This window comes from Acidobacterium sp. S8 (assembly GCF_009765985.1).
GTDB lineage: Bacteria > Acidobacteriota > Terriglobia > Terriglobales > Acidobacteriaceae > Alloacidobacterium.
In genome coordinates this window covers 1-57,671 of the sequence record NZ_LMUM01000006.1, presented here as the reverse complement: position 1 = coordinate 57,671, position 57,671 = coordinate 1, and the positions used below count along the sequence as shown (strand labels likewise).

Genomic DNA, 57,671 nt, shown 5'->3' with positions numbered 1-57,671 from the left:
TCACCGTGCCGTCGCTCAAGGAAACTGCTGCCGGATATTCCGACCTGTCATCCGTAACTAATACAGTTACAGATTGCCCATCCGCCGCAAAAATCGGCGACGAGACCGCTCGATCCAGCTTCGCCGTCAGTACCCGCGGCTCTCCGCCTGCTGCCGGAACCACCGCCAACTGGCTCTGGTTATATTCCAGATATTTCGGCTCGCTGCCGTGCAGATACGCAATCAGCTTGCTGTCCGGACTCCACGCCATGTGGCCGCCATCCGGCCCGTTGAAGGTTGTCAGCTTCCTCGGTGCGCTGTTCAGTTTGGCGTCGACGACAAATACATCCGTATTCGTCGTCCGATCCGGATCGACATTATGATTGCTCACATACGCGATCTGCGTCCCATCAGGCGACCAGGTGGGATTCTCTTCGTTGTATTTCGTATCTGTCGTCAGCTTTTCCAGCTTGTGCGTCTCCACATCGAACAGGTAGAGCAGCGTCGGCGTCGTCTCCGACGAAATATAGCCCTCGATATCCTGTTTGAAGTGGTAGCGATCGATCACGATCGGCTTCGGTTTTTCTTTCTCCTTGTCCTTATCCTTTTCCTTTGCTTCAGCGTCTTTGTCTTCTGCAATGCTCAGTAACAACTTTTTCGCATCAGGAGACCATGCATAGAACGACAGATGATTCTTCACATCGGTAAGCTGGCGGGCCTCGCCACCACGTCGGTCCAGAACCCACACCTGCGAGCCTTTGGTCTTACCCGGTCGCCCTGATGTAAAGGAAATATATTTCCCATCCGGACTCCATCGCGGAGTGCTCGATGACTCCGCATCGGCATAGGTCAGTCGAATATCCTGCGAGCCATCCCAGTTCACCATCCAGATATCCGTCAGGCGCTTGTCGGCAGTCGTATCGATAGTGCTTACCGTATAGGCAACCCATTTCCCATCAGGCGAAACTTCCGGATCCCCCACATCCTGGAAGCGAAAAAGATCGTCCAGTGTCATGCCGTGAGGAGCACTCGGCGCCGCGGAGGCAGTAGCAGCTGCCGGTTGTTGAGCGAAATCTGGAAGCGCAAATGCCGCAGCCAAAACAAGCAAAGAAATTCGAGAAAGCATCATTGTCGCAAGCTTAAAGGCTTCCTTCGGCGCAAACAACAGAAAATTATAAGGTTATCGCGAGGCCCAATATCTGCGTGTGATGGCGCACAGTTCATCCCGAGCTCCTGCAGGCAACTTCTCAATCCCGAAAAGCATTCCTCTATAGGGATAATGAATGAACGCTGCAATTCCCAAATCTTTCAGGAAAGGTAAATCTCCCATGATTTCGAAACGAATCTGCAGCAAACTCTTGTTAGGCTCAGCTTCCATGCTGCTCGCAAGCGCGACGGCTTTCGCGCAAGCTCCATCTGGGGGCGCCAGTGGCGGCAGCATGCAACAACAGCAATCGCCTCAAACTCAAATGCAGCAACAGTCCCAGGCCGACGCGACCGGTAATCCAGCTGCGAATGGAATGCAGCAGAACATGGCCGATCGAGCATTCGTGAAGAAGGCTCTTGAAGGCGGCGAAGCCGAGATTCAACTAGGTCAGCTCGCTCAGCAAAAGTCGCAAAGCGAAGACGTGAAGCAGTTTGGTCAAAAAATGGTGCAGGACCATACCCAGCTTGGCGAACAGATGAAGCCCATAGCTCAGCAGCTTGGCGTAAAACCGCCCGATGGACCTTCGAAAAAGGACAAGGAGTTGATGACAAAGCTCCAGGCTCTATCCGGCCCTCAGTTTGACGAAGCCTATATCCAGGCAATGGTGAAAGATCACAAGAAAGACCTCAACGACTTTAAAGATGAGGCCCAAACCACTCAGAATCCTGCTTTGAAACAAGCGACGCAGCAGGGTTCCACAGTTATCTCGCAGCACTTACAGGCGATTGAACAGATTGCTCAAAGTCACAGCGTAACCGCAAGCAAGTAACACTCCGCGGCGAAAAAGGCTTCCGCCAGGAAGCCTTTTTTACGCCCAGCCGGTCGTCGTAATTCTCCATCCAGTCAAAATCCGTTTACCGTGCATCTGACCGAGTGTTGCGCTATACTCCAGCCGCAACCTGGTCCAACAATCTACATGCAAGGCATCAGCATTTGAACGGCTTCGATCTCAGCACTGGCAGTGTCAGTAAGAACAGACGAGGATGGCTCAGCAACGAGCCGATTCTGGTATTGGGTCTGGTTCTCCTGACTCTTTATTTCGCTCGGGATTTATTCATCCCGTTTGCGATGGCCCTCACGCTTAACTTCCTGCTGGCCCCTGCTGTCATTCAGCTGGAGCGCCTGCGCGTACCGCGCGTACCCTCGGTCGTGCTGGTCGTATTACTGGCTACTTCATTCCTGCTTATAGTTGGTTGGGTTGTAGCGCGCCAATTGATCGATGTGGCCAGCGATCTGCCCAGCTATCAACAGAATATCGACGAAAAACTCGCTACTATCCACGCACCCACTACGGGCCCGCTCGGCAATGCGCTTCGGGGAGTCAAAATTTTGGCTCAGGATCTCTCCGGAACACCCGCGCCTCAGCCCCTTCCCACGCCGGAATCAGGCAAGTCGCTCACGCGTCGTGAGCGCGAGTTGGAACGGCAGAAAGAGCAGACGAATCCGAATCCCGCTCCCGTCATTCTCGTACAACCACCCATCAGCAACAGGGCTTATGCGCAACAGCTGCTAAGACCAATCCTCAAGCCGCTTGGCATGCTTGGAATGGTCATTGTCTTCACCATTTATATGCTCATCAAGCGCGAAGACCTGCGCAACCGGCTTTTGTTGCTTGCCGGCATGGGTCGCCTGAATGTTATGACGCAGGCTCTGAATGATGCCGCCCGCCGCGTCAGCAAATATCTGCTCATGAACGTGCTCATCAACGCGAGCTACGGACTTGTCTTCGGCGTGGGCCTGTTTCTGCTGCACGTTCCCAACGCGACTTTATGGGGAGTCATACTGGGCCTCCTTCGCATGGTGCCCTACGCGGGCATGGCTATCGGCGGAGCGCTTCCCATCGGCTTTGCCTTTGCCGTCTTCCCCGGCTGGTGGCCGCCCTTTTTTGTACTGCTCTTGTTTGTTGTTCTGGAGATAGCTGTAAGCAACTTCATTGAGCCCTGGTTATACGGAAGCCATACCGGCATATCAGCGCTCGCGCTAGTAACAACCGCAATGGTGTGGACGCTTCTATGGGGCATTCCAGGATTGATCCTCTCCACCCCCCTCACCGTCTGCCTCATCGTCATGGGGCGCTATGTGCCACAGATGTCCTTCCTGCACATTCTCCTGGGCGACGAGGCCCAACTTACACCGGAAGCACATTTTTATGAGCGCCTCCTTGCGTTGGATCAAACCGAAGCCCGGCGCATTGCCGATCACTTCCTTGAAGATCACAAGCTCGTCGCTCTCTACGATGATGTTGTTCTCCCTGCGCTTGCCCTTGCCGAACAAGATCGTCACAAGGGCTTTCTCGATGAATCCCGAACCGCGTTTCTCTTCCAGAGCGCAACGGAATTAATCGCTGAACTCAGCTCATACCGTTCGCCCTCGTCTGAGACCTCATCCGAGGAGGCATCAGAAGGCAGCCTCGATACTCACAAGATCTGCCCGGTCGTTTGCATTTCTTCAAGCGATCAGGCCGATGAAATTGCTGCCACCATGCTCGCCCAGCTCCTGGAGCATCGTGGACACAAGACCATAGTCCTCCATTCCTCGACGCTTACGCCGGAAGTTCTTGACCGCCTGGCAGAAGAACCTTCTACGACGATCTGCATTTCAGCACTCCCGCCATTTGCATTCGTACACGCTCGTGAGCTCACTTCTCGTATCCGCGAGCGTCTCCCAGACAACCGTATTCTCATTGGTTTATGGGGAACCAGCGAAGACAGCGACATACTGCATGAGCGATTCAGCATGGTTCGCCCCGACGCCGTGGTCGTGAGCCTCGCCCAGGCCGTACAGTCCGCCCCGCCCTGTGAGACTATCCCCGAAGCCTTCTGGGCCGCCCGCTCTTAGGCAGAAGCTATCGATAGGCACACTCGCACCGATCCCGTCGCAATTATGGAATGGCTCATGCCAGAATTTTTGTACGCGATGAACGATGGCGCAGGATTGTCTCATTTTCTGGCGGGGTAAGAAATCTGTCGTCAGAAAATACCGATTGGGGTCTATGTCCCTAAGTAACCGCGCGAATCAGGTTCGCGGTTGAAAAAATTGCGAACACTTCGGGCATTCACGGCGATGACGTAGCAGATCTTCCAGCGCCACGCTGAGCGCCTCCCGAAAATGCCCATCCATTCCCGACTCTCCGGCATGCACAATCACCACATCACTCATGCGCGAAAAACTTAAATCGATAAGATTTCCAGCGCCACAGAACAGCGGGTCCAAGAGGCCTGCCAAATAACTTGAAGTAGGAGGTGATTTCTCACGTCTGATTCGCGGTCTCTGCGGAATAGGAACATTTCGCATAAAGATGCACTGATCCATGATTCCAGTTTTCCCGCTAGCCAGTTACGAAGGTAATCAGCGAAGGCATGAGACGCTCCGGCCAATAGCTGACGATTTCGCTCTTGGATTCTGGGTACGAATATTCGATATTGCGAGAACGGATGGTCTAAAACGACAGGGGTTCAGCAGAAATCACGCGGGAGTCCACAAGGTCTGGGTTCAGTCTTGTTTCTGGCGGAGAGAGGGGGATTCGAACCCCCGATAGAGCTTTTGACCCTAGAACGGTTTAGCAATTCTCTTTCTCTCGCTGTCCTTACATGATTTCAACCGCTTACAGTCGTGCTGGCCCCCGTGAGGGCAGCCAATGCGACCTCAATCGTCAGTTACAGGACATCGCTCGGGACACTCGAAATGGTTGCTGTCGCTCTCGTCCTCGCCCCTCGAGCCTCTTTTTCTCTACCGCCCGACCTTTCCCGCACTGGAATTAAAGGACGGCGACGGTTCGATCAGGAGACTGGTTGTCAATTTTCCGCAGCAGAAATTTCCGCAACTATAGTCGGCACTCGATTCTTGATCCTTCCTGATGAAAGCCGGAGCACGCAAAATCCATTGACCAGTTGGTGCCCGATGTACCTTTCATCGGCACAACCTGACATCAGAAGACATTTGCCTAGGAAAGCTCTCCATTCAACTTCTGCAAAAATCCGCGTACCGTAGTAGTGATAAGACCTTCCCGACTCCAAAAGGAATCCTTTTCCCATGCAAAGGCTCTGCAGAAGACGCGTAAGCCGCTCCTTGTTTCGCGGTGACGGAGAGCACATGAAATCCATCATCGGAATCTGTGCTTGGCCGCCTCCCACAAGATGGGCCAACTCGACCGATGAACGGATTGTGCTGGAGACCATGAAATATCACACTGATCTAGCCTATGAAAGGCTCGCCAGTCTATCGAGGCGAATATGGACGGGCAATGTCTAACCCAGATCATCAGCACCATCCCCAGGCCGCCGATGTGACCCGGAAACGATTGAGGGGTTGATCAGCGGCGCAGATACTTCCGAATGATCTTCTGATGTAGTTAGGGAGCAGGGAGGGTATCCTTGGCGTTGCAAAGCATGCCATCGACCGATGTTTCGAAGGAACTGAGGTAAATCCACTTAGATTCCGAGGAGCTTTAGGACGCGCGGATTTTGCAGAAAGCCATTTCAATGTAGTCAATCTCGAATCGCAATTGGCCCGATAAATGATTGCTAAATTTCCGACTGTATGGAACGCTCGTTTTCTGGCTGGCAGCGGGCTGGCCAAATCCCCCTAGAGAAACGGAGTCTAAAAATGCGGTTTCCCCCAACGTTATTCGCACTCGCTCTCTGTGCGGCATCGCTCACTACTGCGCAAGCCCAAAACGCAATACCCGCCCCGCCTCACACACGGACGAATCAGGCTCCCGCCGGCATGACTTTTAGCTACGACGCCGAACACGGCATGATTAGCGCTACCGGCACGCAAAACAAGGCAACCCCCATTGCGAGCACCAGCGCCCCGTCCTACACTGGTACCGTCAATGTAACGATTAACATCAAGATCGCCAGTAACTTCAGGCCGGGTACTTTATATCACTGCTCGGCGTTGTTTGTTGGCGGCGAACTCGACACGGATTCCGGCTTGGTGGCAGGCGGACTTGAAACCGCCAACGGCTTTGCCAGACGTACGGGTGCGGGCACAGCAACCTGCACCTTTACAATCCCATTTGCCTGGTCATTGCCTAGTGCCCCTTCAGCTGACACAGGTCTGGTCATCGCCTTTGGGGCACGGGCAGTCGACTTTGGCGGCAAAGAGAAAGAAGTATCGCGCTCCACCTTCCAGGTCGATGGAATCGAAAACCTCCCGAGCGATGCATCTACCTCGAGCTTCGTGTTCGACGTTACGCTTTAGAAGTCGGTTATTCCCTAGGCAGATGGAAGATTAAGGCTCAACCTCGCCCAGTGTTGTCGCAACTGGGCGAGGTTGAATCTGCCAGGTACCAGATCTTTCTCCACGGCAAGCGGCGAGCGGAAATACCGGGGAATTTGCCGGGGATGCTGCGGGCTCGAAATGCATCGGCTTCGCTGCGGTAATCCTCAAACTGGCCCGATCTTTGCCAATGCGAAGGGAAAGCCACTCGCCATCGTCAGCCTAACGAATCGGCTCATCTTCCCACCACTGAACCGCTGCGGGCATTGCGGGAACCCTCAGACAGCTCATCAGAAGGCAGATCACGAATACAAGCGGGACTACCGCATTCCCGAGTGGCATGGCTTGCACGCAGCCAGGCATGGCCTTGGGAGCAATCTCTACCATCTGGGTGTGTCGGATATGGTGATTCAACGAATTCTTCGTCATGCGAACGTAAGCACAACGGCACCCTACTACATCAAGACAGCCGCAGCAGATGTCCGCAGCGCGATGACAAAGCTAGAGAATCACATCGCAGCGGTAGGGCAAGCTCAAGCGGACACTAATGGGACACTAGAGCCCTTGTCGGTCTTTGGTGCCTCAACAATTCAATAGGTTGTAAGTGATTTAGATTTAGGAATCTGGCGGAGAGAGGGGGATTCGAACCCCCGATAGAGCTTTTGACCCTATAACGGTTTAGCAAACCGCCGCCTTCAGCCACTCGGCCATCTCTCCGCAATTTCTTTCAGTAGTTTAGCATGGCCCGCCTCGAGTCTCGCCTATCTCCGCAAGCGCACCGCAACATAAGACAACCATTTCAATGGTGGATTCTTTTCTATTTTCGCGGATACCCGAACAAAATCACCGGGCATCGTATTTAATAAGGACGCTTCGTAGAGCCTTACATCAGAAAGCGGAGGTTTCGTTTTATGGTTCCCGAAACACGCTCCACCACACCACAGCAGGATGTCGTAATTGCGTACTTTTCCAACGGAGCAGATGCCCAGCGGGCCATCGACGATCTGCTCGCAGAAGGCTTTGAAGCCCGTCAGATTGGCGCTGCATTTCGCAGCGGCAGCTCCACTGGAACAACAGCGGGTGCAGGAGAAACAGGAGGAGTCGGCAGCAGCGCCGTCCACACCGCGATGGATTCGGATACTGTCGGTTCAGGTCCAGCATCCGATACACGTGCGGTTACGCCGTCCGGCCTTTCCACCGGCTCCGGCAGCGTCATCAGCGGCGCAGGCCGCCCCGGTCCCATCCCCGGTTCAGACATTCCTCACCATCGTTCCTCCAGCACTGTCGGAACGACCCCAGTAGCCAATCCATTGCCTGCCACAGGTGGCTTCCACGAATCTCCCGAAGAAAATAGCTGGTGGGAAAAGCTGAAAAATGTGTTCAGTAGCGACACGAAGAAAGACAGCAAGCGTGAAGGCATCGCCAATGACAGCAGCATGAACTTTGGTACTGGCGAAGGCCATCTGGCGACCTATCCTGACACCAATGATTACGACTACTCCGGCTCAGCTTTCGAAGGCGCTTTCGCCGGAATGGGCGTTGCTTCCACCCATGCTACTTCCATTGTCAACTCGCTGCGGGGAGGCGGCGCTATTGTCTCCGTGAATACAGCCGGCAGAATCACAGACGCCGAGCAATGCCTGCATCGCAATGGTGGCCGGGTCCGCTATGAGGCGTTGGAACCGGTTCGGGGAGAAGATGGCGCCGGACAACGTGTACGAGTCTACGGCGAGCTATCCCGCGCATATCCCGGCTTCCTTTCCGGCAGCGGAACGCCTCAACGCAAGGCTTCCTGACAATCACCTGCACCGACCCTTTGACGGCCTTTCGCATGCTCGAAAGGCCGTCATATTTTCTTGCAAAATTTTTCCTGGTTTCCTTTAGAGTTTCGAGTATCCTCTTATCTCGCCGGAGGAACCCGAAGTCACCGCCACAGCCGCATTATCGAAATCGAAATCGCGCGCGCGACGTATGCGCCTTGTCCCTCTTATTGCCGCGACGTATTTCATGGTTTCCGGCGGCCCCTACGGAATTGAAGATATTCTCGGCGGTGCTGGCTACGGTAAAGCGCTTCTGATCTTATTGCTCTTTCCTTTTCTGTGGAGTTTTCCCACTACGCTCATGCTGGGCGAACTCTCCGCCGCTATTCCTGCCGAAGGCGGATTCTACGTCTGGGTGCGCCGCGCTCTGGGTCCTTTCTGGGGATATCAGGAAGCGTGGCTCTCGCTTACGGCCAGCATCTTCGACATGGCCATCTACCCGACCATCTTCGTGCTCTATCTCGGGAAGCTTTTTCCCGCGTGGACAGCGGGACCCCGCAGTGTCTGGTGGGAACTGGCCTTGGTGATTGCGTGTTGTCTTTGGAATTTGTGTGGAGCGCCTGCCATAGGTAAAGGCTCTGTGACCCTCTTCGTGCTCCTGATGGCCCCCTTCGTCGTGCTCATCATCCTCGGCCTCCTGCATGGCTCACATTGGAGCCACGCCGCCGGTTCCTTCAGCGGAGGCAGCATCAGCACCGCCGTCATTGTCGCCCTCTGGAATTACATGGGCTGGGACAATGCCTCGACCATCGCAGGTGAAGTAGAAAATCCAGCCCGTACTTACCCGCTCGCCATGATCACGACTGCCATCGTCGTCGCCGTCTCTTACATCCTGCCCGTCGCGGCTCTCGCGTATGCCGGCATCTCAGTCCAGCAATTCTCCACCGGCTCATGGACCGACGCCGGGCGCATGCTCGGCGGCCCTATCTTGGGCTGGGCGATCGTCCTCTGCGGAACCTTTAATGGACTCGGAATGTTCAACGCGCTGGTGCTTTCCTATACCCGCCTGCCCATGGTGCTCGCTCAGGACGGCATGCTTCCACAATGGCTTACGTTACGCAACAAGCGCGGCGTTCCCTGGGCAGCAATCATAGCTTGTGGCATTGCCTGGGCCGTGGCGCTCGGCTTCCGCTTTGAGGAACTGATTTCCATAGACCTCATCCTCTATGGCAGCAGCCTCATTCTCGAATTCGTCGCCCTCGCCGTTCTTCGTTTCAAGGAGCCGGATTTGCCGCGTCCCTTCCGCGCCGGCAACCTCTTCATGGCCTGCACACTCGGCATTCCACCAGCCATTCTCATCGGATACGTTATGTACGCAGCCCGCGACGAGCGCATGGCGCACATGCCGGCTCTTCTTTTTGGCCTGCTCATCGCCATCGCCGGGCCATTTTTCTACTGGATATCCCGCAAGCGCTGGGGCCACAATTCCCTAAACCAATCCGCTCTCGCACCCAGCGGCGATTGACCATGGCGATTACCGTTCAATAGACTTTTGAAAGAGTTTCCAACCAATGTCGTTCTGCCTTAACCTGCGCCTCAGTGCCTGTTCGCCAACCGTCCTCGCTTCCCTGTTACTTTCCGGCATTGTCGCCGCTCATCCGGCCATCGCCCAGCAGACCGCTAAACTGCCAACGCCGCAGCAACCGCCGCGCCGGGAAAAGCCGCCCGCGCTCGTCGATCCAGCAGGCCCAACCGTAAGCCTGCAGACCAGCGAAGCGCTCTTCGATATCGCCGTGGCCCTCAACGCCTGCGGCTATGACAATGGCCTCGCCGACTCCGACCCCGTGCGCCAGCGCGTGCGCGACCAGGTCAACCAGGTCACACAGCAGTCTGAAGCCGCACGCGAAGCACGCGACAAGCTCTGCGTCTATGTCAACCAGCATCGCCTATCAGAAGACGCCAGCCGCGACCTCGCGCAGTATGTCTCGCTCGCCCTCTACCTCACGCCTCCACCGGAGCTGGCCCTCAGTGTCGATCAGGACGACATGCCGCCCGACTCCACTCAGGTCGACGACATCCTCCCCATCCTGCACAGCTTCGTCGACGCCACCCAGCTGCACCTCGTCTGGCTCGCCAACCACACCGCCTACGAAGAGCAGGTCGAAAAGCTGCACGATCCGCTGACCAAGATGATTGTCAGCACGAACGTCTATCTGAAAATGCCGACTAGCACCTATGCCGGCAGCCGTTTTCTTGTCGTGCTCGAACCCATGCTCTCGCCGGTTGAAACGAATGCCCGTGTCTATGGAACGGACTACGTAGTCGTAGCCTCGCCCGTCAATGGCACTATCAGCATGCAGGAAGCTCGCCACACGTATCTGCACTACATGATCGAGCCGCTGCTCTACTCGCACGCCTCGTCCATGGACCGCCTGCTGCCCATCCTCAAAGCCGTGCGTGACGCGCCTCTCGACTTTCAATACCGCAGCGACATCGTCTCGCTCGTCATCGAATGCCTCATCCGCGCCATCGAAGCGCGCACTATGGATACCGGCATTGCCGAATACAAAATTCCCGCCGATGTGCGCCGCGCCGACCTTGAACGCGAGACACAGAAGCATAACGCTTCATTGCAGCGCATCGCCGCTGTGCGCCAGGACTCCGTTACCAGGAGCATGACGGCCGGCTTCGTCCTCACACAATATTTCTACGACCAGCTCATCAATTTCGAGCACACACCGGACAGTCTCAAGGAAGCCATCGGCCCCATGGTTTATGGCATGGATGTCGATCAGCAGACTCATCGCGCCCGCGATATCCATTTCGCAGAAGAAGGCTCCTCTGACGTCATCCGGCACGCTACCCACGCCCAGCATGGGCTCGACCTCGCGCTCTCCCGGCTGCATCAGGGTGACACCGCCGGAGCGCAGCAACTCGCGGAAACAGCGCTCAAAGAGCACACGCCCGATCCCGGCCGAGCCGACTACATCCTCGCCCTCACCAGCGTCATGCAGGGCCGCATGGACGACGCCGAAAAGAACTTCAATGAGACCATTCGCCTCTCCAAAGACCCCCGTCTTCTCGCCTGGTCACACATCTATCTGGGCCGCATCCACGATATCCGCGAGGAACGCGATGAGGCTGTTACCGAATACAAAACCGCTCTCACCGTCCGCGACGGCCAGCCCGATACTAAAGCGGCCGCCGAAAAAGGAATCCAGCAGCCCTTCGAACCACCACACCATGCCCAGCAGGACCAGGACGGAGGCGACGACAGCAAACCGGAGGCCCAGCAACAGCCTCCCGCGCCTGCTCCCCATCGATAAAGACTGGCACAGCTTCCCCCCCCGAAAAGCTGGGTCAACAACATAGCCCCGGCAGCCCACCCGCCAAAATCATTCTTTCGGCAGAAAGAACGCCCGCTCTAAGCCTCAATGCTTTGAATAGCGTCCAATAAATCGTCTACAGTAAAAGAGGGCTGCATTGGAAATGGGGCAACCGGCATTTCAACCGCTGGAGCGCGCGCTCGGGCATAAGTTCGAGCGGGAGCACCTGCTTGTCCAGGCCCTCACCCACAGCTCGCTCGCCCATGAGCACCATCTCTCCGAAATCGCCGGTGACGAGGCGCCCCCGGAAGACAACGAGCAGCTCGAATTCCTCGGCGACGCCGTCATCGGCCTCCTGGTGGCCGAATCCCTCTTCAAGCGCTTTCCCGAGCTCAGCGAAGGCGAGCTTACCCGCCTGCGTTCCGCCCTCGTCAGCCGCAAACATCTTGGGCAGGTCGGTGCGCGGCTCAAGCTGGGCAAGTACCTGCTCCTTGGCAAGGGCGAGGAGCGCAGCGGTGGACGCAAAAAATCCGCCCTGCTCGCCAACGGTATTGAAGCGGTCATCGCAGCGCTCTACCTCGATGCCGGCTTGGAAATTGCCCGGGCCTTCGTCGAACGCGAAGTCCTTGAGCCATCCGTTATGGATCTCCAGAAAGAGCTGCTCGAAGGCCGCAGCATTGGCGACCACAAATCCGCTCTGCAGGAGTATCTGCAGGCCAATAAAGGCAGCCAGCCCGTCTATATTGTGAAAGGCGAGAGCGGCCCCGACCATCGCAAGCGCTTCACCGTCGAAGTCCGCGTCGCCGACAACGGCACGGCCGGCAAAGCCCTGGCACGCGGCATGGGCACCACCAAGAAAAAAGCCGAGCAGGAAGCTGCCCGCCGCGCTATGGAAAAGCTGACCGCTGCCACCATAGTAGCCGTAGTCAAGGAGACAGCCGGTGAGTGAACCTCAGCCGACGCTTGCCACCCCGGTCGTCAGCCCTCCCGCCGTGGTCGCAGAGACCACGGTGGCTGCCTATGCTGCTATTCGTCCTGCAGCTTTACCCGCGCCTCACCGGCATCATGTTGTCTACCCCACGGTGCTCGATACCGTTCGCTCGCTGCTTTCAGTCATTATCTTTGCCCTCTTCGTACTCACTTTTATCGTGCAGCCCTTTCGCATCCCATCGGAATCCATGGAGCACACACTCCTCGTCGGCGACTTCCTCCTCGTCAACAAGATGATCTATGCTCCCGCCGGTGTCTGGAAACGGGTGCTCCCCTATGAGCCAGTGAAACGCGGCGATATCGTCGTCTTCCACTTCCCGCTCGATCCAACCGATCACGTCGTCAAGCGCGTCGTAGCCATTCCCGGCGACCGGGTCCATCTTCACGATGGCGTTGTCTTTCTTAATGCTCAGCAGCTAAACGAGCCCTACGCCGCCTACGAAACCTCGTACGCTGACAACTTTCGCGACCAGTTCCCCACCACGCTCTATACAGATCCCGGCGTCGACACCCATTGGTGGATGGAAATGCGTCACGACATCCAGAACGGTGACCTGATCGTCCCGCCCGGCCGCTATTTCGCTCTGGGCGACAACCGCAACCATAGCCGCGATAGTCGCTATTGGGGCTTCGTGCCACAACAGAACATCGTGGGCCGTCCCTTCGTCATCTACTTCTCGCTGCGCCAGCCATCTACCACAAGTGTTCCCGACCTGCCGGATGATAGACTCGGACACGATAAGGACCCTGTAAACAGCATCGTAGATTTCGCCCGCTGGGACCGCATGTTCCGCGTGGTGTGGTGAAAGGTCAGCTGGAGATTTGATTGGATCGGCTTCTGGCCGCGACTTGAATATCAAAGGTTTTCAGGTAGAAGCACCGGGCTTTAGCCCGGTGAATGCAAGACAAGACAAAGAGGGCTTTAGCCCTGGAAAATTCAGCGGATTTCAGACTGAATAATTACCGCAGCAAGACTAAAATATGGAACAGATTCTCGAAAAACAGTCGGAAAATAAACAAGCTCACCACGAGGAAACACCTCTCGAGTTCATCGCCTCCATCTGCAGCGTGCTTGTGCTGGGCCTCTTCGCTCTCACCTTCATCTTCCAGAATTTTGAGATACCTTCTGCCTCCATGGAGAAGACTCTGCTCATCGGCGATCACGTCCTCGTCGATCGCATGACCCTTGCTCCTCCGGCAAAATGGGCCTTCTTTGAGCATTACCGCAATATTCGTCGCGGCGACATCATCGTCTTCTACAAGCCTGTAGCCGAGCCGAACGGCGATCACATTTTCCTCGTCAAGCGTGTCGTCGGTATCCCCGGAGATCGCATTCATCTGCGCAACGGAACCGTCTACCTCAACGGGCAGCCCCAGGTCGAGCCTCTGGCCGCCAAGCCGGGCGAAGATGGATACTTCCCCTATCGTGATGATTTTCCTGCGGTTCCGCCTTCACAGGCGGCGGACGTAACCGCCGAATGGTCCGTGGACCTGCCGAGCCATATCCAGGGCGATGATCTGGTTGTCCCCGATGGCCACTACTTCGCCATGGGCGACAACCGTCCCGTCAGCCTCGACAGCCGTTACTGGGGTTTCGTGCCGCGCGAAAACATCGTCGGTCGTCCCCTCCTCGTCTATTGGTCCTTTGTCACCCCGGAAGACCAGATCGACAAGACCTCGATGGCTGACCGCGTCGGCTTTATCTTCCACATCGTCATCCACTTCTTCGACCAGACCCGCTGGAATCGAACACTGCACCTGGTGAAGTAGTCCGCAAGACAAAATACCCATCTTCGCAAATGCGAAGATGGGTATTTCTTTGTCAAGCCCTCGCAGACGTAATCATCCACACAAGCTATTTAGATTGAATGATTTGCGGAACGAGCGGAGGTGCCGAAAATTACCTCTTAAACCGCTATAATGGAAGTAGCGGGAAAAGCAGGAAAATACGTCTACGCGCTAAACCATTGAAAATAAACGATGTCCATACAGGCATGATGTCATAACCTGCTGAAAACAAACAATCTCCGTCAAAACAGGAGAGGGGGCCTGCCTCTCAAATCCTCAAGTGATATGTTCAATCAGCAGTGGAATCGATGAGCGAAAACCCGCGCAAATCTCAAAAAAAATACTGGATTCTCTTCACCGCCCTGTTCCTGCTGGCTGTGGCTCTCATCCTGCCTCCGCTCATCAATATCAACCGCTATCAGCGTCGTATCGCCGACGCCGTCGGCAGCGCGCTTGGCCGCCACGTGCACCTGTCCTCGGTCACGCTACGCCTGCTGCCTCTTCCCGGTCTCGAGCTCAGCGACTTCCTCGTTGAAGAAGACCCCGCCTTCGGCGATGAGCCTACCCTGCGGGCCCAGAGTGTCACCGCCTCCATCCGCCTCAGCTCCTTATGGCGTGGACGCCTGGAAATCGGCCAGATCAGCCTCGACCAGCCCAGCTTCAATCTCGTCCGCAACAATGAAGGCCGCTGGAATATCGGCACAGTTCTACTGCAGGCATCGCGCATCCCTAACGCCCCCACCGGACAACGTCGCGCCAGCAGTGCTCCTCGCTTCCCCTACATTGAAGCCAGCAGCGCCCGTGTAAATTTCAAAATCGGCAACGAAAAGAAGCCTTTTTCCCTATTCAACGCAGATTTCGCCATGTGGCTCGCCAATCCCGAGGAGTGGCGCCTCCGCCTCGAAGCGCAGCCCGTCCGCACAGACATCGACCTCGGCCTCTCGGATACAGGAACCGTGCGCGTTCAAGGCTCTATTCACCGCGCCTCTGCTCTCGGAAACATGCCGATCGATCTTGAGACCGAGTGGTCTAACGCGCCGCTCGGCCAGATTGGCCGGCTCCTGATAGGGGAAGACAGCGGGTGGCGCGGCAATCTAGCCATGGACGGCACCATTAAGGGAGATGTTTTCAACCCGCAGTTCAAGACACGGATTCAAATCGCCGGAATGCACCGTCAGGAGTTTGCGCCTCTTGATGCCTTTAACGTAGACGCCACATGCCAGGGCAGCTACCGCCACAATGCGCGCTCGGTGGAGGATCTGACCTGCCTCTGGCCCATACAGAACGGCCACTTTCTCCTAACTGGGACTATCGGAGACATCGAGCATCCTGATCCCGCTCTCACGCTTCGGATAGAGAATGTTCCCGCCAGCTTCGCGCTTTCCGCCGTTCGCCTTGTCCGGAACGGCTTCGCCGATTCAGCTAAGGTCGCCGGCGCCATGCAGGGGACCCTCTCGTGGCATCGGGCAGCCGTAGCCCCCCTGAACGGAGATGTCGCAATCACCGGCTTGGCCCTTCGCACGTCAGGCATGGATGCACCGCTTGTCTTCCCCACCCTGCACCTCATCAGCACACCGGGCACTCCGGCCTTGCACAAATCCCCGAAGGCCAGACCCCCGCAAAAGCCGACCGTCCCATCGCTCCATCTCGAAAATGTCGATATAGGTCTCGGCGGCGACGGACCACTTTCACTCTCCGGGGATTTCACCCGCCAAAGCTTCCTCTTGCACCTGACCGGGGATGCGGCGATCGCACGTGTAAAGCCCCTGGCTGCTACCTTTGGGCCTCTCCTAACAAATGCCGCCGCGTCGCTGGCACCGGAGGGAGAGGCAAGCTTCGCTCTTACAGTTCATGGTCCTTGGCTGCCGCAGACCAATATCTTCGGAAACCCGCCGCCTGCTGCAGTTGCCGAGGGCACTTTTACTCTCAGAAATGCGAGCTATCAAGCACAATTCCTGCCGGATCCCGTAGAAATTCCGTCCGCACAAGCCATCCTCACTCCAGCTCAGATCGTATGGAATCCGGTTTCAATCGTCTTTCACAAGCTTCCGGCAACTCTTTCGATTACGACGCCGATTCCCTGCGCAGATCCCTGTATCCGTGAATTTTCACTTGTGACGCCGCAACTTGATGCAGCCGCCCTGCAATCTACGCTGATGGGCGCAGGTGAACACGGCGAGTTTCTGCAGCAGATACTCGCCCGTCTCGACCGGAACAAGGTGCAGTGGCCTGCTTTAAACGGAACCATCCATACCGGCGTTTTCAATCTCGGTCCGCTGGCACTCCATGACGCCAGCACCTCACTTCACATCGAAGGCCGCAATGTTCGTTTCACCTCCATTGATGGACACGCGCTGAATGGCCTGCTTCATGCCACTGGAACGATGGATGTAACCGGAAGCGCCCCGAAATACAGTTTGGACGCGCAGCTTCTCCATGCAAATGCCGGAGGGCTCACCAGTCTGGGGCAGGATGACACGACTTCCGGCGTAGTAAGTGCGAACGCCCACGTAGAACTTGCTGGATACTCCCGCAGCGACCTCGCCACTTCCGCGCATGGTACATTTCACTGGGATTGGACGAATGGAAAGCTCGACTCTGCCTCGCTTCCTCCGCATTTTGACCACTGGAGCGCCGACGGCACCATCGAGAAAACGAAGCTTGTGATTGGGCAATCGCAGATAACGCAGGGTCCGCTCAAGCAAGCCGTCTCCGGAACGATTTCATTTGCAGGAAAACCGGACCTGGCTGTAGGGACTGAAGAAAACCAGCCTACCCGGGTTGCCAGAACTCAACCGCAATAACAGATTTGGCCCCGGACAATCCGGGGCCAAATCTTTTCGCACTCTTCCGAGCTACTTCTTAGCAGCCTGCTTTTTCTCTTTGTTTTCTGTAAAGTTTCTCGCGGCATACAGGACACGGTCGCGCGCATAAGCAGCATCATGCCATCCACGAACTTCAACACGTTTTCCCTCAAGATCTTTATAGATCGAGAAGAAATGCGTAATTTCCTTGAGCATGTGCGGATAGATCTCCGAATAATTCCACACATCGGTGTAGCGCGGATTGTTCTTGCCCACCGCAAGCACCTTCTCGTCCAGAACACCCTGATCGAGCATTTCGAGCAGACCTATCGGACGCACCTGCATCACGCAGCCGGGAAAGCTCGGGGCATCCACCAGCACCAGAACGTCGAGAGGATCGCCGTCATCGCTCAATGTCGAAGGGATGAAGCCGTAATCTCCGGGATAGTGCACTGGAGAGTACAGGTTGCGGTCGAGCCGGAAGACATGCAGCTGCTTGTCGTACTCGTACTTGTTAATGCCCTCGAACGGAATCTCGATAACGCCGTTGATTACCTCGGGCACTTTCTCGCCAATCGGTAGTTCTAAATAATTAACCATTCGCTTCCTAGTGTACGCAATCTCTATGAATCCCGGAACAAGACCCGCGACCGTATAAGCACCGTTTATAATCGGGCATAATGAAGGCTCATGTCTACGTGACACTCAAGAGGACGGTACTTGACCCCCAGGGCCAGACCATCCAGAATGCACTCAGGAAGATGCAGTACCAGGGCGTGAAAGACGTACGCCAGGGAAAATATTTTGTCCTGGAACTCGACGGATCGCTCGATGCCGCAGCCGCCAAAGCGGAAGTAGAGCGCATCGCGAAGGATGTTTTAACCAATCCCGTTATTGAAGAGTTCACTTACAAATTGGAAGAAGGCGCATAGCTTTCGATATTGACACTAGCCGTACAATCGGAGCATGTGTGGGATTGTCGGTTATGTGGGCAAGAAGGAGGTCGTCCCGGTCATTATTGAGGGCCTGCGACGCCTCGAATACCGCGGCTACGATTCGGCTGGAATTGCAGTCGGCGGCAATGGCGACGGCCTGCAATTACGCCGCGCCCCGGGCAAGCTGAAGAAACTTGAAGAAGTCCTGCACGACCGCCCTATCACGGGAACGTATGGCATTGGCCATACTCGGTGGGCCACTCACGGCCGCCCCACCGAAGAAAATGCCCACCCACACCGCGACTGTTCCGGTCGCATCGTCGTCGTCCATAACGGCATTGTCGAGAACTACCTGGCTCTCAAGCATGAGTTGACCACCGAAGGGCACAAATTTGTAACTGAAACTGATACAGAAATCATCGCCCACCTCATCGAGCAGGAGCTGAAATCTGCGGCCGAATCCGGAAAAACGATGCCCCTCGAAGAAGCCATACGCCGTTCGGTGGCTCGACTGACAGGCGCCTTCGCCATTGTCGTCATCTCCGCTGATGAACCGGACAAGATTGTTGCGGCACGTTTCGGCCCGCCTGCCGTGATCGGTTTAGGCGAGGGCGAATATTTCGTCGCCTCCGATGTTCCCGGCATTTTGCATCACACGCGCAATCTGTATTTTCTCGCAGATGGCGACATGGCAATTCTCACTCCATCTGGCGTCTGCCTGACAGACTTTGAGGGCAACATCATCGAGAGGCCGGTACAGCGCATTCAGTGGGACCCGATTCAGGCGGAAAAGGGCGGCTACAAGCACTTCATGCTCAAGGAAGTCTTTGAGCAGCCGCGCGCTATCCGCGATACGACCCTTGGGCGCATCTCGCTCGACACTGGCAAAGTTTTTCTCAGCGAGATGAAGATCAGCGATGAAGACTTCCGCCACGCCACCAAAATAAATATCGCCGCTTGCGGAACCAGCTGGCACGCCGCAACAGCGGGTAAGTTCATGATCGAGCGCCTCGCGCGCGTGCCGGTCGAAGTCGACTACGCCAGCGAATATCGTTACCGTGATCCCATTCCGGACTCCACGGCTCTCGGGCTCCTCATCACGCAATCGGGCGAAACCGCCGATACGCTCGCTGCACAGCGCGAGATGATCGCCAAAGGCTCGAAGACCATCGCCATCTGCAATGTTGTAGGTGCGATGATTGCGCGAGAAGCCCATGGCACCATTTATACCCACGCTGGCCCCGAAATCGGCGTCGCTTCCACAAAAGCCTTCACAGCCCAGTTAGTTGCGCTCTTCCTCTTCGCAGTACATCTCGCGCAAACGCGCCAGACGATCAACGAACAGGAAAGCCGCGCATTGCTTGAAGAGCTGACACTTCTTCCTGGCAAGGTCGAAGAAATTCTCCGCACTGTTGATAGTGAATGCGAAAAACTTGCCCGGATCTATTCCAACGCCAGTGATTTTCTCTTTCTTGGACGAGGTATTCACTACCCTATCGCGCTCGAGGGCGCACTCAAGCTCAAAGAAATCTCCTACATTCACGCCGAAGGCTATCCTGCGGGCGAGATGAAGCATGGGCCTAACGCGCTCATCGATGAATCGCTACCCGTTGTCGTCCTGGCCACCAAGGACAAAAACAACCGCGACTCAAAGCTGCGATATGAAAAAACGCTGTCGAATATTCAGGAAGTTACTGCCCGCTCGGGTAAAGTGATTGCCGTTGCCATCGAAGGAGATGATGAGATTGGTCAGCTCGTCGATCACGTCCTTTATGTGCCGCATGCCCCCGAACTTCTGCTCCCCGTTCTCGATGTCGTTCCGCTTCAGCTGCTCGCCTACCACATTGCTGTGAGGCGAGGATGCGATGTAGATCAGCCGCGCAATCTGGCCAAATCAGTAACCGTCGAGTAGGGCTGCAACGCCAGCCCATAGCCAGGCTGATAGCGAACCGGTCAGTCTAAGAGAAGAGCTTGTCGTCCCTAACCCTGAATATGGTGAAGGACCTGGTTCGCTCTTGGCACAAGTGCCTAATAAACGTCCGTTTGATAGCGCCTCGTCTTCTTCATATTGGCAAGATATTCCTGCGCCGCGTCCGGCGTGCAGTTCTTTCCATTGGCAATGGCATCCAGCAGCGCGGTCTCTACATCTTTCGCCATGCGATTTGCGTCGCCGCACACATAGAAATGTGCTCCTCGTTCCAGCCAGCGATATAGCTCCGCATCATTCTCCCGCATGCGGTCTTGTACATAAATTTTGTGCGCTTGGTCGCGGGAAAAAGCCGTATCGAACCGCGTCAGAATACCGTCCTTGAACATTCCTTCCAGGTCTTCCTGATAAAGAAAATCCGAGACACGGCGCTGCTCGCCGAAGAAAAGCCAGTTGTCGCCCTTGTGGCCGTGTGCCTTGCGGTGCTGCAGAAACGCACGGAACGGTGCGATTCCTGTACCCGGACCTACCATAATCACCGGCGTGTCGGTGTTTTCCGGAAGACGGAAGTTGTTGTTCGCGTGCAGAAAGATCGGCATCGCGGAGCCTTCGGGTGCGCGTTCCCCCAAGTGACCGGAACACAGCCCCTGCCTATCACGTTGATGGCTCGAATAGTAGACAACGCGCACGATCGTATGCACCGCATCTTTCACAGAGGCTTGCGATGAGGCAATCGAATACATGCGCGGAGTAAGGCGCGCCACCACAGTAAATAACTGTTGCGGCTCCGTGATTCCGCCCGGATATTCCGTAATCAGATCGATGAGCTCGCGGCCCCAGACGTACTCCTCCGCTACAGGGCGATTCTCCGGCAACGTCAGCGACTTCAAAGCTTCGATCCGCGGCACCGATCCCGGAGCAATCTTCGCGTACGCATTCACAGAACTCCGAGTGAGCTTGCCGATCGCCAGGCGCGTGCGCAGCGCTTCTTCCAGGCTGATCTCGACCTTGTAGTGATCCAACACCCGCTCATCACCCTTAAAGTTGAGCCGCTCCAGTACCTCGGCTACCTCCGAAGGGCGGTTTTCCGGCACAATGCCCACAGCATCGCCCGGCGTATAGTCCATGCCCGGCTCAAGCTCCAGCTCAATATGACGTGTCTGTTTTTCTGAGTCGGGCATCGTCATCAATACGTTGACGAGCATGCGCGAAATATATGGATTGTTCCGGGTGTATTTTTGCGGTTGTGTGCTCATAAAAGTCGTTCAGGTTTCTTGTGAATTTGAGTATATTGCAAGCCTCTTCCAGAAGAACTTCGCTCGCACGTCACGATTGCTGTTGCCGCGACGCGCAAGCGATAATTTGAAAAGAAAAGGATTACAACTTTGGATAGACCACTCTTTACTGCCCGGCTTCAGCAAAAGCTAATGCTCTCCGCTCCGGCAGAGTGCTACCATCTCGAATTCTCGATTGATGAGCTTTCGCATTTTGATTTCGCGCCCGGCCAGTTTGTTTCCTGCGTCGCCGTTGATGAAAGAGGCAAATCGCAGACGCGCGCATACTCCGTCGCATCCGCGCCTCGCGCTAACCAATTCGATCTCTGCGTGAATCGTGTCGAAGGCGGCTTCTTCTCAAATCTGCTGTGCGATCTTGAGCCCGGACAAACGATCCCGTTCCATGGACCTCACGGTCTCTTCACTCTGCGACAGCCGCTTACAGATGCCATCTTCATCGCCACCGGCACCGGCATTGCGCCCTTGCGTGGATTTGTCGAATGGCTCTTCCCCGAAAGCGGCGACGATCGCAGCCAGGGACGTACCATCTGGCTAGTCTACGGAACGCGCCACGAAACCGAAATCTATTATCAAAAGTATTTCCAGAAAGTGGCCGCCGAGCGGCACAACTTCCACTACCTTTCCACGCTTAGCCGTCCACATGAGGGATGGGAGGGTTTGCGCGGCTATGTCCAGCAGCATGTCGGAGAAATTGTGACGGCGCGCGCCAATCAAAATCATTCTGCTCCGGTCATCACCGTAGCAGAGCCGGCAGGCTTCGACGTGCACGCCTACATCTGCGGACTGAATGATATGGTGTCGGCCAATCGCAGCAAGCTGACAGAACTCGGCTGGCAGAGAAAACAGATTATTTTTGAGCGTTACGATTAGAACTTCTTAATTCGAAAATCCGTGCCGTAATTTGGAACTGCATTGAGCACGCGAAGCGAATCGAAAGGATGCAGACCTAAGTTCATTAATTGTAGATATTCTCGACTCTGAATCTAACTTGATCGATTTACCAAATATCTTAAGAAAATCAAAGTATCGACAGGCAACTTTTGGAGCCGTGTTTGCGTTCATAGTAACCAATAGCAAGAGGCAACTTCAGTCAGTATTCTCACCTTGTGAGTAACATTCTTGAATTGTCCGCGTAAGCGGAACCTCAGTTACACTACCCATTGGCTCCCTTCCTATATGCCTCTAAAGCGGGCCCGCTGGAAAGCGGGCCCTATGCTTTTGTGCCCTACAATGAAACTGCATGGTGATACCAAATACTCGCCCACTGACCAAACTGGAAGTCGTACAGATACCTGCTTGGTCTAGGTTGCCGTGGCTGATGCATGGCTTCAGCACCCGCAGGGGCGGCAAAACTACGCTCTACAGTCAGGACGAACAAACCAGTGAATTGAACCTGGGTTTCACCGCCTCGGATCAAAGGGAAACCGTAGTCGCCAATCGTGAGCTCTTTATTTCAGCAGTTGTTGGATATACACATCCACTGGTCACGCTGCAGCAGATTCATTCTTCAATCATCCACTGCGCAGCACCTGTGGATGCCGGTGAGGATGCCTTCCGAAAAGGCGATGGCCTGATGACAAACGAGCCGGGCGTTTTGCTGGGCATCCAGACGGCCGACTGCATTCCCGTTCTCGTTGCCGATCCAGGCAGACGTGCCGTGGCTGCCTTCCACGCGGGATGGCGCGGAACCGTCAAACGCATTGTCGAACACGGGGTGGGTCGAATGCGTGTCGAGTTCAGCAGCCGCACGGAAGACCTCGTCGCGGCGATCGGTCCAGGCATCGGTGCATGTTGTTATGCGGTTGGTGACGAAGTCCGGTCAGAATTTGAGTCTCAGTTCCGCTATGCACCGGAACTGTTCTCGGAGGTCTACGATTCCGATCCGGTCAAGGAAAAGTATCCGATGCTCTTTCTCACAGCACGGGCACCAGGACATAGCAATCTCGGACCGAGCATGCACCTGGATCTGGTGGAAGCAAATCGCCGCCAACTTGTCGATGCCGGGCTTAAGGCGGAAAACATCTTCATCCAGGGCGATTGCACCAGCTGCAGGACAGACCGCTACTTTTCCCATCGGGCAGAGCACGGCTTTACAGGCCGCAGCCTTTCCGTCATCGGAATCCGCAAATAAAAAGGCATGGAGTTAACTCCATGCCCACTACTGAAAACTCATTGGATTTTCAGGCCGAATGTGTCTCCGGACCATTTTCGGAAGCAGGTTCCGAAGCTGGATCTTTTGGATTGACTAAATCCCGTAATTCTTTGCTGGGCTTGAAATAAGGAACGCGTTTGGCCGGAACTTCGACTTTCGCGCCTGTCTTAGGATTGCGGCCGATCCGGGGCTTGCGCTGCCGGATGCGGAAACTGCCGAAACCGCGTATTTCTATCTTGTCGCCTGTCTTGAGAGCATGAATAACGGAATCGAAGATAGTATCTACGATCACCTCTCCATCGCGCCGCGTCAGGTCGCCGAGTTGGGTCACTTCCTCCACCAAGTCTGCTTTGGTCATGGCAAGTTCTGCTCCGTACCTAGGTTACGCTTGTTAACCATAATAGATGCAACAAATTTCACCTTTAGCGCCAAAGAAAGTAGAAGCCGGCGTGTTTTTCTAAGAGGCGTGAGGGATTCGGCCACAGATCATCCGTATCCGAAGTAATGAAATCGAGGATAGAATTCTTCTTTTTGGGCGGTTTTACCACACTTGGCTCACCGGAAATTCCAACCTGTTTCGCCGTGTCTAACAATGCATCGCGAAAACCACCTTGTTTATCAATTAGATGCAGCGGCAAGGCTTGCTGGCCCGTCCAGACCTGTCCGGTCGCCAGCGGCGTAAGCTTATCTACGCTGATCGTGCGACCAGCCGAAACGTCCCTGATGAACTGCGTGTGCATATTGTCCACGAGGCTCTGAAAGTAGGCACGTTCTTCAGGAGTCATCTCCCGAGTGGGTGAACCGGCATCTTTCAACGATCCGGCCTTCAGGACTTCTGGCTTCAATTTCGCCCACTTCAGCAGGTCGCCATAATTGGTCCACTCCATAATGACACCGATGGATCCGACAATGCTGGCATCGTTGGCGTAAATCTTATTGGTTCCGGAAGCGATGTAATAGGCGCCACTGGCACCTACACTCTCAATCGACGCAATGATCGGCTTCTTCTTCTCATCGCGGATATGTCGCACTTCGTTATAAATTTCCTGCGAGGCCGCTGCCCCGCCACCGGGCGAGTCAATATGCAGGATGATGGCCTTAATGGAGTCGTCCTGCTCAAATTTGCGTAGATTATCGACTGTGCTGTCAGCGGAAAGAATCACCCCGTCTACATCGATTACCCCGATATTCGAGCCGAAATTCGTGCCGCCACCCATGGCCTGCACAGCGAAATAGGCGAGTACTCCCACAACTACGATGAAGGCCACAAAAAGCCCGCCGCCTAAAAAAATCCAGAACCATGCCGAACGGCGTTTTTCATCTGTCATAGCGGCGAGTTTAGCACTTCCCTTGGTATGAGTGAGAGCCTCCTGGATTCTAGTAACAAAATATAGCGTTTCCTTTTCCGTTATTGGCAGGTTTCCAGTTTGAAAACTCTCTCCTCAACAATGGATCAAGTGCCGAATCATCGAAATACATCCGGCTTAAAAGCAGTTGCTTTTTGCCCACCGGTTCACTAGGGTTTCCCTCGTAGAGACAAAGCAGGCGTTTGCGCGCTGTTGCCTGTTCCAGAAGAGATATAGCGAAGGCTGGCTCATATGACGACAGGTGTAGATCGACGTACATTTCTAAAAGTCGCTGCCGCCTCTGCTGCGGTTGCGGCACCCTCTAATGCCGAAGCGTTTGCTGTTAGCGGAAACGGCCCTGAAACGGCGAAGAAAACGCTGCCTCCTGCCGGGTTATCACAACGGGGACTCACCCGGATGTCGGGCATTCTCACCGGTTACGTGGACGATGGCGAGATACCGGGAATCGTCAGTCTGGTCAGCCGGCGCGGACAAGTCGAAGTAAATACGATCGGGGTTAAGAAACTCGGCGACAATGCGCCGATGCAGCGCGACACCATCTTCCGTATCGCTTCCATGACAAAACCAATTACGGCTGCGGCCACCATGCTCCTCGTTGAAGAGTGTGCGCTGCGGCTAGACGAACCGGTAGAACGCCTTTTACCTGAGTTGGCCAATCGTCGAGTTTTGAAAAAAATCGACGCAAAGCTCGACGATACCGTGCCCGCAAAACGGCCCATTACTGTCCGCGATCTACTGACTTTCCGCATGGGTTTTGGCCTGGTGTTTACATCGCCCGACACGTGCCCAATTCTGAAAGCAGCAAACGAACTCCAGATCGGGATGGGAGCTCCAATTCCTGCATCTATGCCCGCTCCGGACGAGTGGATTCGTCGCCTTGGAACACTGCCGCTCATGCACCAGCCTGGCGAGATGTGGATGTATAACACAGGCGCCGATGTTCTCAGCGTTTTAGTCGCGCGCGCCTCCGGTCAGCCGTTTGAGGTCTTCCTTCGCGAACGGATTTTTGGACCGCTAGGAATGAAGGACACCGATTTCAGCGTGCCTGCGGCAAAGATGAACCGATTTGCAACCAGCTACTGGCTCAATCCGCAAACAACAAAGCTCGATGTTTTTGACGACGCGGAAAGTGGTCAGTGGAGTCACCCGCCAGCTTTCTCATCTGGATCTGGCGGCCTGGTTTCTACAGTCGACGACTATTTCGCGTTCAGCGAAATGATGCTGAGTACCGGCAAGCGCAGTGGCCCCCGCATCCTGTCCCAGCGGTCGATTGATTTGATGAGAACTGACCAGCTAACCCCGGAGCAAAAATCCATTTCAGGCCTTATGCCGGGTTATTTTGATGTCAATGGCTGGGGCTTCTGTATATCTATCATCACCAAGCGAACCGATATTGCCGGGAATGTCGGGACCTTCGGCTGGAATGGCGGCCTCGGCACGTCATGGAGAGTGGATCCAAAGGATGGCATGACGACCATTCTGCTGACACAACGCGCATGGTCTTCTTCCAATCCTCCAAATGTTTGTCTCGATTTCTGGACATCAGCAGCGCTGGCTATCGAAGATTGAGGCCCCTTTGGATGGATACTCTGGCTGTGCAGTTAGCTGTTGGCGCAGGAGTATGATACGGGTAAGAGCACTTCAATTCAAGCATTACGGTTGTCTGGGTGAATCCTGATTACAGTATCGTCATTCCTGCCTATAACGAGAGCGCACGGATAGGAGCCACCCTGGAAAGTGTGCTGAGCACCATTCGCGAACGCAGCTGGAGCGCTGAAGTGCTGGTGGTCAACGATGGTTCGACCGATAATACAGCAGATGTTGTCGCGAAGTTCATCTCCGACTACCCTCCGTTGCGGATCATTCAAAATCCCGGAAATCGCGGCAAGGGCTACAGCGTGCGCAACGGAATGCTGGAGGCTTCCGGCGGCATCGTGATGTTTACTGATGCTGATCTGTCGTCGCCGATGGAAGAGGCGGAACGACTCTTTGCGGCCATCCGCGAGGGCGCGGATATTGCGATCGGTTCACGGTGGCTGGAGCGGAAACGACAGACCCTCAAGCAGCCGCTTTACCGGCGCTTTTTCGGCCGGTGCTTCAATGCCGTGACACGTATGATCATGGGTTTGCCGTTCGCCGATACGCAATGCGGCTTCAAGGCATTCACGCGCGATGCGGCTCAGACGGTTTTTCGGCTGCAGCGTATCGAGCGCTGGGGATTCGATCCCGAAATTCTCTTTATCGCGATCAAGCGCGGTTATATAGTCCGCGAGGTTCCGGTCACGTGGGGACACGATGAGCGGTCCCGCATCAGCTATCTGAAAGATGGCATAAAGATGTTGGAAGAATTACTGTACATTCGCTGGAATGCAATTACGGGAGTTTATAGCCGGACGGTGAAAAATCTGAAGCCTGAAGTTCCTGTCAGTCGAAGTTAATCAACAGGCATTTTTGCACAAAAAAGCGCCCCTCACAGGGCGCTTTTTGATTTTGGACTGCCAGCGTTACGAAGCAAGCGCGGTGGTCGCGGCAGGCTCTTCCCTGGTTTCGCGTCTGACAGGAAGGCGTGGCGTGTAACGAGGGACCAAACGTGCGGCGGAATCGGTTCCGCGCTCAATCCGGAAAATCCGGGAGCAGTCTCCACACAACCAGAAATGTTCCAGATGATGACCGGGCATCTCACCGCCTCGGCATACGGTCTGAGCTTCGAATACAAAGATTCGGCCCTCCCGGAGGTAGTGCAAAGGCTTGGCACATTGAGGATTTGCGCAGTTGTTCACCATGAGAATTCTCCACTGCGCCTGCAACGGTCGTACCGTTCAGGTGCTGTTCACATATTTGTTGTTTGCGAACCACTGCGGTTTTTGGAGAACCGCAGCTCTACTCTGATCTATAAAGTTCTGATGCGGTTTGTATGGCTTTCGTTACTTGCCTTCATAAAACCGCGATGAATTTTCATCGCCACTTAACGCCGATCTGGAAAGAGACTCTTCCAAGGCTCGAGTATTGTTGTGCGAAAATAATAAGTTCGACCATTTTCAAGGAAGATATGCCCATTCTGCGCTCTGCTTTTATTGCCTTGTCCCGTAATACAACCCTTCGAAACTTTTCCGAACGGTCGGCCATGGGCCGCCGTATGTCCTCCCGCTTTGTTGCCGGGATGACGGTCGACGAGGTTCTCCGTTCGGCGGAGTCGCTGCAGAAATCGGGCATCGCTTCCACCCTGGACAGCCTGGGCGAGAACGTCTCCACCCCGGCCGAGGCACACCACTCCGCTGACATCTATCATCGGCTGCTCGATGCGATTCAGACACGCAAGCTTGACGCCAATGTCAGCCTGAAGCTGACCCAGATGGGAATGGACCTCGATCCGGGCTTAGCGGAGGAGATTGTCGCCGAGCTGGTCGATCATGCGGCGGCGGCAAATACCTTTGTCCGGGTCGATATGGAGGGCAGCGAATATACCCAGGCCACCATCGACATGGTGCGCAGGCTACATGCTCGCCCGGGGAACCGCGGTCACGTCGGTATCGTGATCCAGTCTTACCTGTACCGGAGCGAAGACGACATCCGCACTCTGACCGCTGAGGGGATTCGTATCCGGCTTTGCAAAGGCGCTTATAAGGAGCCGGCCAATCTCGCTTTCCCGGAGAAAAAGGACGTAGATGCGAACTACGTGAAGCTGATGCAGCAGTTGCTAACGAGCGGCGTCTACCACGGCATGGCTACGCACGATGAGCAGATGATAGACGCGACAAAGAAGTTCGTTCGCCAACAAGCCATTGATCCGGCGAGTTTTGAGTTCCAGATGCTCTACGGAATCCGGCGCGATCTGCAGAAATCGCTGGTACGCGAGGGATTTCGGATGAGGATCTACGTTCCTTTCGGTGCCGAGTGGTATCCGTATTTCATGCGGCGACTCGCAGAACGGCCTGCAAATGCCCTCTTCATCGCCAGAAACCTATTAAAGCAATAGTTCGTGGATTGCAGGGGTACCCCTTCCCTTTTGTACGGGACATGTGCTCGAGCGCTACAGTCGCTGCGAAAGTTGACAACTCGTAATGGGCCGCTCTATAAGGTGGGCGGATAGCTGAACGCGACTACCCCTAGGAGTTCTCAACATGCCCGCTTCGAACCTTCACTGGCGCACTCTACGCGGATTTGTCACAGCGATAGCACTGTTGCTGATATCAATCGCAGCGGCGCACGGGCAGTCGAAGACTCTACCGCCCAATACTCGATTCTTTGTCACCGAACCGCCCAGCGGAGCCGTTCCGCAGGTGGAGAGTCTACTCCGGCAGGGTAAGTTGAAGGACGCCCTGCTCATCGCGGCGATGGAAACGATCCCGCAGGCGGTGTGGCTCACCAGCGGCACGCCTGCCGAGGTGAGCACTACCGTGGCATCGACTCTACGGCAAGCAGCGTTTGAGCGGGCCATACCGGTGTTCACGCTCTACAACATCCCCGGCCGCGACTGCGGAAGCTACTCGGCCGGCGGCGCGGAGAATACTGCGGATTATGAGACGTGGATTGATGCAATTGCCGCGGCGATCGGCAGCAAGAAAGCGGTGATCATCCTGGAGCCGGACGCTCTGGCGGACCTGCCCAGCGATTGCGGATACGATCCTACGAAGGTAAACATTGCACAGGCGACCGCTGACCGCTTTACGCAGATCAACTATGCAGTCACTACGCTAGAAACCGGACCGCAGACACTGGTCTACCTTGACGCGGGCAATAGTCACTGGCAGGCGGTGCCGATAATGGCGCAACGGCTTGTCCAGGCCGGCATTCAGCAGGCACAGGGATTTTTCACGAACGTATCGAACTTCAATTTGAACAACTACGAATCGACCTACGATACCTGGGTCTCCGATTGCATTGCGTTCGGGCAAGATGCGGAGCAGGGTGGCTGGCGACTGGGCAATTACTCGTACTGCGCGAGCCAATATTATTCGCCCCTCGGAACAGTCGATCCGGACAACATTGCAACCTGGATCTACACCGACGAGTGGTATCAGCAAAACATGGGAATAGCCGTACCTACGACGCATTTCGTTATCGACACCAGCCGCAATGGCCAGGGACCGCTCGACGCCAGTATCTACGCGAATGCTCCGTATACTCAGCCAGTTTCGGTAGTCCAGACACTGACTAACGGCAACTGGTGCAATCCTCCGGCACGTGGGTTGGGCACTCATCCCACTGCGAATACAAAGGTTCCGCTGTTGGACGCTTATCTATGGGTAAAGACACCAGGCCAGTCAGATGGCACATGTGATGCCGCCGGCGGGGCGCGGGCATGGGACTACCAGGTGTATTCGCAGCCGGGATGGCCAACCAACAGTGCCGGTCAAGCGGTCTTCGATCCGTTATGGGGCCTCGACGATCCGATCGCGGGAGCCTGGTTCCCACAGCAGGCTCTGGATCTGGCGCAGAGGGCAAATCCTGCACTGCTGCCCTGATGAGAGCATCCACGATGGTGAAAAACTGCCGTTCCTAATTGAAACTCATTGACTAAGTTGGGTGCTCTTCTTCATCATTGACAATCTATCCATAGATAATCTATATCTACGAATCAGATCGTAGATGGGCTGGAAATCATACGTCCACAGATCGCCGTATCCCAGACAGGCAGGAACTCGCTATGACGCGTTTCTTCAGAAAATTGCAAATTCTTCTTCGCCGCGACCGCTTTCGCAGTGAGTTGGAGGAAGAGATGGCTTTTCATCGCGAACAGGCAGTGAACGAGATGCAATCGGAGGGGCTGGCCCACGACGCTGCAGAACGAGCTGCGCGCCGGCAGTTTGGCAACGACACGCGGCTGAAGGAACAGAGTCACGAAGTGGTGGGCTTCCAGATGGAGAGCATCTGGCAGGATTTTCGTTTTGCGATACGGCAGCTGCGCCGGAATCCGGGCTTTGCAATAACCGCGGTTCTGGTACTGACGCTGGGAATGGCGGCGAGCATCGCCATCTTTACTTTTGTCGATGCGGCGCTGCTGAAACCGCTTCCCTATGAAAATCCTTCGCGGCTGGCGGCGGTGTACGAGACTGCAAGCTTTTGCCCGCATTGCAATTTGTCGTACGAGGATTTTCTGGACTGGAGGAAGGACAACCAGGTATTCAGTTCAATGGATGCGTGGAATTTTGCCAGTTATCTGTGGAAGGGGCCCGCAGGCGTACTGCCCATTCCTTCAGTGCGGGTGAGCGGTAATTTTTTTCATACGCTTGGCGTCAGGCCGTTACTGGGGAGAGTTTTCAATCTCAGCGACGATACGCCCGGTGCTCCGCACACGGTGCTACTGCCTTACAGCACATGGCAGAAGCGTTTCGGCGGCAAGAAGGATATTGTCGGCCAGACGGTGTCACTGGATGACAACGCCTACACGGTGATCGGAGTGCTGCCGCGTGAGTTTCACTTTGCGCCACGCGGAGGCGCCGAGTTCTGGACGACGATTCACGACCCAAATTCGTGCGAGAAGAGGCGGAGCTGCCACAACCTGTTTGCAGTGGCAAGACTGAAAGACGGCGTGACCGTTCAGCAGGCGCTGGCGGATACGCAGACGATTGCGGCGCGCCTCGAAAAGGAATATCCCGGCTCGAACCTTGGACAGGGTGCGCTGGTAATGACGCTGAGCGATTCGATTCTCGGCGATATTCGCCCTATTCTGCTGGTGCTGCTAGGCGGGGCAGCACTGCTTTTACTGATTGCCTGCGTGAATGTAGCCAGCCTGCTGCTGGTGCGAGCGGAAAGCCGCAAACGGGAGATGGCAGTGCGCGGCGCACTGGGAGCATCGCATGGACGACTGGTGCGGCAGTTTGTGACGGAAGGACTGGCACTTGTGGCGGCAGCGACCCTTTGCGGACTTGCAGCCGCATACGGAGCCATGCAGCTGTTGATCCGGTTGATCCCAACCGACATGCTGGACAACATGCCCTATCTGCGGAATGTGGGGCTGCATGCTCACGTGCTGGGCTTTGCATTGCTGCTTGCGATGCTTGCCGTCGTGGTGTTTTCGCTCACGCCGACATTGCGGCTTTCGGTTTCGCGGCTGCGCGACGATCTCACCGAGGGCGGACGAAGCTCAGCGGGAACGACATGGAAGCGGCTGGGCTCGAATCTTGTGGCACTGGAGCTGGCGATTGCGATGGTGCTGCTGGCAGGCGCCGGACTGCTGGGCAAAAGCTTTTATCGACTGTTGCATGTGGATTTGAATTTTGAGCCGGAGCATCTAGCGACTCTGGGGATCGACGCTCCGCCTGCGACGTATGCAAAAGACACGCAGCAGATTGCGCTTTCGCAGCGTGTGATGGACCGGGTTTCGAGCATGCCGGGTGTTTTGTCCGTGGGGCAGACGAGTATGGTTCCGGTGAGTTGCAACTGCAACACGACATGGTTCCGGATCCTGGGACATCCCTACCACGGTGAACATAACGACGCTCCGGAGCGCGAGGTAAGCGCCGGCTACTTTAAGACAATTCAGGCGAAGCTGATGCAAGGCCGCTTCTTTACCGAGGCGGATGACGCGTCATCGGCACAGGTCGCCATCATCAATCAGACTCTGGCGAAGCAATTTTTCCCGGGCGAAAATCCAATTGGCAAGATGATCGGCGATACCGATCTCGATCCGAAATCAATGCGACAGATTGTAGGAATAGTCGACGATATTCGCGAGGGAGGGCTGGATCAGGAGATTCGTCCGGCGGTGTACTACCCATTCAAGCAAGGCCCGGACTCAGAGATGTATATCGTGGCGCACGCCGGGCAGGATCCGGCCTCATTACTTCCAGCGATGGCGGCGACTGTGCGTCAGATCGATCCGAACCTGGGCGTACGGGATGAGGCGACAATGATGCAGCAGATCAACAGCTCGCAGACGGCGTACATGCATCGCTCGGCGGCGTGGCTGGTGGGTGGTTTCGCGGCTCTGGCGCTGCTGCTGAGCGTGGTAGGACTTTATGGGGTGATCGCTTATTCCGTCAGCCAGAGGACGCGTGAGATTGGCGTGCGCATTGCACTGGGCGCGCAGCGCGGCACCGTCTACCGCATGATTCTGAAAGAGGCAGGATGGCTGATAGTAGCAGGAATTGTGACCGGACTCGTCTGTTCAATTGCCGCGGCAAGGTTGATGGACAAGATGCTCTTCGGAGTGCGGTCGTGGGATGTACCGACGTTGACAGGCGTAGCGATGGTGCTGGGCGTTGCAGCGCTGCTGGCCAGTTTCCTTCCGGCGCGACGCGCGGCTTCGGTCAATCCGGTGGAGGCTCTTCGGGCCGAGTAGGTTTGGTCCCAATCCCTCTTGTCGGAGGGAGAATATGCGTCGTCACCATAGCTGGTGGCGGCGCATATTTTTTGCGTTGAGGCAAGTTATCGCGCTCGAGCCGAGCTTACTCCGAGAATGATTGAATGGGTGCAAAGCGCCGGAGTACACTCAATTCCTGAGTTTTTTCATAAGGAATCGGCACTGATTCCGGATTCTGGATTTGCGGTTTTTTGCCTCTGGAGGTCTACTCTGAGTTCTATTTTCATCAATTATCGAAGGAGTGATTCGGAGGGTGAAGCTGGCCGCCTGTTCGATGACCTGACCTCACACTTTCATCACGATTCGATATTTATGGATGTGGCGGCGATTGAGCCGGGACGAGATTTCAGAAAGGCAATCGATCAGAGCGTGACCAGTTGCGGCGTTTTGCTGGCGCTCATTGGGCGGGACTGGCTGGAATCGAAAGATTCGCTGGGTAACAAGCGGCTGGAGAATGCAAACGACTTTGTGCGAATCGAGCTGGCGTCGGCGCTGAAGCGGGATATTCCGGTGATTCCGGTATTGGTGCGCGGCGCGAGGATGCCGTTGGCAGAACAGCTTCCGGATGATCTGAAGGAGTTGCATTACAGGAACGCGGTAGAGCTGACACATGCCCGCTGGAAGTCGGACGTACAGGTGCTGATTCGTGCGCTGAGGCCGCATATGGGCGCAGCGGTCAATGCCGATACAACGGGCTTGCGAGAGGTTCGGGCGGCGGGAAACGGCGCGGCGGCGGCGCCTGATTCTGCAACCACCAGCGCCACTCAGAAGCAGGCGCTTGGCGCGCAAAAGATAGAAAAGATCAGTAAAGAACTGGCGGCTTATATCGGGCCGATCTCTGAAGTGATTGTGAAACAGGCTGCGAAGCGGTGCTCATCGGTTGAGGAGCTTTGCGGAAGAGTTTCCCAGGAGATTGAATCTGACTCGGATCGAGCCAAATTTTTGAAGGCTTGCCGGTTTTAGAATGGATTCGCACTTACCAGGCTGCCGTCATTCTGGCCCTCAGAATGACGGCTTGTTTATTTGCGGCCCACCCGCGATTACTGTTCTTCAAGCATCTTGAATGCCTTCGTCAAACTCACTTGCATGCGATTGAAGGACGAAGCGACGACGGCTATCTCATCTTTCCCTTTGAACTTGATCGGAGGCACATCTTTCTCGCCGCGGCTTACCCGGTCGGCGGTATCGGAGACGAGTTTCAGCGGACGGATGACAAAGAAGTAGACCCCTGCGTCGAGAGCAAGAATGGTGACGACCAGGATGAGGATCAGAAAGAACAGCAGGCGATGGTAGGCGCGGTCGGCAATGGCAATCGGGACCGACATGGGGACAGAGATGATCTGCGCGCCCACGATCTCATCGTTCTTCCAGCCGAAGCCGTTGGCGTTTCCGTAGACGGCGAGCATCGCCGTGGGCGCAGCCGATGGGGTGCTGTGACATTCGAGACATTCGTGGTTCACTTTGATGGGATTGGCGAGGTAGAGCGCGGCGCCATTGGGGGTTTCGCGCTCGCCGACTTTCTGCGTTTCGTTAGGGTGATCGCGTAAATCGTGAATGATATCGGCTTCCCAGTCGGACGCGCGATCTTCGGGGTTGGTGGGATTGAGAGCGGCTTCCTTGTATGCATAGTCGGGATAGGATTTGCGGAGGTTGTTGAAGGTAGTGGTAGCTCCGTAGAAGGGGATGGTTTCTGCGAGGAAATGGACACGGTGCCTGGGATTCTGCTGCAGAAGCGGAGAGAGGTCGTTGGCCGTATAGTCGCGGACAGATGTGGCACTGGCCATCATGAGCTGGGCCTCCTCTAAAACCTCGCGACGGGCGTTGCCGATGAGGAAGCTATAGGCAAGTTGGGAGATAAGGACGCCTCCTGCGGCAAAAATAACCAGCAGGATGAGATTGAACTTGGTCAACAGCTTCATGGATGCCTTTCTAATCCGTGTCAAATGACCTGAGAGCAGAGGGGATATCGCATGGTTATAGCACCGCGGGAGCGGCTTATACACGACTTTTCGCGTGAGGAGCGAGCGTTAGTAACGTTCTGGAATGAGGCGGATAGAACTACGGCTGCGGCGAATGTTGCTGGTAGGGTTCAACTGAGAGCATATTGCCGAGCACGGTGCGCTCCTGCGGTGAGAACTGGTTCTGGAAGCGCGCTGAATTCAGAATGGACTGGCGCTGATCGGGAGGAACTCCGCGGAGATCCTGAAAGGCGCGGCGGACTTCGGTCTGACGATCGGCAGGCATCTGGTGGAAGGCCTGCGAAGCTCCCCGCACACCGGCTCTCTGCTCCGGGTTGAGGTGCTCGAACATTTCATTGCGCTGCAGCATGCGTTGACGCTCCTCCGGCGGGGCGCTGTTGAGCTGGTGCATGCGATTGATGAGGCGCTGCTGCTGCTCCTGAGGCAGGTGATTGAATCCGGGCTCCTGGCGAAGGGCGTTTTCCCGCTGCTGCGGCGTCATGTTCTGATGCTTGTTAAGCCAGTCAGGCAGGTGTCCCGGCTGCCCGGCACGATACTGCTGGGGCGTGTTGAAGTGCTGCTGTTCGGATCCGGGTTGGGGATGAAACTGCTGCTGCGGCATCGGTTGCTGGTGCGGCTGAGAAGGACGCGGTGGCGGCTGCATATGTGGCGCGGGCGCGGCATGCGAGCCGTGCTGTCCGGCAAAGGCAGTGACGGGCGGAAATGCGAGCGCAAGAGTGAAGGCTACAGACAGAAGAGTACGCATGCCCCGTGATCCGCGGCTCGCCGTCCTGTGCTGTTTCCGTACTTGCATAATCGTTTCCAAGGCTCGTCTGTTAATTTGTACGCGACAGTGCTATCTGCTGGAAATACCGTAGCCTCTGCGCAAGTTTGCATTCTCATTACCCGTCTTACAAATCGTTGTTTGACGAGCCGCTGTTATCATTCTGATCGCCCTGATCGAGAGCATTCAACTGCTGGAAAACCTGTGCGTTGTCATCGAGCGACTTAAGATCTTCGACGGTGGCCGAGGTCTTGGCCGGAGTTCCAGAATGCGAGGACATCAAGTCCGCGTAGGTGCCTCCGCCAATAAGAATCAGGAGCGCCAAAGCGCCGACTGCGATGGGACGGAGATGAACATTGCTGTTAAAGAGCAGGCGGGCGCGCAGGCGCTCGACCAATCCGGCTGGCTCGGCGCGCTGCTCCTCACGCAGGCGCACAGCCAGCTTGGAATCGAAATACTGTGACGGCTCGGGCGCCTGCCAATCTTCCATCAGGTTCATGGTCGCCTCGAGCGAAGCCAGTTCCCTGCTGCATTCGGTGCAGTCTTTTACGTGGCTGCGCACCTCAGCAGGAACCGACTCCGGGTCCAGGAGCAGGTCGGCAAGATTCGCTTTAATTTTCCGGCAGATCATAATTCCCTCATTACTTAAACCTTAAACAAAATCTTTAAGCTTTTCGCGCAATGTCTGATAGGCGCGAAAGAGTAGCGACTTGGTGGCGGACTCGCTCAGCTTTAAAACTTCGCCGATTTGCTTATAGTCCATACCCTGATACTTGTGCATCAGGACTGCCGTCCTCTGTCGCTCTGGCAAAGCCATAACGTGCTGGCGGATGGCGTGCATGCGCTCATCGCGGACCAGATCCTGCTCAACCAACGGCGTTGTGTCGGCCACGTCCGGCGTCGTTCCAGTTTCGGGATCAGGCTGGTCGAGGTAGACGTTTTGCGCGGCCCGCTCATGTTTCGTATCCCGGGCGTAATTGACGCCGAGATTCGTGGCGATGCGGTAGAGCCAAGTCGTAAACCGGGCCTCAGCCCGATAGGTCTGCCGCGAACGATAGACTCTTAGAAAAACTTCCTGTGCCAATTCCTCTGCAATAGCCTGGTTGTGAACCATGCGGAACATGAAATGGATGATAGGCTTACGGTATTTTTCGATCAGATAATTGAAGCCCTGATCGTCGCCGTCACGCACCCGCAGCATGATCTCCGCGTCGGTAAGAGCGTTCCAGTCGGAAACGCGCTCGGCGCTTACAACTTCCGCGCGGACACCCTGTAACAACGGTCGGTCTAAAACCCGGTCCAGAGCCATGGTCGCCATACCTGTACGAACACGGGAATGTCCCTCAGGTTGCGGGGAAGATTCGTTTTCCGCATCGTCTTCCGGGGCATCTGCATCGGTATCGTCAAAATCGCCAGGAGCTTCATCGTGGAAACCATCCTCGTCAGTAGAGGGGTGGATGGTTTCATCGGGAAACGGATCTGGGCGGCGGTCGATCATCCAATCGTCTCCCTGATTGTAAACAGATGCGAAAGAACATACATGAGGAGCGGACGCTTCGATCAGAATGTTGGCAGAGCGGTTCGTGGATGATACTCTAAGTGTGGTTTTCCTTCCCGAAAGGGCGCATAACTCAGCGGTAGAGTGCCACCTTCACACGGTGGAAGTCGTAGGTTCGAATCCTGCTGTGCCCACCAATTCTTTCAACAACTTAGGCACTGTGACGGTCGAAGCGTTTGCGGCTTTTTGTGGCAAATCGTCGGAAGACTGATTTTCTCCTCCTTTCATCAACATTGCATACACCGATCCGACCATCGCCTGTACGCTATCTGGCAACTCCTGCATGTATTCGTTGGCTGTCGTATCAGGCCGTGAATGCCGGAGGTGGGCCTGGATGTCTTTGACCGATCCCATCTTCTGCGCCTGCGTCGCCATCGTCCGTCGCATGACCTGGAAGTTCAGCTTCGGGACACCCAATGACTCCGCCAGCGGCTTCAGAACCCGAAAACGGTAGTTGTCCGCATCCATGAATCCGCAGTCGGCGTTTGGGAAGATAAACTCCTCCGAAGACGCCTTCCGGTGCTCCGGCTTCGTACAGGAGCCGTTCTCACAGGAGGCCTTCTTGCATTCCATCTTCCAGCGCAGCAGCTCATCCGCCAGACCATTCGGCAGGTGAACTTTAGTGAGACTGCCGGGTGTTTTGCCGAACGACCTGAGTTTCCTGCGATAGACGGTTTCAGTCAGGGTTAGCGTGTTCTGGTCATCGAAGGATCTCCATCGCAGCGCGAACAACTCGCTGGGGCGAAGCGCCTCCGTCATGTCGAGCATGAGCAACAGGCGATCCCGTCTGCCTGCGTTCGCCAGGATCAGCCACAGCTGTTCCCAACTCAGCACCTGCTTATCCTTAGGCCGGAGGTTCTTAGGGATCCTGAGCTTCCGGCTTGGATCCTTCATCAGATATTCCTGCTCGATCGCTTCGTCGAAGATGGACTTCAGATAGGAGCGCGCCTGCTTCACTCGGTCCTGCGAGTATCGCTCCGCAAGACTGTTCAGGTGTGTCTGCAGCGCAAACTTGTCAAACGAATCGAGCGGGTACGCTCCGAATCGATTTACGAGATCGAGCTGAATCTGAGAAATCTTTTCTTTCGCCGTTTCTGGCCGCCAGTCCCCTTGCGAAGCGGAAAGTAGCGATTGAGCACAAACCATTCGAAGGTGACAGAGCTGTCCTTGAGGACACGCCCTCCAAGGTTTTGACCCGTGCGTTTGGTGACTTCTACTCGCAGCGCTTCACGCGCCTGGAGCTTGGTCATTTTGGTTTTGAGGGCGAGCTTGACGCAAACTTTCTTGACTCGCTCCTCGCCGGTTTCAGGATCGAGGACCGTTTGCCGGAAGTAGCCGAACCACTGCTTCCCGCGTAACGAAACCCAACCTGCTTGATGCGATTTACCCATCGATTCCTCAATTTCTGCGGGGGAAAGAAGTGGGCACTCCTATTCTAGACGGCACGCCGCCGAAGTGCCGACAGCCGCTCATGCTCATCGATGAACAACTCAATGCCGCTAGCACGATAACGGAGTGTTCCATCTCCCATGCGAATGACGGGGAGAAGAGGTTTCTTGCGCGACGAGTGATCCCAGACCCAGTCCGTGCTGACATTGAGACGCTTCGCCACATCTTCTGCGGTAAGAAGCGGTTCTAGTTCGGGTGATCTCTTTGGCGGCTTTCTGATAAGGTCCTCCGACCTCACGACATCAGCAAGAGAAGGAGGTGTTGTAGATCTGTCGTCCATTGGCATCTCCACTTCATCGAGAGTGAAGTGGAGAGAGACTCACGTCCAATACTTCTTACCAATAAGAGCCAAGATTCTATTTATGGACGTCGTTCGGAAGCAGGAACTGAAAGGTTTCCGGATACACAGATGTTCACGAATACTCTGAGGTTCCTAATTGACGCTCGCTACATAAACAGGAACGATTGAACTGTCTACGGTTTCATGTGGTTCCTGTCTTGCCATTTTGGCCACGGAGCATCAATGCTATGTCGGATTCAGTGGATTTCCGCCATCTTGAGTACCTCGTAGCAATTCACGAGGGGAAGAATTTTACAAAAGGCGCGGAACGCGTCTTTCGTTCGCAGCCTGCTGTGAGTCAACAAATCCGTGCGCTAGAAGACGACATAGGTTTTCCGATCTTTGTGCGCGGGGGACGGGATGGAGTTTCCCCCACCCCTGCTGGTCAACTCATTCTTAACTGGGCCCGAAAAGTGTTGGCGGAGCGCCGTGAGATCGTCATCACTGCCCTCGCGATTCATAATGGAGATGTACCACCATTCAAGCTCGGATTCTCCCCTTTTGTAAATCCCCTTCTCCTTCAGGCTTTTCGCGCCGCCTACGGTGCGCTCTTTCCCGAATGCGGAATTCAACTCTCGAGCGGGCATACGACGCATTCGCCGCAGCGACTGAATCATGGTTCTTTGGATTGCGCCGTCCTTCCAATGCCCATAGATAGGGACCTATGGAACGTATTACAAGTTGCGCAATCTCCGCTCGTCCTATGTATGCACAGAGACGATCATCTCGCCTGTCAGACGCAGGTAGACATCCGTCAGGCAGCACCGCGAATCAGAATCTTTCGCGATCCAGAATTGCATCCTTCTGCCCATGTCCGATTGATTGAGCTGTTCGCAGAAGTGGGAATTTCACTAGAACTAGCAAATTCAGCAGCCACACCCTCTGACATGCAATGGATGATTAAGGAGACAGGCGGGTTGGCGCTGATTGACCAGCTTGCTCCCTTGGATTTCGGAGTAGTTACGCGTCCTCTTGCAGGCCTTAGTTGGACAGCGGACACAGCATTCGTAACGAGTAAAGAAGCATCGCATATAGCGCTTCCATTTGTGGAGAAATATCTGAGAGAGAACGATCTGAGTGTTGAGCGCAAGCAGTCTCATGCGCTTATTGGGCAAATGATTATGAACGCAGCGCGTTACAGGCGGAAAAAGCACTTCGGCAATCTGCCCACAATTCTGAAGCTCTCTATTGGTCGATAAAAGCGAATGAGCGCCGCGCAATCGCAGCGCTTTCTCATTTCGAAGATCTTGCGCCCCATTCACCTGCAACCTACGACATGGTGGGCGATCTCTACCGCCATCAATGCCAGCCTGACAACGCGATGAGTGAGTATGCTAAGGCACTCGCCATCGACTCACATGATCCTGCGGCGCAATTGGGGATGGCTGCGATCCAGTTGTCAGAGGGGCATCCTGAACAGGCTGTATTGCTGGCACAGGCTGCTCTCGCTGATCGTCCACAGGATTTACAACTGAATCTGATGATGTCGGAGGCCTTAGTAGCCAGCCATCAATATACAGAGGCTAAATCATATCTGGAAAAATGCCTCGACGCGCCAGCTGATTTGTTACCACAAGTACATGGATTGCTGGGCCGCGTAGATGCGGCGGAAGGAAAGACTTCATCAGCTATTCAGCAATTGGAACTGGCGCTTCCAAGCGACAAAGATGGCAGTCTCCACTACCAGCTTTCACGTCTTTATCGAAAGAGCGGCGATACGGCTCGCGCTCAGAAGGCGACTGTCGAAGCACAGGCTCTTGCCAATGCACGGCTGGTCAGCGCTACGATTGCTATTCGTGAGACAACAGCTTTAAACCCGCAGAGAACCAACCAATGAATCTCCAATAATAAGGAAGGCTACACGATTGTTCGCCCGAACCTCTCGTTTGTTGTTTCCATTCAGCTTTGTTTCTCGCCAAAGATTTCGACAGCTATGTCTATGTTGTATGTTGCTGGCTTACGTACCTGTCCTCCGCGCCTACGCTGCATTGGATGCTAAGATTGCACCAATTCCGGCAGAAGTAAGCTCCAATCACTTTATCGTGAGTGTCAACGCGAGCCATTCGCCGGTGATGCACGCAGCGGGCGGCTACTACCTTTTGAATTTCGATCTGGACGGTCCTGCACAGATCACGGTGACAGCGAGCGATACACACTACTGGGACGCGGGTGTCGAAGTTCAGCCAATGCGGCTCGGCATTCGCCCGCATCGCGAAGGAGCATCGATTACATTCCCGCTTGACGGACCCACGAAGCTATCCATTACGCGTCCGGGAGAGCACTTCGGCGACTCGGAGATGCTATTCCTCTTTGCCAATGCGGCTGACCGCTCCGGTATTACTGCTGCGACTTCAAATGTGCGCTATTACGGGCCGGGAGTGCACCGCGAAAACATCGACGCTCATAGTGGCGACAATATTTACCTCGCGGCGGGAGCAGTCATCTTCGGCTCACTCAATATCTGGCAGGTACACGATGTGCATGTCTCTGGACGCGGCACAATCATTTACGATGGCCCTCAGAACCCGAGTCACGATGAAGGCTGGATGCACAAGCCGAACTGGCACGTCATTGTGATGGACAATGCGCGCAACATTGATATCGAGGGTATTACCGGCATTGTGCGCAGCCGCACATGGATGGTTCAGATGCGAGACTCGCGCCAGATCACGTTTCGCAATGTGAAGATTATCGGCAACTGTCCCGGCAACGCAAACCAGGACGGCATGGACTGGCTGGGTGGCGGCGACACGCTGGTGCAAGACTCATTCTTTCGAGCGTCAGACGACATCTTCGCGATGTATGGCAACTGGGATGGTTATAGCGAGGCAGCACTGACCACACCCGGCCACGAGGTTAGCAACATCACCATCGACAACAGCATTCTCTCTACCAGCATTTCAAATGTCGTCCGAGTGGGGTGGCCGAGGAAAATTTTCGACAGCCATAATTTTACGCTGCGGAATTCGGATGTGATTCATGCAGGCTTTGGAGGCTGCGGAATTCCGTTTGCGCTCTTTGAAATATGGGCTGATCCTGGCGGTAAAGGCAGTCATTCTGGCTACCACTTCGACAACATCCGTTTGGAAGATTGGTATTCGCTGGCACAGCTTCGTCAGCCGAACCCGAAAATCCGAGACGTGACCTTCACGCATATCTGGGCAATGAATGGTCCAGGGATGGTTCCGTCAGCTTTGAAGGGGGATGTTGCCGGAGTTTCATTGCAGGGAGTAAATCTGGGACAGGGCGAAGTAGATCAGGACAGCGAATTGCCGCTCGAAGTCCTGAACGATGCGAAAAGCCCGCAGTACGAGAAGAATGATCTCGATATCGGATTTTCTTATACGCCAGGGCTTCTGCGTCCCGGCATGGAAATTACGTTCACTGCCAGTGGGCTGTCCAATCTGCATTATCGATGGTTGTTTGGCGATGGAACGACAGCTGAAGGCCAGACTGTGAAACATGCTTTTCCAGATGCAGACGGTACCTTGCTCGAGGGCAGTGGGAGCTTCCGCATACTGCTTTATAGCAGCGATGGCATCGGTAGAGAAGCATGGTATTCGCAGATAGTTGTGATTTCCGATTCATTGCGCGCAGCACAGGAGAACGGCGATAGAAGTCTTCAGCAGGGCCTGATACCGGTCGATGGGAATAAGAAAAGCGTTGAAGGTTTTATCCGTGTCCCTGCAGATGGTGGATACGCGTTTACTCTTCTGACGAGCACTACAGCGTCGCTCATGATCGATGGTGTGCGCGCTCACAGCCCTGTACTGCGTCCGCAGGTCTGCGGTTCACCTGGGAATGCTGTGCAGCCTGTGCGTTTGAGCCTAGCGCTTGCTCGTGGGCTTCATCGCATTCAAATCATGCGGGAACCAGAAATAGAGAATGCGGACGTCGCTTCGGATCATCCATTTCTGCTCTGGCAAGGACCGGAATTGTCAATGCGGCTAGTGCCTGAGACTGCGCTCTTCCACACAGCTATTACTGGCGTGGCGCGCAAATAAGAATATAAAGAGTCGAGCATTTTACGAGGAATTTCTTTTGAAGAAATTGTTGTTTGCGCTGATCTTTCTTTTATTGCCAACCTGTGTATCTGCGCAGCCCGCACAGTTTTATAACATCAGAAGTTTTGGCGCGAAAGGTGACGGCCTCACGCTCGATACGACGGCTGTTTCTGCTGCTATTGCTGCCTGTGTGAAGAATGGGGGCGGCACAGTGTACTTTCCAGCCGGCCGATACGTTATTGGCACGGTGCAGCTCTACAGCCACACTCATCTACTGCTCGATAGCGGAGCCGCACTAGTGGGAAGCCATAACATCAATGATTACCTGCCTAGCCCACCTTTCGGATTCGCTCGCAATTATGGGGTCGATATTACGGGCGAAGGTACATTGCTAGGTATGCTCATAGCTAAGGATGCAGAAGACATTTCCATTGATGGACAAGGAGAAATCGATGGTCAGGGCGACAGTTTCATGGCGCTGCGCATGTCCCATGGAGGCAATGATTATGAGGAGCAGTACGTACGCAATCCGGCGAAGTTTCAAGCTGCGATGAGCAGCATGGAATACGGCCCCGTCGAACCAGACCATCGCCCTGGAACCATGATGGTGTTCTTCCATTGCGCGAACGTGATGCTGCATGGCATCACGCTCCGGTCAGCCCCGAATTGGACGCTCCACCTGCAGGATGTAGAAGGCGCGGCGATCTCCGATATTCAGATCCTCAACGATCCCAGGATTCCCAACAACGACGGCATCGACTGCATGAAGTGCCAGCACGTACGGATTTCCAACTGCAATATCGATACCGGCGATGACGGCTTTGCCATCGTAGGCAGCGAGCATGTGAATGTGAGCAACTGCTCTATCTCCTCACGGTCGGCAGCCATTCGCCTGGAGAGTACGAAACTGAGCACCTTTACCGGCCTCAGTATGGACACGAATCGAGGTATAGCCATATTTGCCAACGGATATGTAGGCCAGGAAAGCAGGCCTACCGAAGACATTACATTCTCCAATATCGTCATCAGGACACATCTCATTCCTGGCGGCTGGTGGGGCAAGGCCGAGCCAATATACATTGCAGTGCAGCCATGTGCCTCCAGCCTTCCGTGCGGAGTTCGCGTGCGCAACGTAGTTTTCAATAACATTACCGCCGAAACAGAAAACGGAGTGCTCCTATGGGGCGGCAAAGGCACACCCATCACCGGAGTCGAATTCCGCGGAGTCCAAATCCATATGCTCGTTCCCGATCCGTCGCTTAGCGAATCTATCGGTGGCAATCTTGATCTGCGCTGGACCGCTCTCACTCCGCGTGATGGCATCGTCAAAAGCGACGTTCCCGCTTTCTATGCAAAGCTGGTGAACGGACTAAGGCTGCGCGATGTTCAAGTCGATTGGGCTGATTCAGTCCCCTACTACTTTTCCGAGGGCATCCGAGTCGAAGACTTCCACGATCTCACCATCGACAGCTTTCAGGGACGTCAGGCACAGTCTGCCAGCGGTGCGGCAATTGCCCTGCAAAACGGTTCAGGAGTATCAATCACCAACTCACGTGCGTTGCCGGGCACGCAGACCTACGGAGTCGATATTGCTGCCTTGGCGCTGCAATTCTGCCTGGCGCATCGTCTCATCTCTACCACGCTCGTAGGTATGTCTACTGCTGCGGAGGTTGAAGCAAATCTGGCTGCCGCAACAAGAGATCCGGAGCCGGAGTTGTTTCGGAGAATACGGTCAGGCTTGGATTCGGAAGTTCTTGTACCGTGGAGGTCAGGCAGACCGGAAAATCAAGATCTTCGGAACTCTTTTTAAATAGCAAATTCCTATAGCCGCCGAGTGGAAGCGCGCACCACTAACTCCGGATTTAGGATATAACTGCGCGGGAGCGGCCTCTGTTTGGCTTCAATCAGAGACAACACCAATTCTGCCGCTCGTTGGCCTATCTGTTGGCTATGTTGATCAATGCTTGAAAGCGGCACACGCAGACAGTCATCGTAATGCAGGTTGCCACAACCGATGAGAGCGATGTCTTCGGGAATTCTTAGTCCAGCGTCCATGATGGATCGGATCGCACCAATTGCGAGCGGATCGTTGTAGCAGAAGACACCGTCCGGGCGCGGATTACGGTGCAGCAAAAGCCGCATAGCCTCTGCGCCCTGTTCCAGGCTTTGAGTATCCACACGGCTGCGAGCGATGACGTACTCGTCGCGGTATTCCAGTCCATTTGCAATGAGAGTTTTGCGATATCCGTCAAAGCGGCGAACTCCGGTACTATTCTCGCGTCCCCGTATATGCGCAATACGACGGCAACCGATGTCAATCAGGTGTTTTGTTGCAATTCGACCCGCCGCTTCATCGTCGATTCCAATATAGTTTGCGGCAAGGCCGGGGAGGTCGCGATCAATCAAGACAAACACCTCCTCTTTTTGCAGTTGATCGAAATCCGCGATACCGGTCCGAGTCGAGGCGATCACCATAGCGTCGAGCCTGCGGGCCTGCAGTTGTCGAATTTCCCGCTGTTCCAACTCCGGATCTTCTTCTGAGGAGGAAACAATGAGTGAGTATCCCTTGCTCTGAATTGCGGTTGACAATGCTTTGGCCACTTCGGCGAAAAATGGGTGGAGAAGGTCAGGGACAACAAGGCCTACGAGATAGCTGCGGCCCGTCACAAGGCTTCTCGCCAGAATGTTCGGTTGATAATTCAGTTCCTTGACACGCCGGAGAACGCGTTCTCTTGTCTCTTCGCCGACATCCGGATGATTTCGAAGGACTTTGGATATAGTCACCACGGACAGCCCGAGATCGTTGGCAATGTCTTTCATGCGAGTCGCCATGAGCGAAATATACAGCGGATGCCAAGGATCTGCATATCGCACAGACAGGAAGAAGTACCAGGCACGAGTAAAGGTGCTGAATTTGCTCTGATCGGATGGAACGATAGATGCTGAGCCCGATGTTGGCCTATGTTTCGATCGCAGAAAATTGCCGCCACGGAGAATTGTCTCAAGAACTTGAGGCCTGTCGTGCCAACGCAACCTAGGGGCACGTTAGAGAATCCGATCAGGGCGTCCAAAGGGGGATTGTGAAATCAGCCGCAAAATGACCTTGACAGGCTATGGATTGCGACTTATTCTGATCCAGCTTTCGGTTAAGTTAACAATAAAGTTATCGAGAACTGAGATCTTCTTAGAATCTCAGCGAGAAGATTCCGGCCGAGAGCTCTAATTTCACGGGAGGTACGGCTCGAATGAGCAAACGTTTTCTCAGATTCGCCGCTTTTTTGGCATTAGGCATAGCCCCAGGCCGGATCCACGCACAATCAAATGAGGGAGCATTGGCGGGTACAGTAACTGATCCTGCCGGCAATGCAGTCGCCGACGCGGTCGTGACGGCAGCGAATGCCGCAACCGGTCAATCTTCCAAGACAACAGCCTCACCGACAGGCAATTACCGCTTTCCAGTGCTTGTGGTCGGATCCTATGACATCACTGCTGCGGCGCCTGGCTTTAAAAGCGTGCAGCGGACCGGTGTCGCCATCCAGATCCAATCCACGACCTCTCTCGACATCCAGCTCACGGTCGGCTCCTCGACTGAAACTGTCGAAGTGAATGCGAACGCACCACAGTTGCAGACTGAGAGTTCGGATGTCGGCACTGTCGTCACGCCAAGACAGGTGCTCGATCTTCCTCTGTCAACTAACGGTGCAGCCATTCGTAACTCGCAGGATTTTGTTTTCCTGACGCCCGCCACCTATGGCACGGGGACAAACGGGGGCACCTTCGAAGGTGGCGTCTCTGGCGGCCAGGCGTTCGGGAGCGAAATCCTTTTCGATGGTGCGAGCCTTCAAGTCGAGAGCTTTGGTGATGGTTTCGCTAACGAAATTTTGCCGTCCGTTGAAGCTACCGGCGAATTCAAAGTGCTTGTCGGCGGCATTCCCGCGCAGTATGGCAGAACTACTGGGGGCGTCCAAAGCTATTCCTCAAAGTCGGGCACGAACGATTTTCATGGCGGGGCATTCGAACTTTTTCGTAACACGGCGTTAGACGCGAACACCTGGTTCAACAACTTAAGCCGCGCCCAAAATGGACCGAATGCTGGCAACGAAACTCCGGCAGACAAGAAGAACAACTATGGAGTTCTGCTTGGTGGTCCGATCTGGATACCTAAAGTCTATGACGGACGCAACAAGACGTTCTTTTTCTTCGCATGGGAGCAGTTCCGCCAAAACCAGGGCTATCAGAACCTGATCACCATTCCTACTCAAGCCAATCTTGCGGGCGATTTCAGCCAGAATCTGACAACCGTCTCCCTCGGCATTAACCCGTGCGACGGATCGACAATTTACCAGGGCCAGATTTTCAATCCGGCAACGACTCGCACCTTGCCTGATGGCACCCAATGCCGCACCGCATATCCGGGCAACGTCATCACGGGACCGCTGAGCACTGTCGCCCAGTCTATTTCGCAATATATTCCGAAACCATCGAATGGCAATCTAACAAATAACTACAACTTCACCGGAAGTTATCCGATTATCAGCACCGCAGAAACCATCCGTATCGATCAATCCTTTGGCCAGAACAACAAAGTGTTCGGTTCATACAACGTCCGCGATAATGTGCGCAACAATAACATCGGAGGTCTGCTGCAGTTGCCGCTCAGCAGCTTTCTGACCTTTCAAGACCTGCCAACACACATCGTCCGCATCGGATATGATCACATCTTCTCGCCCAGGCTCCTTAATCACATGCTCATAGGCTATACACGGGTGCTGAATAAGGAAGCCTTCATTACTGCGACGCAGGGAAAAGACTGGCCGACTACGCTGGGAGTTCCAGGAGGCAGCGGTCCGCTTTTTCCTGGTATCGGCATTAGCGAGGGCAGCACGGTAAGCTTCGGAAATATAGAGCCGCTCTCAAACCAGGGCTACAATTCCAAGATCTCTGATAACTCTTATTACTTCGGAGACAGTGTCTCCTGGACGAAAGGTCGCCACAACTTCGCGATTGGTGGCGAATACCGATATGAGTTGTCTATATCGGGTTTCGTGAGTCTGACAAACGGCAATTTCTCCTTCGGCAGAGAACAGACTGCTGCGACCGTGGGTACCTCGTCGGCCAGCGGCAATGGCGTTGCCAGCTTCCTTCTAGGCCAGGTTGCGAATGTCTATGGCACGAACAGCCTTGTCACGGTAAGGAATGTCGGCCAGTATTATGCGACCTATATTCAAGACGAATTCAAATACAACCGCGACCTGAATTTGTCCCTTGGCCTTCGCTACGATGTCGATTTGCCTTTCAAAGAAGGACACAACATCGGATCTCAATTTGACCCAAACTTCATCAATCCAGCCACAGGAATCGATGGCGCGCTGGTTTTCTCGGGCAGCGGACCGGGTCGTGACGGGTTCAGTTCCCGATGGGTAAACGTTTATTACAAGAATATTGAGCCGCGCGTCGGCTTCACCTGGTCGCCGTCATCGCTTGACCACAAGAGCGTATTCTCGGCCACATACAACGTTCTTAACGCCGGAATCTTCGAGTGGCAGCAGATTTATGCCGGAATACCAGCTGGGTATTCGCTGACCGGCCAACTGAATAACGTTTCCAATCCTTTTGGCGCTGCTGAATTACTTGATCCCTCTTCTACGGTCAGCCCAGGCATCGTCAATCCTGGCCAGTACGGCGTTCCCGCAACGGGCAACTCCGTCAACTTTGATCGAACCCAACTAAACAATCAGTCAATCCCCTGGAATCAGCGAGGCTTCGGTCGTCCTGGCTTCTACCAAACCTGGAGTGCCACCGTGCAACAGCAGGTAGCAACTGACCTAATCCTTACACTTGGTTATCTGGGTTCTCGTGGTACCCACCTTGGATCAAACCTGCTGTCAGTCAATAACATCAATCCCTCCAATTTCAATTTGGGTGCAAAGCTGAACGATCAAGCCACTAACCTGCCTTATCCTGGCTTCACTGGAACTGTCGCTCAGTCCCTACGACCCTATCCCCAATATTCCTTCATCAATACGGCAGCATACGGCGAGAACCTTGGCCAATTGAGCTATAACGCGATGACCGCCAAACTTGAACGGCGCTTCCATAACGGTCTGAATCTGTTGGCATCTTATACCTGGTCAAAGATCCTCACTGATACCGGGAATATCATCGGAGGGAGCTTGGGCGGCGCTTATACGGCCAATATCCAGAATCCATTCAATCTCAAGGCGGAGAAAGCGGGTTTCGCCTGAGGACACGCCCCATATATTTGTAGTCAGCTACCTTTACGATTTGCCGTTCGGAAAGAATAAGGCCTTTCTCAGCCAGAACCACGTTCTGAATTACTTTGTCGGCGGATGGTCCGTCACGGGCATTCAGCGTTACCAGAGTGGACAGCCTTTGGGTTTTGGTTGCGCAACTGGTGTGCCAGGATTCAGCAACTGTATTCGTTGGAATCTTGTAGCTGGCCAGCAAATCCAGTCAGCGGCTCGTCGCAACAAGTCGTTCAATCCCGCGGTGCCAGGTCAGAATATCTGGTACAACCCGGCAGCTTTCAGCGATCCTAATGCCAATGTGACCGCTGCCTCTGGCCTTCCTTACAGCTTTGGGAATAAGCCTGCGTATCAATCAAATGATAGAAGTTTTCCTTACATGGAGGAAGACTTCGGGCTCATCAAGAGAACGCCGATTACAGAAAGGATAGGTCTTCAGTTTCGCGCAGAGTTCTTCAACGCTTTTAATCGACATGTTTTTGGGAATCCGGATGGGAATCCGTACGATAGCGGCTTTGGCATAGTGGGTTCTACAAACAACAGTCCGCGAAACGGGCAATTAACTCTCAGAGTCGAATTCTGACCTCTCCCAGAGGCGAATTCAGGCGGAGGAATTTAATGATAACTTTCCTTCCCGAATTCGCCTCATTTTTTGGTCACAAACGCGCCAGAAGATCACAGAACTGAATCAGTCTACCTCGCAAACACCATTGCATTTACTTGGAGCGAAGATGGCAAGACAGCGCAGTCTCAATAAGGATGGAGTGGATATTCATTCCGTGGCGAAGGCTGCACGCGTTTCGACTGCAACGGTTTCGCGGACCATTAATGGTAAGGAAAGCGTTTCTCCAAAATTGAGAAAGCGCGTTTGGCGGGCAATCGAAAAACTGGATTATGTTCAAAACTCCCATGCCCGGTCGCTAAGTTCTGCTCGCAGTAAGCTGCTTGGGCTCATAATATCGGAATCGATCGGTTCAAGTTTCATTCATCTGATGCATCACTTCGAAGATGCAGCCTTCTTAAATGGCTACGATCTCCTCATTGGCACGGTAAACGCGACCAGCAGAGGAACAGACATCCTTATCCGTCAGATGATCCAACGCGGAGTAGAGGGCGTAGCGGTCTTAACCAACAGCATCGAACAGCTACCCATTGATCCTTTTCTTCGGCACGGTATTCGACTCATTCTTCTGCAACCAAGGCAAACGAATCCGCAAATTGATGCAATCTGCCTGGACCTGAAGGACGCTGCCGACCGGTCCGTGCAGCATTTCGCAGTTCTTGGCCATCGGGAAATAGCCTTTGTAGGCGGGCACCCTAACAGCACTTTTCCAGAGATTTCATCGTCGTCTTTTTTAGCCGCCATGAACAAGATTGGATTAGAGGTTCGCCCTAACCGGATCGTGAGAGATGATTGTGACGACTTGAGAGTTCTTGAAAACCTACTGGAGCGAGATACCATTCTTACGGCGATAGTCTGCTCCAACGATGTTGTGGCATTGAAGATGCTTCGAGCGATAGAAGCCAAGAATTTGGAAGTGCCAGGTGACATTTCAATTATTGGCTTTGGCGACGTCTATCTGGCGCGCCACGCGCATCCACCATTGACTACGATTCGGATGTCACAGAAAGATTTAGCTATGCAAGCCATTGGCTTACTTTGTCCCGTCAAACAGCATAAAGGATATCCAACCAAAGCAAATGCAATAAATCTTAGTTTGACAGTCAGACAAAGTACGGCATTTCCACGAAACTCGGTACTCAATCAAAGATTCGGCGCAATCCGTTCTATACGCTAACGGCAGTCAGTTAAACACGAGTCCGCAAGAGTACATACTGAGATCTTGGTGAAATCCAATACCCAGATAATACTTATCCTTACGTGATTTCTGGGAACAAAAGCATTTGGGTGCCCCAAGGAAATAGGGGCGACTCACATCCGCATACGAGCGAACTGTACGATGTACAGCATCAATGGGTTTCTCTTGCGTAACGAGAGCAATGACGGTTCCTGATCGGAAAGGTCACTTTCCAGATCAGCATGTTGAAGTAAGAGGGCACATGGTCAACACATGTGACACGTCGGAATTTTATACATACACTCAGCGTGCCCTTGAGCAGTGTTCCTTTCCTAGGAGGAAAGATTGCGGCACCGTTTAGTGGTGCTCGTGATTCGTTTTTGTCAAGGGTCACTCCAAAAGGTGTCTTCGAGCATTTCGATCAGGACCTCTCAATGGAGGAGTCTTGATCGTCGGGTGCATTTACGCGTAGCTGCCACTACGTCGGAATCGCTCAGTTTTGCTTGTTTTTCTGCGGCAGGAAGCACAGCCCGCAGCCGGATTCGATATCCGCCGTAATGGGAATCCAGCATTCAGCGCGACGCCACGTTCAAGCTGACGCATAATCTTCGAGAAGTATCACGCTAAACACTGTACCGGATCGGGTAGCGTTACAACGGCTCCGCATTTGGATGCTTCCGCCATGTTTTACAACGAGTTGTTTCGTCACCCAAAGACCAAGACCAGTACCGAAGCTCCCTTTGGTACTGAAAAATGGATCGAAAATTAAGGTACGAAATTCGGGGCTGATGCCGCGTCCACTGTCAGCGAATGTTACGCGGACGCATCGTCCCGTTGAGGAATTTACACACTGGCGTACCGACCCTCGAATCCGAAGGCGTCCTCCGGGCTCCATTGCGTCGATGGCGTTGGCAATAAGGTTGGAGAAGACTTGGCGAAGTTCGCCGGATACCGCGCGGACTACGAGTTCGCCGCTCCACTCCCTGCTTATGATGGCGTTCTTCATCGTGATTTTAGCTTTCAGTAGATCAATGGAGGAATCCAGTAATTCGGAGAGAGAAACAAAAACAGGGCCGCTCGACTCTCTGTAGAAGCCAAGAGACTGTCGAGTGATATGTGCGACTCTCTTCAACTCCGCGTCCGCGGCTCTGGCATTCTGGAGCACGTCTTCAGGAAGGCCATGGCTGGTTTGTATGAGATAAAGCAGGTTGATTGTTGCTTCCAGTGGATTGTTGATCTCATGCGCGATCGTGGCAGCTAAGCGTCCCAGCATGGCCAGCTTTTCACTGCGTAATAGGGCCTCTTCGGTGCGCTTGCGCAGGCTAATATCGCTGGCCGTGCCAAACCAACTTGTAATTTCACCCTTATCATTCCTTAGCGGAACGGCGCGGGAAGCGGTCCACCCAAACGAACCATCAGCTTGCACCACGCGGTGCTCCAATTGGAAGATGGCCTCTGTGCGGATAGCTTCCTCAACAGCGGCATGGACCCGCGCATGATCTTCCGGATGGATATATTTCTGTAACCAGTTCCGGTCTGGCTCTGCAGTGTCTGCGAGAAAATCGTGCCCACGGAGCTGTCGCATCTCTGTCCAGTCCGAACTCATTTGATACACCACATCCGCAGTGGCTTGCACTAGCGCCCGGAAGCGCTGTTCGCTAGCACGCGATGCCTCCTCAGCTCGCCTTCGCTCGCTGATGTCTATGCAGTATTCTGCGATGGTTCCGTCTCCAAGGTCCCGGCCGGCAAACAGCATCCACCGTCTCGTTCCGTCCTTTAGGAAGTATTCTTTTTCGTACGGTCCGATGCGTCCCGTCTTCGCGAAATTCTGCATCTGCTGTTCACTGATCTGGACCCACTCGGGAGGAGTGAATGTCCGCCATGTGATTTTCTGAGTGGAGATTTCCTCCCGAGTGTAGCCAACCATGCGGAGGAAAACATCGTTCGCCTCGACGACTCTTCCTGTGTAGTCGAAGAATATGACACCCACCGCGTCCGTCTCCAGCACCCGCTTCAAGCGGGCTTCGGCCTCGGATCGCGCGTGCTCGGCAATCACGCTTGGCGTCGTATCCAAGCCTACGGCAAAGATGCCTACAACCGCCCCCTTTTCGGCATGGATGGGGCTGTACGACAGGTTGAACCAGCGATCCTCTGGACGACCATGTCGTATGTAGCGATAGCGTTGGTCTTTGAGCACAATACTTTCGCCGGCCAGCACTCGCCTGGCCATCGGCTCGTAGATTTCCCCAATCTCCGGAAACACATCGAGGATCGGCCTTCCAAGAGCTGCTGGATGGTGGTCACCTATCAGTTCTATATAGGCATCGTTGTAAAAGAGTATTAGCTCCTTGCCCCATTGCAGGGTCGCTGGGAAGGCGCAGCCAAGCATCGAATCGAGAGCAAAACGAAGACGTGGCTCCCACGTCCCCATCGAACCCAGTTGAGTAGAAGACCAATCGAACGCAAGGATGGTTTCTGCCATAGTTCCGTTAGCGAAGAGCCAGTGATTTTGTTTACCGGAAAGTTCCTTCGATAGCACGAGCCCCAACCCTGCCATCTCTGGGAATGTACTCGCCCCAGAGTGAATTCCTGAACAATTTATGTTCCATCTGAGTATAGCTAGTCAGTCGAATCAATATGAATACCTTGGTTCGAAGCAAAACTCATCAGTAAGCGTGACAAGTAATTTGTAATTCGACCCTCCGTTCTTCCGCGCTTAAATATAAGACTGCTTGCGGGCTAAGTCTGCTATTATCAACGCGGGATGACCCTAAAACATCGACTGTGGACTTTCGGATTTGTGACTCTGGGAATGGTGATTGGAGCTTCTTGTGTCGCCGATCCAAAAGTGGTTGTACCAGACGATTTTCACGGTCCAGTAAGTATTATGTTTTGCATGAGCGGGAAGGGGACAGCACCGTTTTTCGTTGGCGAGAATGGTGAGGCTCGCTCATCCGTCTGCACGAAGACGGTTACAAAGTTCGCCATAAAACGAAGAGATGGTGAAGCAATCAACATCTCCAAGATTGACATTATGACGACGGGCGACGGCATAGTTGTCGGCGCGAAATTTAACGTTCCATAATGCCACGATTGCGGCGCGTTTCCGCTAACGAAATCAGTCCGAGCATCAGTCCCTAGTGTGACGGAAGTTGGCATACTTGCGGCATTCCAGAGGATATACGGATAATGCTGCCGATTGGCCTGACTGAGCATCACCGACCATGGAACGCTGGACTATGATAAGCACTCGAAAGGATTTGCCAGTGGCGCTTCTTATGGCAACCATCCTAATCGGTTTACTTTATGCGTTTTATGAAGCGTCAATCCAGGAGGACCATTCCTATCCCGTCCGCATAGGCTGAAACTTGTTGCTGAGAATCCCTTCCGCCGCGTCGCCGCGAAGCCAGATCACGCGCCCGGTATGCAGAATTCCCTTGGAAGCATTAGTTCCCTTCTTGCTTTCGTCTGCACACTCATACCGGTGTCTAGCGTAGATGTAGATCAAAGGATCTTAGATGTGCGCGACACGCAATAAAAGGCCGTAAAGGTTTTCGCAGGACATCTACAGATTTCGATTGGCTGATAGAGCCTCCCGCTCCGCGCAGTAATCACTCGCAGTAAATAATTTGTCCTCGGAGACGCTGTCTTCGTCTCGATATCGAAAGGTGAGTGAGGCACTCCTGTCATGATCGTTCGATATCGGTGCACGCATCCAATCAATGAGATTTGCCGGGCGAGCGCGTGCCGGCTGGCTTAGGAGGTACGACATGACCCACGAATTCCAGAGCGGAACCTACCGGCAGACGAATCTTACGAGTGAGTCCGAAGAATATCTTGCAAAACGCGAAGAGCTGCGCCTGGCGGAGATTGAACTCATGCAGCACTGCGAAAGAGTGGCAGCGCTGAGGCGCGCGTTACCTCTAGGCCCAGCTTTGCAGGATTACGAATTTCTCGAGGGGCCGATCGCCCTCGACGAGGGCGACGAGCCCATACACACCGTAAAGCTCAGCGAACTTTTCACGACGGCGGGCCGTCCCCTGGTGATCTATCACTTGATGTACGGCAAGAAACAGGTCAAGCCGTGCCCGATGTGCACGATGTGGATCGACGGAGCCAATGGTGTGACGCAGCAATCGCTCAGAACATCGATTTTGCCGTTGTCGCGGCAGCGGATCCGCAAGCGTTGCGCGATCACGCACGCGCACGCGGCTGGAGTGATGTACGTTTGCTCAGCACGGGATCGAATACATTCAAGTGCGATCTCGGCAGCGAAGACGCCAGCGGCGAACAGGATTCCGCCGTCTCTGTCTTCACGAAAGATGCCGGCAATACCGTCCGGCATTTCTATACTACGCATCCGAGAATGGCGCCAGAAATCAAGGAGCGCGGCATCGACTTGCTCGCGCCGGTGTGGCACTTTATGGATCTCACGCCTCAGGGCCGGGGGGATTGGTACGCTTCCCTGGCCTATGGAACAAACGCGCGAGCATAAATCAACCGGAATTGGGGCTTGCGGCGCAGGGGTCACCGCTTCAAGGCACGCTCGCCGGAGCGGTATTCATGCGGCTGGCACGCAGTGCGCTGGACGTGGAGCGGAAAGACTTTAGCTGCCTGGATCCAATGGATATGTTCGAAACGGTAACTATTCCTGAGCCGGCGGCAACCGCGCGTCCGCGTTCCTACTCCTATGACATAAGTGACGATTATACGCACGATAAAGGAGATTTATGGCACACGAGGAACATAAGCAAGCCGCGGAACATCACGAAAATGCAGCGAAATCGCATCGCAATGCTGCCGAACTCTACGAAAAGGGCAGTCACGATGAGGGACATCAGCATTCGCAGAAGGCGCATGAACATTCTACGAAGGCGCACGAACTGACGAATGCAGCACATAAGAAATCCCAGGAGAAAGCAAAGAAATAGCTGATTTCGCACAGCTGAACGGGCTGCTTAGCCGCCCGTTTCTGTCTTGGGACGCTCGAAGGACAGATCAAGAAACTGAACCGGACAATCCTCGGTCAGACCACCAGTTGGGTTGGATTGAGCATCCATACCGACAGTTCGATCGTGCGCAAATACGGCAATCTAAGGCCCCCCAAATCATCCGTGCCGATCATCTTCCGAACACGTCTACCAGCCAGCGGCAGAAGCGCATCTGGGAGATTGTCTCCTGCTCGCCTCTTTCATCACTCTGGAACCTTCGGGGAATCTCTGTTCGTGTAATCGCACAACGAACATGGAAATCTGTGATGGCCGACAGGCTATTCGGCCACGCCGCCGAACTTGGCTTCTACTTCCTTTTCGCTCTCTTTCCTACACTGTTGAGCGCCAGTTCTATCCTCGGTATTGCTGCCCGTTCTGCTAACCAGATCTACACGAAGCTACTTAATTACCTTGCACTCGTGATTCCGACCGCAGCTCTGGGAACCGTGCTCGCGACCTTCAACGAGACCACCGCTGCAGTCACATCAGGCAAGATGACATTTGGTCTTATCGCTGCAATCTGGTCTGCCTCTGTCGGCATCTCCGCCATCCAGGACACGCTGAATGTTGTCTATAAAGTTGAGGACACCCGATCTTATTTCAGAGCGCGCATATATGCGATCGCTCTCACCATCATCCTCTCCATCATCTTCACACTTATCCTGGTCTGCCTGCTTGGCGGCGATTATTTTGCCACCTTAACTCTTCAACATCCTTACAATCGATTTCTAGCGATCATCGCAGCCGTCTTCACGAGACTTTTAGGTTGGTCTCTTGCTTCCGCTTTGTTAGCCCTCTCATTTGCCGTGATCTATTACTGGGCTCCCGACTTGAAGACTCGTCACTGGCATTGGCTCACTCCGGGAGGAGCTGTAGGGATAGTAGGTTGGCTTTTGGCTTCCCTCGGTCTGCGCGCCTACCTATACTTCTTCAATAACTTTTCCATAACTTATGGATCGCTCGGAGCGGTCATCGTCCTGCTCACCTGGTTCTACCTCACCGGGTTTATGCTGCTCCTGGGGGCCGAAATCAACAGTGAAATCGAAGCTGCGGCCGCCGAAAAGCGAATTCCTGTGCAGTCGCCGCTTTCGTCGCAGTCAGGACCTGCGCAGCATATGTAACAAGATCAGACAGACACAACCATTAATTCGTTTTAATTTACTCCTGCCGCCGCGATGATGTACCTTCCGACTGGTCGATTTTGTCTAGCGATTGCATCGATGTACTGTCGAATTGCTATGAAAAAAGGAACCAAGATCGATGGGTCATGAATGAAGTCAGCTGTGTTAAACCTTGCCACGTGACCTCAGCCAGGCAGCTGCGGAGCCAGCTTTTGAACGGCCGGACTGTCAGAGCCTAGCCAGTCCGGATGCCGGGCGGTGGTATCAAAGTGGGCCGTCGTCTTGAGAGTTCGTACTTTCCACTTAGTGCAGCCTCCTGGGTTTTCGAGACTAACTCTGCCAC

At 54.5% G+C, this 57,671-nt stretch carries 45 protein-coding genes, 2 tRNA genes and 1 pseudogene (1 of these 48 running past the window's edge); 33 read left to right on the top strand and 15 right to left on the bottom strand.

Features of this window, described 5'->3' with window-relative positions; translation table 11 throughout:
• Positions 1-1,108, bottom strand: the 5' portion of a protein-coding gene (locus GSQ86_RS02025) for a S9 family peptidase (protein WP_254062079.1). Its footprint begins 959 nt before the window's first position; 1,108 of the gene's 2,067 nt are visible here — the first part of the coding sequence; the start codon lies at positions 1,106-1,108; the stop codon falls past the left edge of the window.
• 199 nt (positions 1,109-1,307) lie between these two features.
• On the opposite strand from GSQ86_RS02025, the gene GSQ86_RS02020 reads away from it, so the two are divergent.
• The 4 genes from GSQ86_RS02020 (at position 1,308) to GSQ86_RS02005 (ending at position 7,006) form a co-directional block, all read left to right on the top strand.
• The gene (locus tag GSQ86_RS02020; protein ID WP_158748292.1) at positions 1,308-1,955 is read left to right on the top strand and encodes a DUF4142 domain-containing protein; all 648 of its coding nucleotides are present in this window, start codon (positions 1,308-1,310) and stop codon (positions 1,953-1,955) included.
• 104 nt (positions 1,956-2,059) lie between these two features.
• On the top strand, positions 2,060-4,024 hold the full coding sequence (locus GSQ86_RS02015) for an AI-2E family transporter (protein WP_254062078.1): 1,965 nt from the start codon (positions 2,060-2,062) through the stop codon (positions 4,022-4,024).
• 1,767 nt (positions 4,025-5,791) lie between these two features.
• The gene (locus tag GSQ86_RS02010) at positions 5,792-6,391 is read left to right on the top strand and encodes a hypothetical protein (RefSeq protein ID WP_158748291.1); all 600 of its coding nucleotides are present in this window, start codon (positions 5,792-5,794) and stop codon (positions 6,389-6,391) included.
• A 159-nt stretch (positions 6,392-6,550) separates the two neighbouring features.
• Positions 6,551-7,006 (top strand): tyrosine-type recombinase/integrase, encoded by a 456-nt coding sequence (locus tag GSQ86_RS02005; RefSeq protein ID WP_158748290.1) that lies wholly within the window; start codon positions 6,551-6,553, stop codon positions 7,004-7,006.
• A gap of 27 nt (positions 7,007-7,033) precedes the next feature.
• Here GSQ86_RS02005 and GSQ86_RS02000 read toward each other — a convergent pair.
• Positions 7,034-7,126: transfer RNA gene (locus tag GSQ86_RS02000), tRNA-Ser, on the bottom strand.
• A gap of 194 nt (positions 7,127-7,320) precedes the next feature.
• On the opposite strand from GSQ86_RS02000, the gene GSQ86_RS01995 reads away from it, so the two are divergent.
• The 7 genes from GSQ86_RS01995 (at position 7,321) to GSQ86_RS01965 (ending at position 17,077) form a co-directional block, all read left to right on the top strand.
• On the top strand, positions 7,321-8,205 hold the full coding sequence (locus tag GSQ86_RS01995) for a hypothetical protein (RefSeq protein ID WP_158748289.1): 885 nt from the start codon (positions 7,321-7,323) through the stop codon (positions 8,203-8,205).
• A 175-nt stretch (positions 8,206-8,380) separates the two neighbouring features.
• A complete protein-coding gene (locus tag GSQ86_RS01990) occupies positions 8,381-9,694 on the top strand; it encodes an APC family permease (RefSeq protein ID WP_158748288.1) in 1,314 nt (437 codons plus the stop codon).
• 46 nt (positions 9,695-9,740) lie between these two features.
• Positions 9,741-11,495: a tetratricopeptide repeat protein gene (locus GSQ86_RS01985; protein WP_158748287.1), complete on the top strand. Its 1,755-nt coding sequence runs from the start codon at positions 9,741-9,743 to the stop codon at positions 11,493-11,495.
• Positions 11,496-11,658: 163 nt separating this feature from the next.
• Positions 11,659-12,444 carry a ribonuclease III gene (rnc, locus tag GSQ86_RS01980; RefSeq protein WP_158748286.1) on the top strand — a complete coding sequence of 262 codons (786 nt, stop codon included), beginning with the start codon at positions 11,659-11,661 and terminating at the stop codon, positions 12,442-12,444.
• Complete coding sequence (lepB, locus tag GSQ86_RS01975; RefSeq protein WP_158748285.1) at positions 12,437-13,291, top strand: signal peptidase I; 855 nt, start codon at positions 12,437-12,439, stop codon at positions 13,289-13,291. Before rnc ends, lepB (GSQ86_RS01975) begins: the two co-directional genes overlap by 8 nt.
• A 175-nt stretch (positions 13,292-13,466) precedes the next feature.
• Positions 13,467-14,255, top strand: a complete 789-nt coding sequence (lepB, locus tag GSQ86_RS01970) for a signal peptidase I (protein ID WP_158748284.1) — start codon at positions 13,467-13,469, stop codon at positions 14,253-14,255.
• A gap of 326 nt (positions 14,256-14,581) precedes the next feature.
• The gene (locus GSQ86_RS01965) at positions 14,582-17,077 is read left to right on the top strand and encodes an AsmA family protein (RefSeq protein ID WP_158748283.1); all 2,496 of its coding nucleotides are present in this window, start codon (positions 14,582-14,584) and stop codon (positions 17,075-17,077) included.
• 51 nt (positions 17,078-17,128) lie between these two features.
• On the opposite strand, the gene GSQ86_RS01960 is transcribed toward GSQ86_RS01965, so the two are convergent.
• Positions 17,129-17,677, bottom strand: a complete 549-nt coding sequence (locus GSQ86_RS01960; RefSeq protein ID WP_158748282.1) for an inorganic diphosphatase — start codon at positions 17,675-17,677, stop codon at positions 17,129-17,131.
• Positions 17,678-17,757: 80 nt separating this feature from the next.
• On the opposite strand from GSQ86_RS01960, the gene purS reads away from it, so the two are divergent.
• Together purS and glmS are read left to right on the top strand one after the other, a co-directional pair.
• Positions 17,758-18,009 carry a phosphoribosylformylglycinamidine synthase subunit PurS gene (gene purS, locus GSQ86_RS01955; RefSeq protein WP_158748281.1) on the top strand — a complete coding sequence of 84 codons (252 nt, stop codon included), beginning with the start codon at positions 17,758-17,760 and terminating at the stop codon, positions 18,007-18,009.
• 34 nt (positions 18,010-18,043) lie between these two features.
• Entirely contained in the window at positions 18,044-19,924 is a 1,881-nt protein-coding gene (gene glmS / locus GSQ86_RS01950) for a glutamine--fructose-6-phosphate transaminase (isomerizing) (protein WP_158748280.1), read from the top strand.
• Positions 19,925-20,040: 116 nt separating this feature from the next.
• Here glmS and GSQ86_RS01945 read toward each other — a convergent pair whose 3' ends face one another.
• Positions 20,041-21,195 (bottom strand): sulfite reductase flavoprotein subunit alpha, encoded by a 1,155-nt coding sequence (locus GSQ86_RS01945; RefSeq protein ID WP_158748279.1) that lies wholly within the window; start codon positions 21,193-21,195, stop codon positions 20,041-20,043.
• Between the two features lie 129 nt (positions 21,196-21,324).
• On the opposite strand from GSQ86_RS01945, the gene GSQ86_RS01940 reads away from it, so the two are divergent.
• A complete protein-coding gene (locus tag GSQ86_RS01940) occupies positions 21,325-22,104 on the top strand; it encodes a ferredoxin--NADP reductase (protein ID WP_158748278.1) in 780 nt (259 codons plus the stop codon).
• Between the two features lie 370 nt (positions 22,105-22,474).
• Positions 22,475-23,365, top strand: a complete 891-nt coding sequence (pgeF, locus tag GSQ86_RS01935) for a peptidoglycan editing factor PgeF (protein ID WP_158748277.1) — start codon at positions 22,475-22,477, stop codon at positions 23,363-23,365.
• A gap of 49 nt (positions 23,366-23,414) precedes the next feature.
• Here the strand turns inward: pgeF and GSQ86_RS01930 are convergent, their stop codons facing one another.
• Both GSQ86_RS01930 and sppA read right to left on the bottom strand, forming a co-directional pair.
• On the bottom strand, positions 23,415-23,744 hold the full coding sequence (locus GSQ86_RS01930) for an integration host factor subunit beta (protein ID WP_158748276.1): 330 nt from the start codon (positions 23,742-23,744) through the stop codon (positions 23,415-23,417).
• Positions 23,745-23,808: 64 nt separating this feature from the next.
• Complete coding sequence (sppA, locus tag GSQ86_RS01925) at positions 23,809-24,714, bottom strand: signal peptide peptidase SppA (RefSeq protein ID WP_158748275.1); 906 nt, start codon at positions 24,712-24,714, stop codon at positions 23,809-23,811.
• Positions 24,715-24,984: 270 nt separating this feature from the next.
• Between sppA and GSQ86_RS01920 the strand changes: the two genes are divergently transcribed.
• The 6 genes from GSQ86_RS01920 (at position 24,985) to GSQ86_RS01895 (ending at position 34,021) form a co-directional block, all read left to right on the top strand.
• Complete coding sequence (locus tag GSQ86_RS01920) at positions 24,985-26,322, top strand: serine hydrolase (RefSeq protein WP_216840971.1); 1,338 nt, start codon at positions 24,985-24,987, stop codon at positions 26,320-26,322.
• A gap of 98 nt (positions 26,323-26,420) precedes the next feature.
• On the top strand, positions 26,421-27,191 hold the full coding sequence (locus tag GSQ86_RS01915; RefSeq protein WP_158748274.1) for a dolichyl-phosphate beta-glucosyltransferase: 771 nt from the start codon (positions 26,421-26,423) through the stop codon (positions 27,189-27,191).
• A gap of 611 nt (positions 27,192-27,802) precedes the next feature.
• Positions 27,803-28,729, top strand: coding sequence for a proline dehydrogenase family protein (locus GSQ86_RS01910; RefSeq protein WP_158748273.1), 927 nt, complete (start codon positions 27,803-27,805; stop codon positions 28,727-28,729).
• A gap of 145 nt (positions 28,730-28,874) precedes the next feature.
• Positions 28,875-30,218: a glycoside hydrolase family 6 protein gene (locus tag GSQ86_RS01905; protein ID WP_158748272.1), complete on the top strand. Its 1,344-nt coding sequence runs from the start codon at positions 28,875-28,877 to the stop codon at positions 30,216-30,218.
• 182 nt (positions 30,219-30,400) lie between these two features.
• Entirely contained in the window at positions 30,401-33,037 is a 2,637-nt protein-coding gene (locus GSQ86_RS01900) for an ABC transporter permease (protein WP_158748271.1), read from the top strand.
• A gap of 117 nt (positions 33,038-33,154) precedes the next feature.
• Positions 33,155-34,021: a toll/interleukin-1 receptor domain-containing protein gene (locus GSQ86_RS01895; RefSeq protein WP_216840970.1), complete on the top strand. Its 867-nt coding sequence runs from the start codon at positions 33,155-33,157 to the stop codon at positions 34,019-34,021.
• A gap of 77 nt (positions 34,022-34,098) precedes the next feature.
• Here GSQ86_RS01895 and GSQ86_RS01890 read toward each other — a convergent pair whose 3' ends face one another.
• The 4 genes from GSQ86_RS01890 to GSQ86_RS23260 all read right to left on the bottom strand — a co-directional run bounded on the left by GSQ86_RS01890 (position 34,099) and on the right by GSQ86_RS23260 (position 37,298).
• Entirely contained in the window at positions 34,099-34,977 is an 879-nt protein-coding gene (locus GSQ86_RS01890) for a DUF3365 domain-containing protein (RefSeq protein ID WP_158748270.1), read from the bottom strand.
• A gap of 139 nt (positions 34,978-35,116) precedes the next feature.
• The gene (locus GSQ86_RS01885) at positions 35,117-35,782 is read right to left on the bottom strand and encodes a DUF3106 domain-containing protein (protein ID WP_158748269.1); all 666 of its coding nucleotides are present in this window, start codon (positions 35,780-35,782) and stop codon (positions 35,117-35,119) included.
• Positions 35,783-35,927: 145 nt separating this feature from the next.
• Positions 35,928-36,431, bottom strand: a complete 504-nt coding sequence (locus tag GSQ86_RS01880) for an anti-sigma factor (RefSeq protein ID WP_158748268.1) — start codon at positions 36,429-36,431, stop codon at positions 35,928-35,930.
• Between the two features lie 21 nt (positions 36,432-36,452).
• Positions 36,453-37,298 carry an RNA polymerase sigma factor gene (locus GSQ86_RS23260; protein WP_254062077.1) on the bottom strand — a complete coding sequence of 282 codons (846 nt, stop codon included), beginning with the start codon at positions 37,296-37,298 and terminating at the stop codon, positions 36,453-36,455.
• A gap of 122 nt (positions 37,299-37,420) precedes the next feature.
• On the opposite strand from GSQ86_RS23260, the gene GSQ86_RS01870 reads away from it, so the two are divergent.
• Positions 37,421-37,495, top strand: a tRNA-Val gene (locus GSQ86_RS01870).
• On the opposite strand, the gene GSQ86_RS23775 is transcribed toward GSQ86_RS01870, so the two are convergent.
• From GSQ86_RS23775 to GSQ86_RS01855, 3 genes are read right to left on the bottom strand one after another with little or no spacing between them, the layout of a single operon-like run.
• Positions 37,452-38,504, bottom strand: coding sequence for a site-specific integrase (locus GSQ86_RS23775; protein ID WP_158748311.1), 1,053 nt, complete (start codon positions 38,502-38,504; stop codon positions 37,452-37,454). The genes GSQ86_RS01870 and GSQ86_RS23775 overlap by 44 nt on opposite strands.
• A complete protein-coding gene (locus tag GSQ86_RS01860) occupies positions 38,408-38,749 on the bottom strand; it encodes a hypothetical protein (protein ID WP_158748267.1) in 342 nt (113 codons plus the stop codon). The genes GSQ86_RS23775 and GSQ86_RS01860 overlap by 97 nt, the downstream gene beginning before the upstream one ends.
• A gap of 44 nt (positions 38,750-38,793) precedes the next feature.
• Positions 38,794-39,087: an AlpA family transcriptional regulator gene (locus GSQ86_RS01855; RefSeq protein WP_158748266.1), complete on the bottom strand. Its 294-nt coding sequence runs from the start codon at positions 39,085-39,087 to the stop codon at positions 38,794-38,796.
• A 206-nt stretch (positions 39,088-39,293) separates the two neighbouring features.
• Between GSQ86_RS01855 and GSQ86_RS01850 the strand changes: the two genes are divergently transcribed.
• From GSQ86_RS01850 to GSQ86_RS01835, 4 genes are all read left to right on the top strand, one after another.
• Positions 39,294-40,346 (top strand): LysR family transcriptional regulator, encoded by a 1,053-nt coding sequence (locus GSQ86_RS01850; protein WP_158748265.1) that lies wholly within the window; start codon positions 39,294-39,296, stop codon positions 40,344-40,346.
• 77 nt (positions 40,347-40,423) lie between these two features.
• A complete protein-coding gene (locus tag GSQ86_RS01845) occupies positions 40,424-40,984 on the top strand; it encodes a tetratricopeptide repeat protein (RefSeq protein WP_158748264.1) in 561 nt (186 codons plus the stop codon).
• Positions 40,985-41,093: 109 nt separating this feature from the next.
• Positions 41,094-43,151 carry a PKD domain-containing protein gene (locus tag GSQ86_RS01840; protein ID WP_158748263.1) on the top strand — a complete coding sequence of 686 codons (2,058 nt, stop codon included), beginning with the start codon at positions 41,094-41,096 and terminating at the stop codon, positions 43,149-43,151.
• 37 nt (positions 43,152-43,188) lie between these two features.
• The gene (locus tag GSQ86_RS01835; RefSeq protein WP_158748262.1) at positions 43,189-44,961 is read left to right on the top strand and encodes a glycoside hydrolase family 28 protein; all 1,773 of its coding nucleotides are present in this window, start codon (positions 43,189-43,191) and stop codon (positions 44,959-44,961) included.
• An 11-nt stretch (positions 44,962-44,972) separates the two neighbouring features.
• On the opposite strand, the gene GSQ86_RS01830 is transcribed toward GSQ86_RS01835, so the two are convergent.
• Positions 44,973-45,971, bottom strand: coding sequence for a LacI family DNA-binding transcriptional regulator (locus GSQ86_RS01830; RefSeq protein WP_254062076.1), 999 nt, complete (start codon positions 45,969-45,971; stop codon positions 44,973-44,975).
• 512 nt (positions 45,972-46,483) lie between these two features.
• Between GSQ86_RS01830 and GSQ86_RS01825 the strand changes: the two genes are divergently transcribed.
• The 3 genes from GSQ86_RS01825 (at position 46,484) to GSQ86_RS01815 (ending at position 51,216) form a co-directional block, all read left to right on the top strand.
• Positions 46,484-49,396: a carboxypeptidase-like regulatory domain-containing protein gene (locus GSQ86_RS01825; protein ID WP_158748260.1), complete on the top strand. Its 2,913-nt coding sequence runs from the start codon at positions 46,484-46,486 to the stop codon at positions 49,394-49,396.
• A 148-nt stretch (positions 49,397-49,544) separates the two neighbouring features.
• The gene (locus GSQ86_RS01820; RefSeq protein WP_158748259.1) at positions 49,545-50,000 is read left to right on the top strand and encodes a hypothetical protein; all 456 of its coding nucleotides are present in this window, start codon (positions 49,545-49,547) and stop codon (positions 49,998-50,000) included.
• Positions 50,001-50,148: 148 nt separating this feature from the next.
• On the top strand, positions 50,149-51,216 hold the full coding sequence (locus GSQ86_RS01815; protein WP_158748258.1) for a LacI family DNA-binding transcriptional regulator: 1,068 nt from the start codon (positions 50,149-50,151) through the stop codon (positions 51,214-51,216).
• A gap of 589 nt (positions 51,217-51,805) precedes the next feature.
• Here GSQ86_RS01815 and GSQ86_RS01810 read toward each other — a convergent pair.
• A complete protein-coding gene (locus tag GSQ86_RS01810) occupies positions 51,806-53,698 on the bottom strand; it encodes a PAS domain S-box protein (RefSeq protein ID WP_158748257.1) in 1,893 nt (630 codons plus the stop codon).
• A gap of 1,240 nt (positions 53,699-54,938) precedes the next feature.
• Here GSQ86_RS01810 and GSQ86_RS23770 point away from each other — a divergent pair.
• From GSQ86_RS23770 to GSQ86_RS01795, 4 genes and pseudogenes are all read left to right on the top strand, one after another.
• A pseudogene (locus tag GSQ86_RS23770) lies at positions 54,939-55,340 on the top strand (DUF899 family protein); the annotation flags it as partial.
• Positions 55,301-55,711, top strand: coding sequence for a DUF899 family protein (locus GSQ86_RS22915; protein ID WP_216840969.1), 411 nt, complete (start codon positions 55,301-55,303; stop codon positions 55,709-55,711). The pseudogene GSQ86_RS23770 and the gene GSQ86_RS22915, both read left to right, overlap by 40 nt.
• Before the next feature lie 235 nt (positions 55,712-55,946).
• Entirely contained in the window at positions 55,947-56,147 is a 201-nt protein-coding gene (locus GSQ86_RS01800) for a hypothetical protein (protein WP_158748256.1), read from the top strand.
• A 176-nt stretch (positions 56,148-56,323) separates the two neighbouring features.
• The gene (locus tag GSQ86_RS01795) at positions 56,324-57,328 is read left to right on the top strand and encodes a YihY/virulence factor BrkB family protein (RefSeq protein WP_371719990.1); all 1,005 of its coding nucleotides are present in this window, start codon (positions 56,324-56,326) and stop codon (positions 57,326-57,328) included.
• Positions 57,329-57,671: the final 343 nt, after the last annotated feature.

Excerpts from the sequence above, each read along its gene's own strand:
- GSQ86_RS02020 (WP_158748292.1), top strand. The coding sequence starts at position 1,308 with ATGATTTCGAAACGAATCTGCAGCAAACTCTTGTTAGGCTCAGCTTCC.
- GSQ86_RS02010 (WP_158748291.1), top strand. The coding sequence starts at position 5,792 with ATGCGGTTTCCCCCAACGTTATTCGCACTCGCTCTCTGTGCGGCATCG.
- GSQ86_RS02005 (WP_158748290.1), top strand. The coding sequence starts at position 6,551 with ATGCATCGGCTTCGCTGCGGTAATCCTCAAACTGGCCCGATCTTTGCC.
- GSQ86_RS01995 (WP_158748289.1), top strand. The coding sequence starts at position 7,321 with ATGGTTCCCGAAACACGCTCCACCACACCACAGCAGGATGTCGTAATT.
- GSQ86_RS01990 (WP_158748288.1), top strand. The coding sequence starts at position 8,381 with ATGCGCCTTGTCCCTCTTATTGCCGCGACGTATTTCATGGTTTCCGGC.
- GSQ86_RS01985 (WP_158748287.1), top strand. The coding sequence starts at position 9,741 with ATGTCGTTCTGCCTTAACCTGCGCCTCAGTGCCTGTTCGCCAACCGTC.
- rnc (WP_158748286.1), top strand. The coding sequence starts at position 11,659 with ATGGGGCAACCGGCATTTCAACCGCTGGAGCGCGCGCTCGGGCATAAG.
- lepB (WP_158748284.1), top strand. The coding sequence starts at position 13,467 with ATGGAACAGATTCTCGAAAAACAGTCGGAAAATAAACAAGCTCACCAC.
- GSQ86_RS01965 (WP_158748283.1), top strand. The coding sequence starts at position 14,582 with ATGAGCGAAAACCCGCGCAAATCTCAAAAAAAATACTGGATTCTCTTC.
- GSQ86_RS01960 (WP_158748282.1), bottom strand. The coding sequence starts at position 17,677 with ATGGTTAATTATTTAGAACTACCGATTGGCGAGAAAGTGCCCGAGGTA.
- purS (WP_158748281.1), top strand. The coding sequence starts at position 17,758 with ATGAAGGCTCATGTCTACGTGACACTCAAGAGGACGGTACTTGACCCC.
- glmS (WP_158748280.1), top strand. The coding sequence starts at position 18,044 with ATGTGTGGGATTGTCGGTTATGTGGGCAAGAAGGAGGTCGTCCCGGTC.
- GSQ86_RS01945 (WP_158748279.1), bottom strand. The coding sequence starts at position 21,195 with ATGAGCACACAACCGCAAAAATACACCCGGAACAATCCATATATTTCG.
- pgeF (WP_158748277.1), top strand. The coding sequence starts at position 22,475 with ATGGTGATACCAAATACTCGCCCACTGACCAAACTGGAAGTCGTACAG.
- GSQ86_RS01930 (WP_158748276.1), bottom strand. The coding sequence starts at position 23,744 with ATGACCAAAGCAGACTTGGTGGAGGAAGTGACCCAACTCGGCGACCTG.
- sppA (WP_158748275.1), bottom strand. The coding sequence starts at position 24,714 with ATGACAGATGAAAAACGCCGTTCGGCATGGTTCTGGATTTTTTTAGGC.
- GSQ86_RS01920 (WP_216840971.1), top strand. The coding sequence starts at position 24,985 with ATGACGACAGGTGTAGATCGACGTACATTTCTAAAAGTCGCTGCCGCC.
- GSQ86_RS01910 (WP_158748273.1), top strand. The coding sequence starts at position 27,803 with ATGCCCATTCTGCGCTCTGCTTTTATTGCCTTGTCCCGTAATACAACC.
- GSQ86_RS01905 (WP_158748272.1), top strand. The coding sequence starts at position 28,875 with ATGCCCGCTTCGAACCTTCACTGGCGCACTCTACGCGGATTTGTCACA.
- GSQ86_RS01900 (WP_158748271.1), top strand. The coding sequence starts at position 30,401 with ATGACGCGTTTCTTCAGAAAATTGCAAATTCTTCTTCGCCGCGACCGC.
- GSQ86_RS01895 (WP_216840970.1), top strand. The coding sequence starts at position 33,155 with ATGATTGAATGGGTGCAAAGCGCCGGAGTACACTCAATTCCTGAGTTT.
- GSQ86_RS01890 (WP_158748270.1), bottom strand. The coding sequence starts at position 34,977 with ATGAAGCTGTTGACCAAGTTCAATCTCATCCTGCTGGTTATTTTTGCC.
- GSQ86_RS01885 (WP_158748269.1), bottom strand. The coding sequence starts at position 35,782 with ATGCGTACTCTTCTGTCTGTAGCCTTCACTCTTGCGCTCGCATTTCCG.
- GSQ86_RS01880 (WP_158748268.1), bottom strand. The coding sequence starts at position 36,431 with ATGATCTGCCGGAAAATTAAAGCGAATCTTGCCGACCTGCTCCTGGAC.
- GSQ86_RS23260 (WP_254062077.1), bottom strand. The coding sequence starts at position 37,298 with ATGATCGACCGCCGCCCAGATCCGTTTCCCGATGAAACCATCCACCCC.
- GSQ86_RS23775 (WP_158748311.1), bottom strand. The coding sequence starts at position 38,504 with ATGGTTTGTGCTCAATCGCTACTTTCCGCTTCGCAAGGGGACTGGCGG.
- GSQ86_RS01860 (WP_158748267.1), bottom strand. The coding sequence starts at position 38,749 with ATGGGTAAATCGCATCAAGCAGGTTGGGTTTCGTTACGCGGGAAGCAG.
- GSQ86_RS01855 (WP_158748266.1), bottom strand. The coding sequence starts at position 39,087 with ATGGACGACAGATCTACAACACCTCCTTCTCTTGCTGATGTCGTGAGG.
- GSQ86_RS01845 (WP_158748264.1), top strand. The coding sequence starts at position 40,424 with ATGGTGGGCGATCTCTACCGCCATCAATGCCAGCCTGACAACGCGATG.
- GSQ86_RS01840 (WP_158748263.1), top strand. The coding sequence starts at position 41,094 with ATGTTGCTGGCTTACGTACCTGTCCTCCGCGCCTACGCTGCATTGGAT.
- GSQ86_RS01830 (WP_254062076.1), bottom strand. The coding sequence starts at position 45,971 with ATGAAAGACATTGCCAACGATCTCGGGCTGTCCGTGGTGACTATATCC.
- GSQ86_RS01815 (WP_158748258.1), top strand. The coding sequence starts at position 50,149 with ATGGCAAGACAGCGCAGTCTCAATAAGGATGGAGTGGATATTCATTCC.
- GSQ86_RS01810 (WP_158748257.1), bottom strand. The coding sequence starts at position 53,698 with ATGGCAGAAACCATCCTTGCGTTCGATTGGTCTTCTACTCAACTGGGT.
- GSQ86_RS01800 (WP_158748256.1), top strand. The coding sequence starts at position 55,947 with ATGGCACACGAGGAACATAAGCAAGCCGCGGAACATCACGAAAATGCA.